Source organism: bacterium SCSIO 12741 (assembly GCA_024398055.1).
Lineage (GTDB): Bacteria > Bacteroidota > Bacteroidia > Flavobacteriales_G > Salibacteraceae > SCSIO-12741.
In genome coordinates this window covers 4,498,374-4,556,044 of sequence record CP073749.1, presented here as the reverse complement: position 1 = coordinate 4,556,044, position 57,671 = coordinate 4,498,374, and the positions used below count along the sequence as shown (strand labels likewise).

At 44.1% G+C, this 57,671-nt stretch carries 50 protein-coding genes, 1 tRNA gene and 1 pseudogene (2 of these 52 cut by a window edge); 23 read left to right on the top strand and 29 right to left on the bottom strand.

Annotated features, from left to right (window positions below):
• Both KFE98_19410 and KFE98_19405 read right to left on the bottom strand, forming a co-directional pair.
• Positions 1 to 4,579, bottom strand: the 5' portion of a protein-coding gene (locus KFE98_19410; GenBank protein UTW62149.1) for a T9SS type A sorting domain-containing protein. 602 nt of this gene lie to the left of the window's left edge; the window shows 4,579 of its 5,181 coding nt (coding positions 1–4,579); it begins with the start codon at positions 4,577 to 4,579; its stop codon lies beyond the left edge, outside the window.
• Between the two features lie 803 nt (positions 4,580 to 5,382).
• Positions 5,383 to 5,457 (bottom strand) — tRNA-Pro (locus KFE98_19405).
• A gap of 200 nt (positions 5,458 to 5,657) precedes the next feature.
• Here KFE98_19405 and KFE98_19400 point away from each other — a divergent pair.
• Positions 5,658 to 6,671: a DUF481 domain-containing protein gene (locus tag KFE98_19400; protein ID UTW62148.1), complete on the top strand. Its 1,014-nt coding sequence runs from the start codon at positions 5,658 to 5,660 to the stop codon at positions 6,669 to 6,671.
• A 3-nt stretch (positions 6,672 to 6,674) separates the two neighbouring features.
• On the opposite strand, the gene KFE98_19395 is transcribed toward KFE98_19400, so the two are convergent.
• A complete protein-coding gene (locus KFE98_19395) occupies positions 6,675 to 7,928 on the bottom strand; it encodes a DUF2130 domain-containing protein (GenBank protein UTW62147.1) in 1,254 nt (417 codons plus the stop codon).
• Between the two features lie 243 nt (positions 7,929 to 8,171).
• Here KFE98_19395 and KFE98_19390 point away from each other — a divergent pair, with 243 nt between their 5' ends.
• The 3 genes from KFE98_19390 (at position 8,172) to KFE98_19380 (ending at position 12,529) form a co-directional block, all read left to right on the top strand.
• A complete protein-coding gene (locus tag KFE98_19390; protein UTW62146.1) occupies positions 8,172 to 11,147 on the top strand; it encodes a T9SS type A sorting domain-containing protein in 2,976 nt (991 codons plus the stop codon).
• Positions 11,148 to 11,290: 143 nt separating this feature from the next.
• Positions 11,291 to 11,875: a hypothetical protein gene (locus KFE98_19385; GenBank protein ID UTW62145.1), complete on the top strand. Its 585-nt coding sequence runs from the start codon at positions 11,291 to 11,293 to the stop codon at positions 11,873 to 11,875.
• A 237-nt stretch (positions 11,876 to 12,112) separates the two neighbouring features.
• Positions 12,113 to 12,529 carry a hypothetical protein gene (locus tag KFE98_19380; GenBank protein ID UTW62144.1) on the top strand — a complete coding sequence of 139 codons (417 nt, stop codon included), beginning with the start codon at positions 12,113 to 12,115 and terminating at the stop codon, positions 12,527 to 12,529.
• Positions 12,530 to 12,604: 75 nt separating this feature from the next.
• Here the strand turns inward: KFE98_19380 and KFE98_19375 are convergent, their stop codons facing one another.
• From KFE98_19375 to KFE98_19355, 5 genes are all read right to left on the bottom strand, one after another.
• Positions 12,605 to 13,078, bottom strand: a complete 474-nt coding sequence (locus KFE98_19375) for a hypothetical protein (protein UTW62143.1) — start codon at positions 13,076 to 13,078, stop codon at positions 12,605 to 12,607.
• Positions 13,075 to 15,498: a transketolase gene (locus KFE98_19370; protein ID UTW62142.1), complete on the bottom strand. Its 2,424-nt coding sequence runs from the start codon at positions 15,496 to 15,498 to the stop codon at positions 13,075 to 13,077. The genes KFE98_19375 and KFE98_19370 overlap by 4 nt, the downstream gene beginning before the upstream one ends.
• 148 nt (positions 15,499 to 15,646) lie before the next feature.
• On the bottom strand, positions 15,647 to 17,758 hold the full coding sequence (locus KFE98_19365; GenBank protein ID UTW62141.1) for a PspC domain-containing protein: 2,112 nt from the start codon (positions 17,756 to 17,758) through the stop codon (positions 15,647 to 15,649).
• An 18-nt stretch (positions 17,759 to 17,776) separates the two neighbouring features.
• Positions 17,777 to 18,115 (bottom strand): PadR family transcriptional regulator, encoded by a 339-nt coding sequence (locus KFE98_19360; protein UTW62140.1) that lies wholly within the window; start codon positions 18,113 to 18,115, stop codon positions 17,777 to 17,779.
• Positions 18,116 to 18,121: 6 nt separating this feature from the next.
• Positions 18,122 to 18,595 carry a DUF4252 domain-containing protein gene (locus tag KFE98_19355; GenBank protein ID UTW62139.1) on the bottom strand — a complete coding sequence of 158 codons (474 nt, stop codon included), beginning with the start codon at positions 18,593 to 18,595 and terminating at the stop codon, positions 18,122 to 18,124.
• A 302-nt stretch (positions 18,596 to 18,897) separates the two neighbouring features.
• Here KFE98_19355 and KFE98_19350 point away from each other — a divergent pair, with 302 nt between their 5' ends.
• The gene (locus tag KFE98_19350; GenBank protein UTW62138.1) at positions 18,898 to 19,629 is read left to right on the top strand and encodes a hypothetical protein; all 732 of its coding nucleotides are present in this window, start codon (positions 18,898 to 18,900) and stop codon (positions 19,627 to 19,629) included.
• A 33-nt stretch (positions 19,630 to 19,662) separates the two neighbouring features.
• Here the strand turns inward: KFE98_19350 and dinB are convergent, their stop codons facing one another.
• The 3 genes from dinB to KFE98_19335 all read right to left on the bottom strand — a co-directional run bounded on the left by dinB (position 19,663) and on the right by KFE98_19335 (position 24,170).
• Positions 19,663 to 20,727, bottom strand: coding sequence for a DNA polymerase IV (dinB, locus tag KFE98_19345; protein ID UTW64749.1), 1,065 nt, complete (start codon positions 20,725 to 20,727; stop codon positions 19,663 to 19,665).
• 132 nt (positions 20,728 to 20,859) lie between these two features.
• Positions 20,860 to 22,137, bottom strand: a complete 1,278-nt coding sequence (locus KFE98_19340; GenBank protein UTW62137.1) for a dihydroorotase — start codon at positions 22,135 to 22,137, stop codon at positions 20,860 to 20,862.
• A complete protein-coding gene (locus KFE98_19335; protein ID UTW62136.1) occupies positions 22,134 to 24,170 on the bottom strand; it encodes a BatA and WFA domain-containing protein in 2,037 nt (678 codons plus the stop codon). Before KFE98_19335 ends, KFE98_19340 begins: the two co-directional genes overlap by 4 nt.
• Positions 24,171 to 24,441: 271 nt before the next feature.
• Here KFE98_19335 and sulP point away from each other — a divergent pair.
• From sulP to KFE98_19305, 6 genes and pseudogenes are all read left to right on the top strand, one after another.
• Positions 24,442 to 26,081: pseudogene (sulP, locus tag KFE98_19330) on the top strand (sulfate permease).
• 94 nt (positions 26,082 to 26,175) lie between these two features.
• Positions 26,176 to 26,526 (top strand): TerB family tellurite resistance protein, encoded by a 351-nt coding sequence (locus KFE98_19325; protein UTW62135.1) that lies wholly within the window; start codon positions 26,176 to 26,178, stop codon positions 26,524 to 26,526.
• Positions 26,527 to 26,616: 90 nt separating this feature from the next.
• Entirely contained in the window at positions 26,617 to 26,841 is a 225-nt protein-coding gene (locus tag KFE98_19320; protein UTW62134.1) for a hypothetical protein, read from the top strand.
• Positions 26,811 to 27,923, top strand: coding sequence for a hypothetical protein (locus KFE98_19315; GenBank protein UTW62133.1), 1,113 nt, complete (start codon positions 26,811 to 26,813; stop codon positions 27,921 to 27,923). The genes KFE98_19320 and KFE98_19315 overlap by 31 nt, the downstream gene beginning before the upstream one ends.
• Before the next feature lie 98 nt (positions 27,924 to 28,021).
• Positions 28,022 to 29,590 carry a T9SS type A sorting domain-containing protein gene (locus tag KFE98_19310; GenBank protein ID UTW62132.1) on the top strand — a complete coding sequence of 523 codons (1,569 nt, stop codon included), beginning with the start codon at positions 28,022 to 28,024 and terminating at the stop codon, positions 29,588 to 29,590.
• Positions 29,591 to 29,648: 58 nt separating this feature from the next.
• Complete coding sequence (locus tag KFE98_19305; GenBank protein ID UTW62131.1) at positions 29,649 to 30,125, top strand: hypothetical protein; 477 nt, start codon at positions 29,649 to 29,651, stop codon at positions 30,123 to 30,125.
• On the opposite strand, the gene KFE98_19300 is transcribed toward KFE98_19305, so the two are convergent.
• Together KFE98_19300 and uvrA are read right to left on the bottom strand one after the other, a co-directional pair.
• Positions 30,122 to 31,342: a DUF2029 domain-containing protein gene (locus tag KFE98_19300; protein UTW62130.1), complete on the bottom strand. Its 1,221-nt coding sequence runs from the start codon at positions 31,340 to 31,342 to the stop codon at positions 30,122 to 30,124. The two genes, KFE98_19305 and KFE98_19300, sit on opposite strands and share 4 nt — an antisense overlap.
• On the bottom strand, positions 31,339 to 34,158 hold the full coding sequence (gene uvrA, locus KFE98_19295; GenBank protein ID UTW62129.1) for an excinuclease ABC subunit UvrA: 2,820 nt from the start codon (positions 34,156 to 34,158) through the stop codon (positions 31,339 to 31,341). The genes KFE98_19300 and uvrA overlap by 4 nt, the downstream gene beginning before the upstream one ends.
• A gap of 239 nt (positions 34,159 to 34,397) precedes the next feature.
• Between uvrA and KFE98_19290 the strand changes: the two genes are divergently transcribed.
• Positions 34,398 to 34,982: a sigma-70 family RNA polymerase sigma factor gene (locus tag KFE98_19290; protein UTW62128.1), complete on the top strand. Its 585-nt coding sequence runs from the start codon at positions 34,398 to 34,400 to the stop codon at positions 34,980 to 34,982.
• 125 nt (positions 34,983 to 35,107) lie between these two features.
• Positions 35,108 to 35,320, top strand: a complete 213-nt coding sequence (locus KFE98_19285) for a hypothetical protein (protein ID UTW62127.1) — start codon at positions 35,108 to 35,110, stop codon at positions 35,318 to 35,320.
• 7 nt (positions 35,321 to 35,327) lie between these two features.
• Here the strand turns inward: KFE98_19285 and nth are convergent, their stop codons facing one another.
• The 10 genes from nth to KFE98_19235 all read right to left on the bottom strand — a co-directional run bounded on the left by nth (position 35,328) and on the right by KFE98_19235 (position 45,436).
• On the bottom strand, positions 35,328 to 35,963 hold the full coding sequence (gene nth / locus KFE98_19280; GenBank protein UTW62126.1) for an endonuclease III: 636 nt from the start codon (positions 35,961 to 35,963) through the stop codon (positions 35,328 to 35,330).
• 17 nt (positions 35,964 to 35,980) lie between these two features.
• Entirely contained in the window at positions 35,981 to 37,048 is a 1,068-nt protein-coding gene (locus KFE98_19275; GenBank protein ID UTW62125.1) for a branched-chain amino acid aminotransferase, read from the bottom strand.
• Positions 37,049 to 37,121: 73 nt separating this feature from the next.
• Complete coding sequence (locus KFE98_19270; protein ID UTW62124.1) at positions 37,122 to 37,895, bottom strand: tetratricopeptide repeat protein; 774 nt, start codon at positions 37,893 to 37,895, stop codon at positions 37,122 to 37,124.
• Positions 37,892 to 39,688: a protein BatD gene (locus KFE98_19265; protein ID UTW62123.1), complete on the bottom strand. Its 1,797-nt coding sequence runs from the start codon at positions 39,686 to 39,688 to the stop codon at positions 37,892 to 37,894. The genes KFE98_19270 and KFE98_19265 overlap by 4 nt, the downstream gene beginning before the upstream one ends.
• Positions 39,689 to 40,486, bottom strand: a complete 798-nt coding sequence (locus tag KFE98_19260; protein ID UTW62122.1) for a tetratricopeptide repeat protein — start codon at positions 40,484 to 40,486, stop codon at positions 39,689 to 39,691. It abuts the gene before it with no gap.
• Positions 40,483 to 41,526: a VWA domain-containing protein gene (locus tag KFE98_19255; GenBank protein UTW62121.1), complete on the bottom strand. Its 1,044-nt coding sequence runs from the start codon at positions 41,524 to 41,526 to the stop codon at positions 40,483 to 40,485. Before KFE98_19255 ends, KFE98_19260 begins: the two co-directional genes overlap by 4 nt.
• Before the next feature lie 2 nt (positions 41,527 to 41,528).
• Positions 41,529 to 42,521, bottom strand: coding sequence for a VWA domain-containing protein (locus KFE98_19250; protein ID UTW62120.1), 993 nt, complete (start codon positions 42,519 to 42,521; stop codon positions 41,529 to 41,531).
• The gene (locus KFE98_19245; protein UTW62119.1) at positions 42,518 to 43,483 is read right to left on the bottom strand and encodes a hypothetical protein; all 966 of its coding nucleotides are present in this window, start codon (positions 43,481 to 43,483) and stop codon (positions 42,518 to 42,520) included. Before KFE98_19245 ends, KFE98_19250 begins: the two co-directional genes overlap by 4 nt.
• Positions 43,480 to 44,355, bottom strand: coding sequence for a DUF58 domain-containing protein (locus KFE98_19240; GenBank protein UTW62118.1), 876 nt, complete (start codon positions 44,353 to 44,355; stop codon positions 43,480 to 43,482). Before KFE98_19240 ends, KFE98_19245 begins: the two co-directional genes overlap by 4 nt.
• Positions 44,356 to 44,410: 55 nt before the next feature.
• Positions 44,411 to 45,436, bottom strand: a complete 1,026-nt coding sequence (locus KFE98_19235) for a MoxR family ATPase (protein ID UTW62117.1) — start codon at positions 45,434 to 45,436, stop codon at positions 44,411 to 44,413.
• Positions 45,437 to 45,597: 161 nt separating this feature from the next.
• Here KFE98_19235 and KFE98_19230 point away from each other — a divergent pair, with 161 nt between their 5' ends.
• Positions 45,598 to 46,020 carry a nucleoside triphosphate pyrophosphohydrolase family protein gene (locus tag KFE98_19230; GenBank protein ID UTW62116.1) on the top strand — a complete coding sequence of 141 codons (423 nt, stop codon included), beginning with the start codon at positions 45,598 to 45,600 and terminating at the stop codon, positions 46,018 to 46,020.
• 175 nt (positions 46,021 to 46,195) lie between these two features.
• Here the strand turns inward: KFE98_19230 and KFE98_19225 are convergent, their stop codons facing one another.
• Positions 46,196 to 46,684: a 6,7-dimethyl-8-ribityllumazine synthase gene (locus KFE98_19225; protein ID UTW62115.1), complete on the bottom strand. Its 489-nt coding sequence runs from the start codon at positions 46,682 to 46,684 to the stop codon at positions 46,196 to 46,198.
• Between the two features lie 5 nt (positions 46,685 to 46,689).
• Positions 46,690 to 47,388, bottom strand: a complete 699-nt coding sequence (locus KFE98_19220; protein UTW62114.1) for a tetratricopeptide repeat protein — start codon at positions 47,386 to 47,388, stop codon at positions 46,690 to 46,692.
• Positions 47,389 to 47,530: 142 nt separating this feature from the next.
• On the opposite strand from KFE98_19220, the gene KFE98_19215 reads away from it, so the two are divergent.
• On the top strand, positions 47,531 to 48,652 hold the full coding sequence (locus KFE98_19215) for a DNA replication/repair protein RecF (protein ID UTW62113.1): 1,122 nt from the start codon (positions 47,531 to 47,533) through the stop codon (positions 48,650 to 48,652).
• 1 nt (position 48,653) lies between these two features.
• Positions 48,654 to 48,920 (top strand): DUF721 domain-containing protein, encoded by a 267-nt coding sequence (locus KFE98_19210; protein ID UTW62112.1) that lies wholly within the window; start codon positions 48,654 to 48,656, stop codon positions 48,918 to 48,920.
• Here KFE98_19210 and KFE98_19205 read toward each other — a convergent pair.
• Positions 48,917 to 50,218: a 1-acyl-sn-glycerol-3-phosphate acyltransferase gene (locus tag KFE98_19205; GenBank protein UTW62111.1), complete on the bottom strand. Its 1,302-nt coding sequence runs from the start codon at positions 50,216 to 50,218 to the stop codon at positions 48,917 to 48,919. The two genes, KFE98_19210 and KFE98_19205, sit on opposite strands and share 4 nt — an antisense overlap.
• Positions 50,219 to 50,302: 84 nt before the next feature.
• Between KFE98_19205 and KFE98_19200 the strand changes: the two genes are divergently transcribed.
• From KFE98_19200 to KFE98_19185, 4 genes are all read left to right on the top strand, one after another.
• Positions 50,303 to 51,010: a hypothetical protein gene (locus KFE98_19200; protein UTW62110.1), complete on the top strand. Its 708-nt coding sequence runs from the start codon at positions 50,303 to 50,305 to the stop codon at positions 51,008 to 51,010.
• The gene (locus KFE98_19195) at positions 50,991 to 52,175 is read left to right on the top strand and encodes a peptidase M14 (protein UTW62109.1); all 1,185 of its coding nucleotides are present in this window, start codon (positions 50,991 to 50,993) and stop codon (positions 52,173 to 52,175) included. The genes KFE98_19200 and KFE98_19195 overlap by 20 nt, the downstream gene beginning before the upstream one ends.
• The gene (locus KFE98_19190) at positions 52,168 to 52,605 is read left to right on the top strand and encodes a DUF2452 domain-containing protein (GenBank protein ID UTW62108.1); all 438 of its coding nucleotides are present in this window, start codon (positions 52,168 to 52,170) and stop codon (positions 52,603 to 52,605) included. The genes KFE98_19195 and KFE98_19190 overlap by 8 nt, the downstream gene beginning before the upstream one ends.
• A 122-nt stretch (positions 52,606 to 52,727) precedes the next feature.
• Positions 52,728 to 53,516 carry a hypothetical protein gene (locus KFE98_19185; protein ID UTW62107.1) on the top strand — a complete coding sequence of 263 codons (789 nt, stop codon included), beginning with the start codon at positions 52,728 to 52,730 and terminating at the stop codon, positions 53,514 to 53,516.
• On the opposite strand, the gene mnmA is transcribed toward KFE98_19185, so the two are convergent.
• The 3 genes from mnmA to KFE98_19170 all read right to left on the bottom strand — a co-directional run bounded on the left by mnmA (position 53,499) and on the right by KFE98_19170 (position 55,860).
• Entirely contained in the window at positions 53,499 to 54,695 is a 1,197-nt protein-coding gene (gene mnmA, locus KFE98_19180) for a tRNA 2-thiouridine(34) synthase MnmA (protein ID UTW62106.1), read from the bottom strand. The genes KFE98_19185 and mnmA overlap by 18 nt on opposite strands.
• A 218-nt stretch (positions 54,696 to 54,913) precedes the next feature.
• Positions 54,914 to 55,156, bottom strand: a complete 243-nt coding sequence (locus KFE98_19175) for a hypothetical protein (protein ID UTW62105.1) — start codon at positions 55,154 to 55,156, stop codon at positions 54,914 to 54,916.
• A gap of 188 nt (positions 55,157 to 55,344) precedes the next feature.
• Positions 55,345 to 55,860, bottom strand: a complete 516-nt coding sequence (locus tag KFE98_19170) for a DNA-deoxyinosine glycosylase (GenBank protein UTW64748.1) — start codon at positions 55,858 to 55,860, stop codon at positions 55,345 to 55,347.
• 302 nt (positions 55,861 to 56,162) lie between these two features.
• Here KFE98_19170 and KFE98_19165 point away from each other — a divergent pair, with 302 nt between their 5' ends.
• The 3 genes in view from KFE98_19165 to KFE98_19155 are tightly spaced (at most 56 nt apart) and all read left to right on the top strand, a layout consistent with a single transcriptional unit that may run on beyond the window.
• The gene (locus tag KFE98_19165) at positions 56,163 to 56,594 is read left to right on the top strand and encodes a prepilin-type N-terminal cleavage/methylation domain-containing protein (protein UTW62104.1); all 432 of its coding nucleotides are present in this window, start codon (positions 56,163 to 56,165) and stop codon (positions 56,592 to 56,594) included.
• A 6-nt stretch (positions 56,595 to 56,600) separates the two neighbouring features.
• The gene (locus KFE98_19160) at positions 56,601 to 57,098 is read left to right on the top strand and encodes a hypothetical protein (protein ID UTW62103.1); all 498 of its coding nucleotides are present in this window, start codon (positions 56,601 to 56,603) and stop codon (positions 57,096 to 57,098) included.
• A 56-nt stretch (positions 57,099 to 57,154) separates the two neighbouring features.
• On the top strand, positions 57,155 to 57,671 hold the start of the coding sequence (locus KFE98_19155; protein ID UTW62102.1) for a type II/IV secretion system protein. Its footprint extends 860 nt past the window's final position; the window shows 517 of its 1,377 coding nt (coding positions 1–517); the start codon lies at positions 57,155 to 57,157; the stop codon falls past the right edge of the window.

The following is a 57,671-nucleotide window of genomic DNA, read 5'->3' as shown; positions in this document are numbered from 1 at the left end:
CAATGCAGCCGTTTTGATCTTTGGCGGTAATCGTGTACAAGGTAGATTGCAATTCATTCCCATCTCCGGCAGTAGCGTATGGATTCGTTACCGGGATATTTAGAGTGGTAGGGGTAGCGCCCAAAGGTTGAGCAGACCATTCATAGGTATAGGTTCCACCACCACCAGATGCAGTTGCAGTTCCCAGGAAAATGACACTTTTATCTCCCTGACATTTGCTAATCGTGTAGGATGGGTCAATCCCATTGGCTTTTACTTCAATATCTGAGGACTTAATCAGTACATCAATGGTCTTTTCACCAACACATCCACTCTGATCTTTTGCTACTACGGTGTAACTATTTGAAATTAGACCATTTGGATTCGATATATTCACTATTTGTCCGGAGGTAGTTGACAATTGTGAACTGGGTTTCCAGTCATAAGTTATTGGACCTGTTGGGCTAGAGCAATCCGTGCAATTACTGACACAAACATCAGCCGTTAGTTCTATTAAGTTCGGCGCCAAACCATCAGTTCCATAACAGAGCGGAAGAGAAGAGTTGGTGGTTATATCCACACAAAGGGGAGGAGCTATACTAATAGGTGCAATTTCGCCTTCAGAAGTGCAACCGTTTGCGTCGGTCACAGTCAGTTTGTATTGATTTTGCTGAAAAGGGTTTAGCGTATTAGCCGTCCCGTTAATCTCAGAAGGGTAGGCATCGGTGTTAGCTGCTTCGGGATCAGAAAGGGTGATGGATGGATACCAGGAATAGGTATATGGCGCATTTCCCCCAGTTACCGTGGAGCTAAGATGCACGGACTCACCTGCGCAAATGGTACTATTCGAAGCGTTTACGATAACTGCAGGATTCGGGTTGATTTGAATGGTTTTGGGTAGAGCTGTTGGCACACCATTTTTATATACGGTCATGGTAACCGTATACGTCCCAGGGGTATTGAATTTGAATATGGGGTTTTCATAGGTTCCGGTCAAGTATGGCGGTTGGTTCAAGATGCCATTGCTTTTCTGGGTTTGGGCTATGGTTCCAGAAGCATCCGAAAAATTCCATTCATATTCCAAATTATTCCCGCAAGTAGGGTTTAGTAGTGGCCAGATAGAGCTTGTAAATTCAACTTCGCCTACACAATTCTTAATCCAGGTAAAGTCCTTGTCTAATGCATAAGGGGTAATATTGGGAGTGGCACTTCCACAGCTTCCTGCTAATTCATTTTGAGGAAGAGTGCTGATATCCTTATTATAATCAAGAATGATTTTATCGATTTCAACTTTTTCATTTTCCGGAATCAGGTCCAGTAGATAATAGCCATTGTTCAATTGGTCAAAATCAACCTCATTGCAGAGTCCAAAAGAGTACCAGGTCCATTCATCATCATTTATGCATCCAAGATAATCCGAGTGCAGCTGTATTGATCGATCTTCATTCGTCAAGTTGATGTGGATTCCAGTGGTATCTCCATTCAAGTTTTCTTTGATACGCGCTCTAACATAAAGTCGATAGTCAGATGGACCATTGGAAACCCTGAACTGATAGGTCAATTTGGGTGAATTCCCATTTAAGCTCCAATCAGAGAAGGGCAATAGGGTGGGGTTTTGAACGGGATAAAAATTGGGGAACGTATAATAAGTAACAAAATCTGTGTAATCCACGGTGTTGGCTTGAGGAACCTTTTCTTCTCCCGTTATCGGGTCAAAGAAGCGGGTTCGTACCATCATAAATTCCTTGTCTGCGGTGGTTGTGTGAATTTGTTCCACATAATCAGGTACTTCGGCTTCAAATACAAAATCTTTGCTCCATCTTGTGGGGTGAATAGACTCATGCCAGCCATCCAATTGGATCATTACTGGCTCCGTGTAGTTGATTTCATCTTTTTTGAAAATATAGGTTGATCCCTGTGGCCGAGTCATGATTTGGATCCCCAAATTAGACAGCGTTATAGCCTTCTCTTGGGGAGAAATGGTGTTATAATACCGCTGATGAGAAGTAGTAATTACATATTGTATGTCATTGCTTTGATTGGGATTGGTCCATTTTTTAACAATGTTATACACCTGAGTGCCACCACCTTTCAGGTTGAATTTGTCAACTGTCGGTTGCATGAGCAGTTCCCCATTTCTAAGAATATGTTCATATCGGCTGGTAATCGCTTGTGCATAGCTGGGCATTAAGATTTGCCAAGCCCAATGCCGGGGATCCTGGAATATATAATTCCCTTCAGAATCTTTGTCCACAGCCGAAAAATACGAGGTATAGTAGAATTCTGACCCGAGCACCGCCATGCCTTTTAGTAGTCCCAGCCATTGCCCGGGTCTGATATTGGTCGTTGGATTTTCACGCCGTCCAGCACAAACAAAGGGAGAAAACAAATCATCCCCTTCGGGTAGTTCATACAGTCTGCATTGTCGGATCCATTCTGTTCCATGTCGATCTCCCTGGATTTGATTCCAATAAGCAGGACGCAAAGGGTCAAAACTTGGAGTCGCATAGTAGTTGTCGCCAGGAATGTTTTTCTGCACTTTTTTTATCTCATTCCAGCATTTTTTATTGGAGAAAGAATGGCCACCAAGCCCATTTACTGAATAATGGGTGAACCGTGTGTTGGTGAGTAATGGAGATCCTCCTAACAAGCCATCTCTAAAGGAATTTCTATAGGCAGTTTTTTGGCGTCCCATGTAATGATTCCAATCCAAACCTGAATTTGCAAAGTCGGTTAATACGTTGGGATTAAAACCATGAAGTGTATTAATATCCCACCAGGTGTTTTTATCAGGAGTTAACTCTCCATTTTCATTAATAATATCCAACGGACGTTGAAGCCCATTAAGTGCCGGGACAATTTTTTTAGCCATTTTATCACCGTCAGCCACCAATATTTCTAGGGGAGCCAGTGGACTCCATCGATTTGTTATATTACCCGAAGAATCGCGTAGATAATAATTAGGACTCATGGAAGGGTTTCCAATATTACTACCATCTAATTGAGCCCAAAATACAAACATACACGCCGGTATTTCCGGATGGGAATTTGCAAAGGACTTTAACTTGGTATAGGCTTGATTAGAACTCTGTGAATTATTGGTAATCATGGTGTAATAATTCCAATTCAAGGCCAATTCAGCTGCAAGATCCGCTGCCATATCCTCATAAGGTACGCTGCCATAGGACGGTTCAGATCCTGCTAAGTATTTAATCTCAAACCAGGGAAAGTTGCGTAGAAGTGTGTTACCTGGTAAGTACCTTGGAAATGGACTGTTCTCAAATTGATGGATGGGGATGTCAATATTGCTGGCGCCTGTGCCGCTTCCGCTGTAGCCTTCTGGATATTCTAAGATATTAATTGAACCCGTAGTATTAGGGGAGATTGATGCACCGGAAGAACAATAGTTAATGGTATTTAAGAATGAATAATGAAGACCTTGATTAATAGCTTCTGTATAATGTTTGTAAATGAGCGTGGGTGGTAGTACCTCCGTGTGGTAGGCGAACTCGTCAATCCAGCCAAAATCCTCTGCTCCGGGCACGGTACTTTGTCCAAAAATATGATTTGCACCAATAGATATTTCATCTGACGGATCTGGATAATACTGATGGGTAAATCCTTCAGGGCAAATTCCATCAATGTAAAGTTTAACAGTACCAGTTGTAAGGTCGGCTGTGACTGCTATGTGATGCCATTCGTCATCCAGGTAATACTCCCAGCCTTTACGATCAACACCAGACAAGGTTACCGTTTTGGTTTCGCTCAACCAATTGGAATAACCATTTCGTTCAAAATATACTCCAAATTGAATTTCTTGTGCCACAATGGAGAACCGAAGGCAAGATCCATATCCTCCATTACTTAATACATTATTCGTCCAAGTACCCCGTTGGAAATCAGGGTGGAATTTGATCAGATACTCTTGAGTAACTTTGGTCCCATCCAGCGCATCTGGAGGCGACGCAGTGGCAAGTTTTTGATCCATTATCGCACATTGACCAACTACTCCATTGGTTACCAGAAAAGGGTCGTTTTGTCCCGTAGAATTTCGCAGGTTGAATGCGGCATTGTAACATTCTGGGCCTGAACCGCAATCATTTATGGTCATTAAATCTGATTGGTAGTCATGAAGAGTGGCATTGTTGGCGTTACACTTGGTTAAACAACTCCCACTGCTAGGAATATCGTGACCTTGGCCGTCAATAATCACGCTGCCTGTAGGTTCAAATGTCCAATAATGAACCGGTGTAAACGCCCCAACCGAGTTTGACCCATCGAGTACCGTTAAACTTGCATCATGAAAGGGGATGGAGGAACAGGTAACGGTATTACCTTGATGTTCGATGGTGTAGGTTACATGGCCTGTTACATTTACAGTGAGTGGTGCTGAAGAAACAGTATAGGTTGTGCTGTTTGTAGGTCCATTACCGTTCCAATTGCACTGGTAGGTAACCGATGTGGCTGAATCTGGAACTTGCACGTTTAACTCCAGCGTAATTGGCGACGAGCAGAGGTAGTTGTCCTTTTGGTCACTTTGTAGGTAACTCCGTAGATCTGAGGTTGGACATTGACTCTTTGCTCCAATTGCAGACATCATTAATAGTATTAAGGGGAAGAGGAACTTGATTAATCCAGACATAATTGTGGTGGTTTAATTATTAATGAATCAGCAAGTTATTATGAGGGTTTGGTAAATGATAGGCCCAATTAGAATTCAGTAAGGGTGACTTAGAATTCAGGATGTATGGCCAAGAATTCGGTCTTCCGAAAGTTTACTTTGAGTAAGAAATTAGGAGATGGAGTGCTGGAGTATTGAGTTTAAGGGGCTTGTAATGAAGTTCAATGAATTTTGCTTTTTTCTAAATTATAATTCATTCGAAATTTATCACAGATACTGGATTCCAAAAGATCGATTCGTACTGGAAAAAAACATTTCGATTTTAGAAAGTCCAGCAACATGCAGTACTCCAAAGCTCTGAAAAGAATAGTGAAAGATACCCCAAAATCACCTTGATATGGAAGGCTTTCATTTATTTAGGAAGTCAGGATTACTCAACGATTCTGATTCAGAGGTAGAGAAAGACCAAAAGTCAGCCTTGAGTTACCTCGCTTTGTTCGCTGATCGCTGCATTCGAAGTTTGATCAGTCTTTTTCAGCTTTGCACATTCGCAGCAGCAAAGCTCCGCAGTAAAACTGCGAGGCTTTCGTTCTGTCGGTGTGGCAGGATTAATGAATGATCCTCGGTTTGGTTAAGGGGACAAATTCAAATGCCAATCCTTCCTCATTTCGTTCGTCAGTCTACCGCCTTTTTTATTGAATCACTCTCTTAAGTGCCAGGAACTTGGCTCGCAATCCAACAAAAAAGCCTCCCCACCAAAGGTGGAAAGGCTTTTGTATTTGTCGGGGTGGCAGGATTCGAACCTGCGACCTCCTGCTCCCAAAGCAGGCGCGATGACCGGGCTACGCTACACCCCGAAAGTTTTTATCGAGCCTTTCTGCTCGCCGCTTTCAGAAGTTTGAACTCCCTCAAAACGGGGGCAAAAATACAATACTTTTTCAGTTATTCAAGAAAATGTAAAATTTTATTCGGCTAATTTTTCGTGGCCCTTTTTCAAGAATTATTTCCATCCAAATCCCGATCCCTATTCATAAGGCGGTTTCCTTATTTTTGGCCGATGCTTCGTTGGTTATTAGCCGCTGCCTTTTTGCTTCTCCTGGAAGTTTCTTTCGCTGCCAAATGCGATACCATCTACCTGTATAATGGCGACAAGATTACGGGTGAGGTAAAGTCGCTGGACTACGGGAAGTTGCGCTACAAAACCGACGATATGGGTACCCTCTATATCAAGTGGGACAAGGTCAAATCGCTGTACACCTGCCAGTTTTTAGAGGTGGTTACCAAGGATGGTACGATTCACTATGCCCATGTGCGACCTTCTCGCCAATCGGGAACGGTACGCCTCATTATTCCCATGATGGTGCAGGAAGTGGATCTATTTCAGATTGTACGAATGACGCCTATCAACAACAGCTTTTTCAGACGGATCGATGGAGCGGTGGATGTAGGCTTGAGTTATACCAAAGCAAGTGATGTGGCTCAAATTAATACGAGTGCGGATGCAACTTATAAAGGACGTCAATTTGAAACGGGCTTTCGGGCTTCTTTGATTTATACACAGCAGGCTTCCAATCCCAATGCCCGGAAGCAGGACATTAACTTGTTTTATACCTATCAGCTGGAAGCGAACTGGTTTGTAAATGCCAACCTGACCCAGGAATCGAACTCAGAGCTCGGACTGAAATGGAGGGTCCTGGGCGGGGGAGAGTTTGGCCATGAAGTAGTCCGGGATATATTCAGCAGCCTCAAACTGTCTACCGGTCTTTATTACAATGCTGAGGAAGGGGAGGATATTACGACCAATAGTTTGGAGGGAGCCTTGGTAGTTACCTACCGTCATTATCGCTACGATAGCCCCAAATTGGATCTTTTTACCTCAGGTAAGCTTTATCCCAGTTTAACTCAATCGGGACGTTATCGGGCTCAATACGACCTTCAAGTTCGCTTGGAGGTGGTCAAGGATTTATTTGTCGGGGTTAACTTTTACTACACCTTCGATAACAAACCGAGGGCAGAAGAGGCATCCAACTCGGATTGGGGTATCGTAACTTCTCTGGGTTATACTTTTTAAGGCTTATACGGAATCCAAATCGTCTTGATCTGCACCGGGTAATTCCAACGCATCAATGCTGCCGATGGCATTTCCGGCAATGCCTTTAACCGAGTTGTAGAATTCGTTGGTATTCCTCAGCACCTTATGCAGCTGTTTCTCCCTACGTTTCCAAATGCCTTCCATGGCTCTTTTTTCACGATTCAGGTCCTCCTGCATTTGTGCAAATCCTTCTACTATGCCTTCTATCTGTAGTCGGAACTCATTGCTGGTTAAGAAATCGTAGAGCAGAGACATCTTGTCGCCTTTGTTTTCCTGCGAAGCCAAAGCTTGATTGATCTTAATCACCGAATCTCTTAAAACTCGAGAAAGCCCTTTAAATTCTTCAAATGAGCAAATCCAAATGCCATCGCGCTGTCCCATTTTCGGCATATCCTTGGGCATGGCTTCGGTTACCAATACGCCCATATGTGCGTTGATGGTGCGCATATCGCTTTTAAATTTCTCAATCCAGGTCGGTTGAAATTCCTTGGTTCTCTTGCTTTCGTAGTAAATCATGCCACAGTTGGTCTGTTCGCGGGTATGTATGGTTTGAATGCAATCGGCACCACGGGCTCCTTTTTTGATTTCAGAAATCGTATCCAAGGGAAACTGTTGCTTGAGGTACTCCTCAATGGCCAATTCCTGAACCTCTCCCTGCATTTGCATCGATCCCTGTTCAGCTTTGCGTTTCATTTCCTCGATCAACTTCTTCTGATCGTTCAGCTGCTTTTCATATTCTTTAAACTTGAGCTGATTCTTTTCCTGTTCTCCCTGCTGAATCTTGGAACGGATTTCTGTTTCCTTTTCCAAAAGCTTTTTCTGAATTTCCAGTTCGGCTTGTTCCTGTTTTTCCTGTAGCGATTTTTCAGCCTGGAGCAGTTCCAGTTCGCGTTTCTTCAGGGTTTGGTTTTCATCCTTACGGCGAGCATTTTCCTCGGAGAGTTGTTTCATCTGAAGTTCGTACTCCTCACGGATACGCTTGTTTTCCTGCTCCCGGAGCAAATCTCTTTCCTGATTCAGCTTTTTGCGAAGGCGTTCATTTTCCGTTTGGCGAAACTCTTCCAATTGCTTCCGCTCATTTTCCAGCTTTTCTCGCTGCTGATTGAGTAGGGTGGCCTGTCGGGCCGCTTTTGCTTCAAATTCCTTTTTGATGCGGTCTTCCGCTTGGTGAACAAATGCTTCGTCAATATTGATAGGATGCCCACAGTTAGGGCAGGAAATGTTGGACTCGCTCATACGTAAAGTGAATAGGAGGTAAAAGTAGGTTGATTGACGGTAAGGGTGCAAGCCAAGGCAGGAGTATTTATCCACCACAATGCTCACAGCTTACTCCATAAATCTCTCAAAATTTTATAGGAAGATCCCATTTACAAAGAAAAGTATACAACTCACAAAAAGAACTCAACAGGTCACGTAATCAGCTGATTATGCCCGGTTGATGATGTCGATTTTTGAATTAAATCAATAAAAATTCAGATTATGAATCTACTCGACAGTTACACAAATAGGGCCTTGAAATATCCACATTGGATAAAGGGTGGGCTCTCGTTGATGTTTTTAGTATGCTTTTTTGTGCCCCAGGCGCAAACCTATTTTACCGCTGGAAATGCTACATCTTTAGGAGGAAACAAGTTTCGGATAACCCAAGATTTTACGTACAAAGCCGGAGCGGTTTGGAATGCTCAAGCCGTAGATCCTTCTAGTGATTTCCTGATTTGCTTTGATGCCTATTTTGGAACAAAAGATGCCCTCGGGGCCGATGGTTTGGCATTTGTTCTTCGAGCGGTCAATCCTATCCATATTGGTGGAAATGGGGGGCATTTGGGGTATGCTGGGTCCACCAATTTCAACCCATGTCTGGCCGTTGAGTTTGATACTTATCAAAACATATCTCCCATGGTTGATCCTGCTGGCGATCATGTAGATATTATCTACAATGCTCTGCAAGGTACCCCGGCCGCTGGTCCGGTAACTGTGCCCAACTTAGAAGATGGACAAGTACATGCCATTCAAATCAAATGGACGGCGGTTTCAAATATCCTCGAGGTTTTTGTGGATGGAAATCTGATTATTACTCACCAAGTTAATCTGTTCGCACTCTTAGGGACCAATGTGCCTATTGAATGGGGTATAACGGGAGCAACAGGAATTCATTCTAACTACCAATGGGTGGAATTCGACCATTCCATAAGTATAGCCGGAAATGCAAGTAAAACAACTTGTACTTGCTATCAAATTACGGAGGATGTTCCGAATCAGGCCGGTGCCATTTGGTCTGATGATGTTATTGACCTGAACAATCCATTCTCTATTTGTTTCGATGCCAATTTTGGAACCCAGGATGTCGGAGGAGACGGTATGGCTTTCATTTTAAAAGATCAAAACAATACCAATCAATTGGGTATGAACAGCGCTGAATTGGGATATGCTGGAACTACTTTGTTCAATCCGTCCATTGCGGTGGAATTTGATACGGATTATAATGGTGTGACCTATGCAGATATTGCTGATGATCATGTATCCATGGTTCAAAATCAAATGCAGAATGCTCCGGTAGCCGGCCCATTTCCAATGACCGTGGTTGGTGGCAATATTGAGGACGGGAACGATCATCGGATTAAAATTACCTGGGAGCCATCTACTCAGGATTACATTGTATACATAGACAACATTCAGCATATTCGAAAAAATATCGATTTAATTAATACTGTATTCGGCGGATCTGCTCTTGTAAAATGGGGAATAACTGGAAGTACCGGGAATACTCATAACCCTCAAACAGTGTGCAACATTTCCTATACCTGCAGTACTCCCCATGTAGTACTTCCCGTTTGTAATGCTGGACCTGCAGACCATGCTCAGGTATACAAGCAAACTACCTTTCCATCGCAATCCGAGGAGTTGCGCTCTAGCAAAACATTGGGAACTTGTGATATAGTTGCGGCTGGAAGTATGTTGGATGCGCAGAACCTACCTAAGCCTGGAATCACTAAGAAATCTTCTGTTGGTAATACAGTTTGGGCATATCAATATGATTTCATCGGATTTGACGAAGGGCGTTTTGAGAACATCAATGTTGCTCAAAATGGCGATTTGTTAGTTACTGGCTACCTCAGCGGGCCACAAGGTAGCAACAAGCATTTGGTGGTAATGAGAACAACTGCTTCTGGAGGTCCGCTTTGGCATCAAATCTTTTTTAACCCCACACCTGGTACCGAACAAATTGGAAATGATATTGAGGTTATCAACAATGGTGACATCGTGGTTACGGGTACCACAGGAAATGAGGCATTCTTGGCTCGATTGACTTCCAATGGTGCGATTTTATGGAGTAAGGCTATTCAGTTTTCGGTGAACAATACCACTTTTCCAATCACATCCAATGCCGTACAGCCTCTATCCAATGATGGAGATGAAGTGGCCGATGATGGATTCGTAATTTGTGGAGATGTGAATATCAATGGTGCTATCCGAGCCTATGCAGCCCTCATCAGTCCGCTGGGGGACTGGCAACAAGAGGTAATTGTGGATTATGTGGATAGTCATGGTGAAGATATCAAGCAGCTCGATATTAACCAGGACATGATTCGAGATGCCAATGAGTTTGCCTTATTGGGCTGGACCAATACTGGTGAAATGATGCTTGTAGAATTTGGCTTTGGTGCATCCTGGAACGGGAATTTGTACAATGAAGCATCTGGCCGACTTAAAGGACGAGCATTAGAACAAAGCGTAACAGGTGATTTGTTTGTTTCTGGAGAGTTTATGGATCTTTCACAAGGCGGAATAGAGGATGTTGTCATTACTCAATTCAATTTGGGAGGATCTATTGCTGCCATAGAAAGCTTGGGATTCTTTTTGCAAAATGAAGAAGTCTATTCGGTTACAATGGAATATCGAAACTTCACGAACGTATCGGTAGTGGGTGTGGCTGAAGTATCGGTAGGTTCAGGACAATATGAGCACATGCTCATGAGAAGGACTTTAGGAAACCCCTTCACTTGCTTTGGAAATTTGAACCCATCATCCGTATCTGTGGGTCAGTATGTAATTACAGTAGTCACAGATCAAATGAATATGAGTGTGGCAAATACATCCATTTTCCATTATTCACGTCCTTATTTTGATGTTCCTTTTTGCCCTCCAGGCTCCACCCGTAAAACAACGTTGGATGCTGACGAGGTTCAGAAAGAATCCAAGGATGCACAATTGTACCCCAATCCAATTTCTTCAGGAGAGGAATTCACCATCCAGTTGCCTGATTTGTCGGGTTCGGATAAATGGTTGATTGAGGTTCTCTCGGTCACTGGGCAGGTAGTTGTTCAGCAAACCCAGGCTGAGGTGGTCAATGGTCAAATTGAATGGAGTACGGAAGGATGGGTGCCAGGATCTTATTCGGTACAACTATCTTCTGGACAATACAGATCAACCTTGCCCATTGTGGTTATTGAATAGGTAATTCAGCAGGTAGAATAAAGGGATAAGAAAAGCTCTCCGGATCAAATCGGAGGGCTTTTCTTGTTTTACTGCGGTTAAAAAGCAGTAAGGCTTTCCCGGATGCCACGGCTAGAACGGGTAGGGGAGTTAAAAATGGAATTTTGGAAAGGATTATGGTGTATCTGGAAGAGAATCAGTGCGTTATAGTTCTCTGCGATAATAGTTCAGAAGGCTGTCAGACATTTATTCTTAACAAAGCGGTTACCGAAAAGCTGGCTTCCACCCAAGGAACGAATAGAGTAGGCATCAACAAATCTTGCTATGATGAAACAGTTACTTGCTGTGTGCTTTGCCTTAATGGCATTCACCTTTACCTCAAACGCCCAATGCAATCCCCCGCAGGCGTTACCCTAATTAATACTCAGCCTTGTGGTATATGTTTTACCCTGTTTGAGTACGATCCTATGTGCAACCCCTGTCCTGCGGTCACCATTTGTGTGCCACCAGGGGGAATTGTTTTTGTTCCACCTTCGTGCGGAGGTTCGATTGAAGGAGCAATGGTTTCTGATAACCCACCACCATTTCCACCACCTCCCTGTTCAGCTATGGGAAATGCTCCTTGGGCTTGCTGTGTAGCTCCTGGACCGCCTGTAGTTCCTTGGAACATGTGTAGCCCTTGTGGCGGAGGTGTACCGGTAATGATGACTTGGGGTGGTGGACCTGGTGCGCCCACCATTACGATTTAAAGTTTGAATCGCAGTACCTGCAAAAGGGGCCTGTTTTCTTTGGAAAGCGAGCCCCTTTTTTAGTTCATAGACCACCTAAAAACGGGAGAACTTTTGATGAATGCACTTCGTCGAATTCTTTCACATTTTTCACTTACTGCATAAATACCGCATTTTATTTCAGGTTATTAGTTGATTCGTAACGCATTGCCTCGTTTTCTTTCTGAAGATGGGGTAGGCACCTTAAACTAATTAATCATGATGAAACCTTTAATTGCCTTAGTGTTGGCTCTAGGAGCTTTTACACTTGGAGCACAGGCCCAGGCCTGTAATCCTCCCAATCCATTAGTTATTAATAATACCCAGCCTTGCCCGGTTTTTGTGACCGTGGTGGAGTATGATGCTGTATGTAATACATCGTTGCAAACATTCAATATACCTGCCAATGGCATGGCTGTGGCTAATCCGATTGTAGGTGGAGCTTTCGAAGTGGCTTATGCTTCAGATGTACCACCTCCTTATCCCATCCCGCCATGTTCGGCAATAGCACATGCTCCCTGGGCCTGTTGCGCTCCTGGACCCAATATGGTCAACTGGAATTTGTGTAATACCTGCGGTACCTGGGCTACCATAAACTGGATGGGAGGACCGGGAGCTCCAATGATCGTGATTTAGAGCTCTTTTAGTTGCTTACTATTTAGAATGAGGGCTGAGTCCCGGAGCCTGTCGCAAGACGGGCTTTTTTGTGGCTTAACTGTCAACTTTTTCCATCACCACTTCCGGCAATTCTACGTCTTCATTACGGTACTTAATCTTCACGTAATGTACGCCGGATTTGGTGTATTGAATCATAGTAGGAAAATCGTGGTTCTTATTTTCAAAGCGAGCCTGATTCATGTTTTGATGAGTCAGGGTAAAATACACCCGTCGGTTTTCATTGTGTCCATATACCTTGGCCGAAAACTTGATTTCTCCTTTTGCACTCTGCAACCAAAGGTGCTCCTTGATGGTGGTATCCCCATGGAGAACCTGAAAATTGAACCCCTCATACAAGGTATCGTTCACGGGTTCCCAAATTTCGAAAGTGGTGGTGTCTTTGTTCTGAACCTCCCACACGCCCAAAATCCAGTTAAAACCGTTTAGACCAGGATTGTGTTCACAACCAGTAAATAAAGTGCCAGAAAGAGCCAACAAGAGTATGGCTAAGTATTGAAAGTGCTTCATGCGTCGTACAACCCAGGGAACTTACCTGGATCAGATTCATTCATCAGAGCATATACAGAATCAAAAATATCCTCAACAGAAGGTTTGGAGAAGTAATCTCCATCCGAACCATAAGCGGGGCGGTGAGCCTTAGCCGAAAGGGTAGCAGGCTGTGCATCCAGGTGGAAGTATCCTTGTTGCTCTTCCATCACCTTTTGCATCATATAGGCAGAAGCTCCTCCAGGAACGTCTTCATCTACAAACAAAATGCGATTCGTTTTAGACAAGGAGTCAGCAATCCTATGATCCAAGTCGAATGGGAGCAAGGTTTGCACATCAATAATTTCAACGCTAATACCTACTTCACGAAGTTGCTTGGCAGCTACTTCGGCCATTCTTACCATAGAGCCGTAAGTCACCAAGGTTACGTCCTCACCTTCAGCAATCACTTCAGGCATACCAAGTGGAACCTTGTATTCTCCCAAATTGGTGGGCTGCTTTTCCTTCAAACGGTAGCCATTCAATGATTCAATCACAATGGCAGGGTCTTCAGAATCCAAAAGCGTGTTGTAGAATCCAGCAGCTTGGGTCATATTACGAGGTACACAGACGTGCATTCCACGAACACTGTTAATCAGCATTCCCATAGGAGAACCGGAGTGCCAGATGCCTTCCAGTCGGTGACCACGAGTACGGATAATAACCGGAGCCTTTTGACCGCCTTTGGTTCGGTACTGAACCGTTGATAAGTCATCACTCATCAGTTGCAAGGCATAGTTGAGGTAATCGAGGTATTGAATTTCAGCAATCGGTCTTAAACCACGCATAGCCAAACCAATGGCTTGTCCAATAATGGTACACTCACGAATTCCGGTATCAAATACCCGTAATTCACCGTGCTTGTCCTGAAGGCCTTCTAATCCTTGGTTAACCCCGCCAATTTTTCCAGCGTCCTCCCCAAAAATCAATAGCTCTGGACGATTTGCCAATTGCTTGTCAAAGTTGTCGCGAATAATTTCCCGGCCGTCAACCATGTTGTCGTTGGCGTATTCCGCGTCAACAGGATCTACGGAAAGGGCAGAGGTAGCACCTTCATTATACAGGTAAGAATCGTAGCGATCGCTATTCAACTTATCCTGCTCGTTAAGCCAGGTAATCAACTGGGCACGAGCGGTTTGGTTCTCACCACGAGTGTAGCGAAGGGCTCTTTTTACAGCTTCGTAAATAACCTTTCTTTCAGGTTCACTTTCCTGAGTAAGGTTATTGGCCAAAGGCTCAATAAATACTTTATTAGGACTGGCAGCAGCCATCTGCTGAATCAATTCAATGGCCTCTTGGCGTTCGCCCTCAAAAGACTTGGTAAAAGATTCCCAAGCCGCTTTCTTTCCGTCTCTAACGGTCTTTTTGGCTTGCTTGTGAATTTCATCTAACTCTTCCTCAGTGGCGGCGCCCATCTCCACAATCCAATTGCGGAATTGACGGATGCAGTCGTATTCAGTTTCCCAGGCCAAGCGATCTTTTGACTTGTAACGCTCGTGAGAACCGGAAGTAGAGTGACCTTGTGGCTGTGTCACCTCTTCAACATGGATGAGAACGGGAACATGCTCTTCACGAGCAACTCTAACGGCCTCGTCATAGGTAAGGCAAAGATTAGGGTAATCCCATCCTTTTACCCGGAATATTTCAAATCCAGGGCCGTCTCCTTCACGGGCAAATCCCTTGAGAGCCTCGGAAATACTTTCTTTAATCGTTTGGTATTTTTTGGGAACGGAAATTCCATGTCCGTCGTCCCAAACACTCATGACCAAAGGCACTTTCAATACACCTGCAGCGTTGAGCGTTTCCCAAAACATACCTTCAGATGTACTGGAATCTCCAATGGTTCCAAAAGCTACTTCTTGTCCTTTATTCGAGAAATCGGTTTTGTGGTGTAGGCCTTCATTCTCCCGGTAAAATTTACTGGCATAAGACAAACCCAAGAGACGGGGCATCTGACTGGCAGTAGGGGATACATCGGCAGAAGAGTTTGGCGAGGCAAGCTGGTTTTTCCAGTTTCCGTTTTCGTCGATAAACCGAGTGGCGTAGTGTCCATTCATTTGCCTTCCTGCAGAGGCCGGTTCAGCATCCACATCCGGGTGGGCATAAAGCTGAGCAAAAAAGCCTTGAACAGTCAGGAGTCCGGCCGACATCATCATGGTTTGGTCGCGGTAGTAACCACTTCTCCAGTCACCTGGATTCCATTGTTTGGCCAGGGCCAGTTGAGCCAGTTCTTTTCCGTCGCCGAAGATGCCAAATTTGGCTTTTCCGGTCAACACTTCGCGACGACCCAATAGGCTCGTTTCACGACTTTCAACGGCAATTCTGAAATCTCTAAGAATCTCTTCTTTGGCTTCCGCTGGAACCCCTTCTTGCACGGCTGTCTCTTCTTTTCCTGTTACCATCAATGAGCGATTTTAGAATCCCCGGTCGGGTGGAATTAGACAGGGGTTTTTCGGGCTACAAAAGTATAAAAAAAGCGCCAATGTTCAGGGGGATAAACATTGACGCTCGACCTAAATCCCAGGTAGTTGTGAATCAACTGTTTCGCTTCTAACTTCGTATGAAAGTAAAGGGATCAGGGAAGCGGACAAGGGTCCAGCTTTTTATCTCGTCGTCTCCACCATCTTCTACAGAAGGGCTCGGCTCAGGTGAGGCTCCTTTGGAGGATGGGTTCAAACGATCTAATTTTTTATCTATTTCTCGATTAATGCGTTCTCTTTCCCGATTCAAATCTTGAATCCGTCGACTCATTTCGCGATCGAGTTTTTGCATATTACGATCAAACTCACGCTCAATGCGCTGCATTTCCAGGTTTAACTGGTCCACCTTGGCAGCATTATTTTCAGTAGAAATCTGAATCTTCAAATCTTCAATGGCGTATTTCAAATCGTCTTCAATTTCTTGACGATCAAAGGCATACTCATCGGTAATCTCATCGATCTCCATGTTGATGTCTTCGAGTTCGCGCTCCAGCTCCTCCAAAACCCGGGCCACTCTTTTTTCTACTTTGCGCACACGGCTCAGAGATTCAGGGCATTTTGGGCAAACCAATCCTTCATCGGTCATGGTCCAATAATGGTTCACCATATCGCGATCATAAATTCTCAGTTTGTTATCAATGTCGTAGATAATCCAGCCAATGTTTTTGTGCAAGAAGATGGTTTTGCCAACGGGGAGGTAAATGGATATTTGAACCCGTTGAAAACGAAAGTGATCTTCGCGGTAAATTTTGGTAATCGGACTAAACTCCATACGGTTGCTGTCTATCGAAAAGTCAAACTCAACATTGTCGGCAATGGCTTGAGCTTCTTTAGAACTCGAACCCCTTGCTTTTTTGGTCACCTTCACTCGGATGGAATCATCTCTTGAGGGGTGAACATTAAATTGTACGTTGCCCAGGTAAAAAGCTTCTTCGTCGTAGTCAAGCAAGAAGGGAGTGTCGTCTTTTTGGTTAGCGATCATATCGTCCGAAGCTCTATCCTCCATGGATTGAACAAATAGGGTATCAGACATCGGTAGGGGAAGCGTAATTTCTTCCACCACTTCGTTGTGTTGGTTGACCTCACGGCCATATTGCGCAGCCGACCAGAATAGGAGGGCTATACCTACGCCCCACAAAGCCATGGCCGTTATGGAATAGGCGCGGTGCAAGGGTGCAGGATTAAAGAGTAAGCGAATTCCAGCATAGATCAAAGAGATAAGAGGAATGCACAAAACGAGGGTAGCTCCAATTTCAAAAAGATACAAGGAACTGGAGCTGACCATAAAAAAATCACCCAGATCAGAAGGAGGAAAGGATACCACACCTTCTTCGGTAAAAGCGAAAATACCGCTGGTTGAAATCGTGGTTATTCCCAATAAGGCGCCTAAAACACTAACCAGGAAAAGGGAACAAATCACGATGAGAAAAATTCCCAAAGCCTTGCCCACAAACCGTAAAACAAATCGCAAAAGATTAATCAGGAAATTCAAGAGGGATTTTATCAAATCCAGGACCTTACCCCCAAAGTTGCCAGACTTACTTCCAAGGTCCTGTATTTTTTTTCTGAAATCTTCAGCGTCGTTTTCAACCGCTTTTCGAATGTTATCAATGTTTACTGGCTTACCCTTCATCTGCAATTTTTCAGCTGTAGTAACCGCCGCAGGGGTGATGATCCATAAAATGATATAGGCCAATACACCGGTACCAGCAAAGAAGAATACACCTACAAAAAGCAATCGGAAAATAACTGGGTCTACTCCGAAGTAGTAACCCAATCCGGAACATACTCCGCCCAGTACCCGGTTTTCGGTATCTCTAAAGAAGCGCTTAGGTCCGGTACTGAACTCTTGTTCGGTTCGGGTGGATGTTCTGCGGTACTGAGAAGAGGAAGTTTGTTGTTGCTCTTCGCGCATTTCATCGTCTATGTAATCTTCAGGTTGCCCCATAACAGATATGACATGGGCTACCTCTTTGTCAGAAATGACCTCCTTGCGGTCGGTGACTTGTTCCTGGAACATTTCTGCGATTCGGGCTTCAATATCGGCCATGATGTCGTCGCCGCCTTCCTGGTTTCGGAAATAACCCTGAATGGTGTCCAGGTATTTCTTCAACTCGAAGTAGGCATCTTCGTCAATGTTGAATATGAGCCCGCTGATGTTTATAGAAACCGTTTTCTTCATCGTTTTGGGTATAACTGTCTACTTTGTTGTTTTTTTATTTCTGATTTGATCTACCGCTTTTTGAAGGTCCATCCAGGTACCATCCAGTTCGGACGAAAACTTCTTGCCGTCTTCCGTTAACTGATAGTACTTTCGGGGTGGTCCTGAGGTGGATTCTTCCCATCGGTAGGTGAGTAGTCCGGCGTTTTTCAACCGGTTGAGTAGGGGATATAGGGTGCCTTCCACCACAATCAGGCGGGCCTCTTTCAACTCTCGGATAATGTCGGAGGGATAAGCCTCGTTCTTATCTAATATCGAAAGAATGCAGAGCTCCAATATGCCCTTTCTCATCTGTGCTTTGGTATTCTCAATGTTCATTGCCAACTATTTGTCGTCAGTTACTTGTAAATCTCCGTAAATCGAAAATACCCCCTGTATACTGTCCGAACCGAAGCTGATAAAATGCACCTCCGATACGTTATTTCCATCACGCTTTACCATTAATAATAAATCGTCTTCAGGTTCACCGTTTTCATCTTCTCCTTCGTTTTCAATCCAAACTTCTTCGTAGCCGGATTTTTTAAAGGAGCGAATGATCTTTTTGATGCTTCCATCTTCCACGCGATTATCCGATAAAAGCATCATTCGGATTTGACTTAAATCACCTTGCACATACTTCATTTGCTCCTTCCATTCTACGTCCAGATCAACAGCATCTAACATGGTTTTCGAAAAACTCATAGCCAATACGCCATCCTGTCCGTTGTATTGATCGTAAATAGCATCAGACTTACTTTTCCCACCAGCAGCGAGATTCAGACTTAATGCTAAGAGCAAAAACAGTACAATCGATTTCATAATTTATCAATTTGGTGAAACAAAGATATGTACAAAAGACAGTACTATGCAATGCAAAGTACCTTTTTTTGTTATGAACGGCCAAAATGGAGGATGAACTGTTTTTTTTGAGATGCGAGTTTTAAGATGCGAGATGCGAGAATCGGGAGTTGATATTCTTATCCCGATGACCAACTGGATGCGAGAGCTTGTTTAATGGCTAATAGATGAATGATCTATGGGGAGCTTAAAATTTCTTTGGGTTGGAGTAGGGGGGATTGGCTTTTGGGGTGTCTACCTTTTAAATGCATGAACACATAAACATGAACACTCGAATTAAATATGGCGCTCCCAACTGGGCCTTAGGCTTACTTGGAGCTTTGATTTTGTTTTCCTTTTCTGGAAATGCCCAAGTGGTCGATTCCTCAAATACGCAATCTGCGGGCAGTGATTTTGCGATGGAGACCTTTGTGGCTAAGAAGAAAAAGAAGGACAAAAAGTTTATCCACAGCCACGGTGGTTTTGGCGCAACTACGGTCAATTTTGCTTTGCTCAATGGTCAGCCTGCTTTGTTTGCCGGTGCCCGAGGTGGCTGGTTGATCAACCATAATTTTTCCATCGGTATGGGCGGATATGCACTGGCCAACCGGGTGGATTTTGCCGGCGTACGAGAAGATGAAGCTGTATCCTTGAAGATGGGGTACGGGGGATTGGTTTTCGAGCGTATTCTTTTTCCTGAATCTAAGGTTCACCTTTCTTTTCCCCTACTCATTGGTGGAGGTTGGGCAGGTTATGTTCCTGAGGATGAATTCGCATTTTGGAAAGACAACGACGTTGAAGATTGGGATGAATTTGAAGAGGACTACCTCTATTCAAGCTCTGGCTTCCTAATCATCGAGCCTGGAGTAGAAGTGGAGTTCAATGTTTTCAAAGCTTGTCGTTTGGCACTTAATGCAAAGTATTCCATTCTCGGTGGGCTTGAGTTAGAAAATACAGCTTCCCATACTTTAGACGGTCTTCAAGGTGGAATGACCCTCAAGTTTGGAAGTTTCTAAGTGCGTATCAAAAATCTCGATCCACAGCCTGGTTCAATGATCCGACCCAAAGGAAGGATGGTTGAACCGGAGCTGTTTATAAAAGATCTTATCGGCCTCCTGCACATCCAGGTTGGATAGTGAAATGCCGAGTAAACGAACCGCCAGCAACAATTTATCCTGATTCAATAGACCAGTGATGATTGGAAAGATCTCCGATTTGCGCTGTACATAATGATCTAAAGACCTGCTTCTGGTTTGCTGACTAAAGTCGCTGTACTTAATTTTAAGGGTAATCGTTCTTCCCTTAATCTTGTTTTTAACCAGCCTACGCTCAACTTCTTCTGCAATTATTTCCAATTTGGCCAGCATTTCCTCCGAGGTTCGCAAATTTTCAGAATAGGTATGCTCTGCGCCCACCGATTTTCTTACTCTGTCTGGCGTAACCTCACTGTGTTGAATGCCACGAACAATGTTGTAGAAGTGAGGTCCCATTTTCCCAAAGTTTCGAGTCAAAGCTTCTAAGGATTGCTTCTTGAGGTCTTTTCCTTTAAAGATACCCAGTCGGTTCATTTTTTCAGCCGTCACCTTTCCTACGCCAAAAAAGCGGTGAACTTCGAGATCTTCCAGAAAGGGGATAACGTCCTCTGGCAGGATCGTTTTTTGGCCATTGGGTTTATTGACTTCAGTGGCAATCTTGGCGGTGAACTTATTGATCGATATTCCCGCTGAGGCGGTTAATCCAACCCGTTCAGCGATCTTTTCACGAATTTCCCGGGCGATTTTTGAAGCAGAGGAAATACCCATTTTATTTTCGGTTACATCCAAAAATGCCTCGTCCAGGGAGAGCGGTTCCACCAAATCGGTGTATTCAAAAAAGATGTCTCGAATTTGAAGCGACAGCTCTTTGTAGCGATCAAACCGGGGATGGATGAAGATGAGATCGGGGCACTTCTTTTTGGCCAGGGAACTGGGCATTGCGGAACGTACTCCAAATGTACGGGCCTCGTAGCTGGCAGCTGCTACTACGCCACGTTCACTATTTCCTCCTACGGCAATGGGTTTGCCTTTTAGCTCTGGATTATCCATTTGTTCTACAGAAGCGTAAAACGCATCCATATCCACATGGATAATTTTTCGAATGGGTAGGGAAGAGACGCTCAACTTTAAACCTTAAATCAAATTCCTCCTTGTAGGATTAAGTACAACAAGTAGGATTAGAAATTCAAAAATACGGAGCGTGCGGCTAACTTAGTGCTCAGGATTTAAGACAAGCTTGTTTTTGGTGAATACCCCCAATGGAAGCCCCTTGAGTTCTTCACCCAGAAATGGGCTGTTTTCAGCCAGAGAGCGGTTATTCTTCTCCGTATAGGTCCAGGACTTATCCGGATCAAAAAGCGTGATGTTGGCTTCCTGTCCTTCCTGGATGGCAACTGGATTTTGATTGTAAACCTTTCTTGGGCCAATGCTCAGGACTTGGATAAGTTCATCCAGCGATAGCTCTTCCAAATAAGTTCTGCATAAGGAGAAGGTAGTCTGCAATCCGATCATTCCGTATTTCGCAGATTCAAATTCGCAGGCTTTGTTCTCTATGTTTTGTGGACGGTGGTGTGAGCTAATGGCATCTACTTGTCCTTTTTGAATGCCCTTTACCAATGCCTTTCTGTCCTTTTCCGAGCGAATAGGGGGCATGACTTTATAGTTGGAGTCAAACTTTAAGAGGACATCCTCATTCAAGACCAAATTGGCAACAGGAACATCACAGGTTACTTGAAGTCCGCGTTTGCGGGCTTTTTGAATCCTATCTAAACTTCCCGCTGAAGATATTCCCGTAAAGTGAAGTTTTCCCTCGGTATATTCAGTGATTGATAGATCACGCTCTACTACTATTTCTTCGGCCAAATGAGGTATTCCTTTAAGTCCGGCCAGGGTAGAGGCACCACCTTCATGAACATTTCCCTTGCCCTGAATATTAGGATCCATGGGAAAGGAAAAGACAAGTCCATCAAAATTTCGGGCATATTCCTGAGCCAGTTGCTGAAACTTGGCATTTTTAACCGGGTGAAGATCATCGGAAAAAGCAATGGCTCCGGCCTGAGTCATATCGTACATCTCGGCCAGGTCTTCACCGCCCAATCCCTTAGACAGGGTGCCGATAGGATGAAGATTAATGGAGGTGTTTTGACCGCGTTGAACCAGGTTGCTTACGGCTACAGCAGTGTCGCTGGCCGGGTCGTTATTAGGAAGAACAGCTACATGCGTATATCCTCCTGCTACCGCCGCATTTACACCGGTTGCAAGGGTTTCCCGTTCTTCTAACCCAGGTTCACCCATATGAGCACTCATATCGAACCAGCCCGGGGAAACGTGAAGATTGGATGCTGAATATTCCTTGATTTTTCCATCCGGATTTTCCAGTTTCTGGCCAATCTGTTCAATCGTTCCGTTTTTTATCAGAATATCCCGAACTTTTCCATTAAGATCACTTTGTGGGTCAACGATTCGGGCTTTTCGGATCAATAGGTTCATTCCTTCCAAAATTTGATCAAAAATACCTCAAAAAGAATCATAGCCAAGGCCAGCAGAAGCATAGTTTTCCAGTACTTTTTACCAAATCGAATTTCTTGAAGTGCTACGCCGAGTTTGTCAAAACTACTGTCGTGGATAAACACTTGATTGCTAGGAAGGTCAGTAAATCGGGCTTCGAGTTCATCCTTACTTTCTTGTCTTGGATCGCTTTCGGTTCGGGGATAATTGGCTGAAAGAACGGCTTCGGTCTTCCCGTTGTTGATTAATTCAAAGTGCCCGTCGGTTTTTATTTGATCGTAAAACCATACTTCGGTCTCATTGCCATGGGAGCGAATTTCAGGAATGAATTCACTGTCCTCACTGCGAATAACCGGCGGAGCATCGTTTTGAAAAGTCTTTTCAGTTAAGTAGAAGGGTTGATTTCCCAAGGTAAAAAACAACTGGCCAACCTGTGGAGTATAAATGGCAAAACGATACAGGGAAAGCACGAACATAGCGTGGCGACCCAAATTTCCAAAAGATTCATCCGGAGCAGCAGCCCAAAGGTATACCTGGCCGCTGCCAAGATTGGTGCGAACCAAAAAGTCTTGTCCATTGGCCAATCCCATCAAACGTGTTCTACTCGCATCGCCAGAAGAAAGCAAAGGGTAGTGTTGCAAAACAACCGGCAAATCAGGTCTGCCTGCCTGATCAAGAAATACGTCCGCAAACAATGGATCATCCATCGCTACGGAATTTACCCGAACTGTATGGGTGTCGAGCTCACCGAGTGATCCGGCGTTGAGTTCTTGAAGCAGTTGTTGGTAGGAGTTGCGATTAATCTCTTTTCCAGGAAATAGAACCAAATGCCCACCTTGATCCACGTAGTTTCTTAAATCGGATCGCAATCCGCTGGATACTTCCCTAACGCCATTGAGTACAATCAAATCACTCGAGGCAAATCGAGCGGTGTTCAAGGATTTAACCGAGGTTTGGGAAAGAATGAAGTTGCTGTCCCTGCCAAATAGGGAGTGAAAGGCTGGAGAGCTGTCCTGTTCGTTGATCACCAGTACTTGGTTATTGGCTTCTACTTCGTAAGAAAAGTACAACCTGTTGTCAAAAGCCACAGGATAATCATCCACTTCAATCAATCCCTTAAACAGTCCGGACTGATTTACGGTGAAATTGAATTCTCCATTTACTGTTGCACCACCACTTACCGAAACTTTTACCACTCCTTTAGGTTGCCCATTGAGCGAGAGTCTTACGGTGTAATCATTCAATTCCTGATCCGAATAATTGGTAAGTGTGAAGAACAATTTTTCAGTAACACCCGCCTGACGAACTGGTGATTCAAACCAACAGGTATCCAAGGAAATATTGGATTGCTCCTGAGCTGCTAAGGGAATTAAGTGAACCGGGTAGCTGCTATCTGGTAGATTCCAGGAATCGCCCATTTGACTTTTCTGAAAATCGGTGATCAGAAAGACCTCTTTATTATCGGCATTCGACTCTTCCAGGGCATTGATTTGGCGACCAATAATTTCTCCAATTGGACGTGAAGCCCCTGAGGGAGTAATCTCAGCAATCATGGCTTCCGCGGATTCTCGGTTTAACAACCGACCAGAACCAGGAGCATAGTCATTAGTAATGATTTGAAAGCGATCTGATGCCGAATAAGACTTCAGCACCTCGTAAGCATATTGACGGGCGGTTTCTAACAAGTCCCCTTGTTCGCCCTGGTTGTTCATGCTAAAGGAATTGTCCACATAAATACTGATGGCCCGTTTTCCGCCTGAGTCTTCTTGATCGCTTAAAGGCACATAGGGCTGAGCAAAAGCCAATACCAGAAAGGCAACGGCCAATATTCTGCTGGCCAAAATGAGCAAATGCTTGAGTCTCGAGCGGGATTTGGTTTCTTCCTGAACTTCTCTCAAAAAACGAATATGACTGAAGTAAACCCGCTTGAATTTCCGGAAATTAAAGAGGTGGATCAGGATAGGTATGGCTATCGCCAACAAGGCGAATAAAAATCCGGGGTAGACAAAGTTCATCGGTTGCCAAAAATATCAAATAACTCGAATGGATGGAAGGTTCAAAAGGAGAGGCAAGTCTTAATTCGTGTTAACCCTTGTGGGAGAGGCGGAAAACAAGAAAGGAGAAGCGAGAGGCGAGAAACGAGATTGAAGATTCGAGATTGAAGCCCCAAAACCTACCTTGTTTCTTGGAAAGGGATATTTTCGTGGTCAGGTGAATGCCAAGAATTACATACCTATCCTTGAGTGGCTGCCAAACTACAAGCGTGAAGATCTATTTCATGATTTGATGGCCGGGCTTACCATGGGAGTCATGCTGATACCTCAAGGTATGGCTTATGCTATGTTAGCAGGATTGCCTCCGGTTTACGGACTTTATGCCGCTACGGTTCCTTTGGTAATTTACGCTGTTTTCGGTACTTCCAGGCAATTGGGAGTTGGTCCCGTCGCCATGGATTCTCTTATGGTAATGGCCGGTGTGAGCGTCTTGGCACAAGCTGGAACGGATGACTTTATTGAGTTGGCACTGCTGCTGGCCTTTTTGGAAGGTGGATTGCTTTTGGTTTTTGGTTTGCTCAGATTGGGCTTTCTGGTCAATTTTTTGTCCCGTCCGGTAATTAGTGGATTTACTTCCGCCGCAGCATTGATTATCGCCTTTTCTCAACTCAAACATTTGTTTGGCATTAAGCTGTCTTCTTCGGGGATCATATTTCAAACCCTGGTAGAGGTCATACAAAAGGCCGAGTCTTGGTCGTACCCCACATTGGCTCTTGGAGTAGGAGGGATGGCACTCATTCTCGCCATCAAGAAATGGGCGAAAAAGGTTCCTGGATCTTTGGTGGTGGTCATTTTAGGTACTTTAATTACCGCCTTGTTTGGGCTGGATGCGGCTGGTGTAATTGTCGTTCGTGACATTCCGGGGGACTTCCACAATTCACCCTACCTACTTTTTCGGTTGAAAGGATCACGGATTTGCTGCCTTTGGCATTTACCATATCGTTGGTAGCCTACGCCGAATCGATTTCGGTTTCCAAGGCCATAGAAGCCAAGCGAGGTGTTCAACATGTGAACCCCAATCAAGAATTGGTCGCCTTGGGATTGTCCAACTTGATGGGTTCTCTATTTCAATCTTTTTCCGTTACCGGGGGATTTTCCAGATCGGCTGTCAATGAACAGGCCGGAGCTCGAACGCCCATCGCTCTATTAATATCAGCGACGCTTATTGGTTGCACCTTGTTGTTTCTAACGCCCTTGTTTTATTACCTCCCAACAGCTTTGCTGGCATCTATAATCATGGTTGCCGTTTTAGGTCTATTTGATTGGAAGGAGCCGATTCGACTTTGGAAAACTGAGAAGAAGGATTTGATGATGTTGCTGGCTACCTTTTTAGCCACTCTTTTTCTGGGAATTGCAGAAGGCATAGGGGTAGGAGTATTGCTGAGCCTTATCATGCTTATTTATCGATCGGTTAAACCCCACATGGCTCGGTTGGGACAAATTGAAGGCACGGAGTATTTTAGAAACCTCAACCGTTTTGAAGAAGCCAAGGAGCCAGAAGGACTATTGATTGTACGATTCGATTACCAACTCTACTTTGCCAACTTCGCTCATTTTAGAGATCGTATTCAAGATTGGTCTTCGGGTAAGCCTCATTTGGAGGTCATCGTTGTGGACTCCACACCCATCAACGACATGGACTCCACGGCTATTTACCAGCTGAAAGGACTCATCACAGCCTACCGGGAAAAAGGAGTAGAATTCTACTTCTCAGGAATCAAAGGACCGGTTCGCGATAAATTGCATCGATGCGGATTTATGGATACGGTGGGCCACGACCACTTCTTCATGAACATTCGCGATGCCGTTCGATTTTACAAGGAAAATCCAGATGGTCTTCATCGCTACGCCCTGCAAACAGACGAAGACTAATCCCTTGGAATGACTTCGCAAAAAATGAACTTGGCAATCCAATGCTTTTGGAACATTTCGTACTTTAGAAACCTAAATCAGCAAAAATTTTAGCATGCTTCAGGAAGTCAAAGAAAGATACAAGACGGACGAGTGGGATTATGAGGATTTTTTAGCCTTTACCCTGATGTTTGCCGCATACAGTGATTTGGAAGTTCATCGGGAAGAACTGCGCCTGATGAAGACCATGGTAGGGGAAGGCCATTTTGAGATTGTAGAAGAAATATTAGGTAAGCTCAACGACTACGATCGTATTCAATTATTGACTTCCTTCAAAGACAAGTTTTTTCCAACGGATGATCAGCGGGATAAGATGTTGGAAGATATGAAGCGCATTTTCCTGGCCGATGGTCAGTTGAATCAAATCGAGCAGATTTATTCCATTTACCTGAAAAGGATTTTATAATCCCCAAAGTATTCTTCCGATTTGGCACTCCATAAACGACAGGCTAAATCTCCTTATTTCATAGTAGCCAGTAGACTATTTACGGTCTTTGTGTTTGCACTCGTTGCGATCGGTATTGCTCCCATTCACGCACAACAACTGCATGTCGGATTTTTTAATGACAGCCAAAACGGAGGGATCGGCGCTAATAAAGATGATTATCGCTCTTTTGGTTTCGATGCTCAATTTCAACAGAAAGACAAACTTTCGTTTGGAGCTTTTTATTCAGGGTTGACCCATTTGAGTTGGGGGATACCACCCAAAGCGGTCGCCTAGATGAGTTGTTAGTTAAAGGTTCCTATCGCGTAGCTGACTTCTCGGGCTTTCGGGTATATCCCAGTATAGGATTTGCACTTACAGGTGATTTGGGCGGTGAGTCCATTCAGAACAATGTTCATGAGTCGGTAGACGAACCCTTATTGGATTTGCCATACGACTATTCCTCCCAGTTTGGCGTTTTGCTGGGCGCCCGATTCGCTTACCGGAAAGAATGGAATTCAGACGGAAACTTGCCCTATTACTGGGAAAGCGATTTGGACTACTACCTGGTTTCTGATTATGCCTCCCATCTTTTGGTTGAAACTGGTTTTTATCTGGGAAGGCCATGGAATGATAGAATTGGAATTCGACTCGCCTACCAAAACCAAGATATGATGGGAAGTCCAACGGCCAGCGCTGTGGGAGATCAGGAAACGGGAATAAGGCTCGGTTTTAGTCAAGACATTTCCTTCTTCATGTATTCCTGGGATGTTTATTTCCCATCCACTTTTTCTACGGGGCGAATTGGTATTAATCTGCTCAAACTAAACGCACCAGGTGACTTTAAATCGGAAGATTTATCGGTGGAATTCAACATGCTTTTCGATCGGGGTGGATACCTAAACAAATACAAACGTCAAGTGGCTCATTTATGGAGTTTGCCGCTGCATGTAAGTATTAATCACGCCTTTGGAGCCTATAGTCAAGCGCAAATTCCAGTTTATCCGAACGTAAGGGGACAGTACATTCAACTGGGCGTAGGAGGAGAGTTGTCCTGGCAGGAAGTTCGGCCAGAGTTTCAAATTAACCCCTACCTGGGTTTGGGAGCAGGAGTTCGCGATGAAATGACCTATTCGGGTGATGATGCAACCGTACAGAATACACATTCCATTGCCCCGGTGGTTTATGGGGAATTTGGACTGCGTATAGGTGGCCCTCTTCCTTTTCTACCCAAAAACACCATCGTTGCATTTCAATTGGGAAACAAATTGAGTGTTCCTCTTTACTCCGACGTACAGAGCCTCCAGGGACAGAAAGTAGAGTTTCTTACTCCTGTGAACAATCCTTACATTGGATTCAATTTTAGTGTTGATATCTAACCACTTACCTTGGTAACACTCCCTTTGCTCATTCACCCAACCAGCTTAATGAAATGACTTAGCCCTCATCAAAATGTTGGATACATTTGTGATTCATCATGGCTACATTATTCTTTCGCTGGTTAATTGTTGGATTTCTCATAGTCCTAACCACCTATGTTAAAGGGCAAAATGTTTTGATTTCTGACTCCAATTCTCCGGCGGAGCCCTGTATCATGATAGATCCTAAGCGTCCTCATGTGTTGATGGCGGCTACCGTGCTCAATAACTACTACCGTAGTTCAGATACCGGATATACCTGGACGGAACATGCTCTTACCTCATCCTTTGGTGTGTGGGGAGATCCAGTGCTCGTGGTCGATACGGCTGGACGATTTTACTTCAGCCATTTGTCCAATCCACCTCAAGGACATTGGATTGATCGTATCGTCATTCAGCGCTCAGATGATGATGGAGCTAATTGGACCGATGGCACCTTTCCTGATACCAGTGGGAAAACCCAGCATGATAAACAATGGATGGCAGTGGATCGTAGCAATAATCATCTCTACATGACCTGGACCCGGTTTGATGAATATGGAAGCAATTCCCCATCGGACAGTTCGGTGATTTTGTTTTCCAAGTCCACCGATTTGGGAGCCAGTTGGACCAAGCCGTTGCGGATCAATAAGGTCGCTGGAGATTGCATCGATGATGATAACACCGTAGAAGGTGCTGTTCCCGCCGTAGGACCAAATGGAGAAGTTTATGTGGCCTGGGCCGGTCCAGCTGGATTGGTGTTTGATAAATCGCTGGATGGAGGTGATACCTGGCTGGACGATGAAATTGCAATTGATCCCATGCCGGGCGGGTGGAATCTTACCATTCCCGGATTGAACCGAAGTAATGGGCTTCCGGTCACTGCTTGTGACGTCAGTTCCGGACCACATCGAGGAACCATTTACGTTAACTGGGCCGATCAACGAAATGGTCCTGATGACACCGATATCTGGCTTTCCCGATCGGTTAATGGAGGTCAAACCTGGAGTCCTCCCATACAAGTGAACAATAGCCAGGTTAAGACCCATCAATTTTTAACCTGGATGGCTGTGGATCAGACCAATGGTGAATTGTGGTTTGTCTACTACAGCCGTGAAAGCGAATGGGATAATGTGACCGATGTGGTGCTAGCTCATTCAAGCGATGGGGGAAATACCTTTGAACATGAGGTTATCAGCGAATCCTCATTTATTCCTTCTCCGGGTGTGTTTTTTGGAGATTACACCAACATTGTGGCACATGACGGCATCGTTCGTCCAATATGGTCGCGTATGGATAATGGTCGCCTGAGTGTGTGGACCGATGTGACTCCAAGGAGGACTAATTTGTCCATTGCCCAGAATCAATCAGCTGTGCCTTTGGAATCGATTCAGAGTTATCCAAACCCTGTGGTAGATGTTTCTTATGTATCCTTCAAGCTTCGGGGAGAATCCGTCGTGAGCCTTGAAATTTTTGATGTCTTGGGAAAGAGTAAAGGAAAGTTGCTCAATCAGGAAAATCTGGGATACGGTAAGCACATATACTCGCTGGAGCGGAGTGCATGGAACATGGAGCCCGGAATCTACTTTTACCGGCTTACCGTGAATGGAAGAAGTTCGACAAGAAAAATGATCGTTTCGGAAAGATGACGATTTCGATTTGCTGGAAAAGTTGCATCTTTTAGGATGAAATGTATTTTATGAACCTATGAAACCATTTGTATACCTTATGCTTATGCTGACGGTAACCCTAGTTGGATGCGACAGTAATAAGGTGTATGAAGAGCATCAGGAGCTTTCGGATAACGTTGAGTGGAAAAGGGAAGATTCACGTACGTTTAAAGTGAAAATCGAAGATACTTCGGTTCCCTACAACCTTTCAATCTCATTTCGATATGCCAATGGATTTGCTTACCGTACGCTAAAATTAAAGTCAATTGAAACGGGACCTTCAGGAACCACAACCGAGGCGGAGTATGACCTGCTTCTGGTGGATGAAAAAGGAGACTATATCGGAGAACCAGGCTACGATATTTGGGACAGTGACCACCTGGTAGTTCGCAATCGCCGATTCGATGAACCGGGTATTTACACTTTTACGCTGGAGCACGCAGCAGAAGAAGAGGTTGTTAATCTGGCTATGGAAGTGGGGATGATTGTCAAAAAGGTACCTGCTCAACCTTAAACTAAGGCTGGTTCCGTCTTTTTGCTTTGGGGGGGATTTTCTCCAATCCAAATAAAAGCCAGGATCAATAGAGCATTTCCTAAGCCAAGCATTCCGTTTTCCGTAATCCAGACGGAGGTTTCTCCCCATAAATCACCCCAATTCATGCCGTAGAGAATTAATCCTACGATAATCAACATTCGCTGAGGAACAGACAGGGATAAACGACGCATGCGTACCAATCCAGTGTATACCAATGGTGCACCCAAAAGGAAATGCTCGGTATCCGTAATTACCAAATTAGGTATCAGTGCAACCAAAACCATCCATTCCATCACTAGGTTGGATGAACTGGAATCAATACGCCCCTTTTCAGATTTGAGGTGTTTTAATACCCAAAAAAGGATGAGCAAGGCTACCAGGGCAAGAATCACCATTTGAGACGGAAAAGCAGGCCAAAATGCACCTACTGTTACATCTAACCAATGGTAGAGCGTATTGCCAGAAAGCTCTACCGAGCCGTTATGAATAGCGATGGTTTGAACCCATTGCTGCAGCAATTCCGTGTTTTTTGAAAAACCGAGATACAGAATGGGGATCAGGGTTCCTATACCAAATACACTTACAGAAATACCCAAAGGTCTCCACATTTTGCGTAGGAACAGCAAGGGAAGAAGAACCAGAAAATGAAGCTTAAACAGAAGTACGATTCCCAATACAATACCGGCTCTTGTTTGTTTTCCTTTGAGCAAATCAGAAAGCACCCAAAGCACGCCCCCCAATACCATAAGGTTTACGTTACCCAGGTGTAATTCGCGTTCCAGATGAACTCCTACAATTAAGAGAAAGACCACCCAGCAAAGGGCACAGGGATTCAATCCAAAATACCGATTACACAATTTCGAAGCAAATACGGGAACACTGATAACCGCGAATGAAACAAGTACAAAAAACAGGGTAGCCGCCACTTCATATGGCAAATAGGTAAAGGGAATGAAAGGGAGTAAGCAAACAGGGGCGTACTTAAAGAATCCAGAACCCAAGGTGTGAATGACTCCATAAACAGGCTCATCGTTTTGTAAAGCCTGCGCGGCAGCGAAATAGACTTTGAAATCGTTCAGCCAGAATCGATCGTTTACCCAAAGGGAAATAAAAAACAAAATGCAGAACAAGGAGGATAGTATCACATAGACTAACCATGGCTTATTCTGTAATGTTTCGCTCAGCTTATTGCTCATGCAGGTAGTTTTTCTTTAAGGGCTTCACCCGTGTAGGATCCTTTGCATTGAATGAGATCTTCAGGAGTTCCAGCAAATACCAGGGTGCCTCCTTCGTCGCCACCTTCAGGGCCCAAATCAACGACCCAATCGGCAGTTTTGATCACCTCTTGATTATGCTCAACGACCAAAACAGAATGGCCCAGATCAATAAGCGCCTCAAAGGCGATGAGTAATTTCCGAATATCGTGAAAGTGCAATCCGGTAGTAGGTTCGTCAAAGATGAATAGGGTGCGATCTTTAGCTCCAGTAACCCTTCCTTTAATCAGGAAGGAGGCCAATTTGATCCGCTGTGCTTCACCGCCACTTAAGGTATTTGATGGCTGCCCCAGGGTAACATAACCCAAACCAACATCTTGCAGAGGACGCAGTTTGTCCAGAATTTTCTTTTCTTGCTTGCCTTTGGTTTCCGAGAAGAAATCCAAAGCATCGTCGATGGTCATTTCCAATACATCGGAGATGGAACGATCCCTGTATTTGATTTCCTGTACCTCTTCGGTAAATCGTTTACCCTGACAGGCTTCACATTTGAGCTGAATGTCGGGCATAAACTGCATTTCTACCGTTATGGTTCCTTCGCCCTTACACGTTTCACAGCGTCCACCTTCAACGTTGAAGGAAAAATAAGCGGGCTTGTATCCACGAACCTTGGCCAATTCTTGTGCTGCAAATAGGGAACGGATATCATCGTAGGCCTTTACATAGGTTACCGGATTGGATCGGGAAGACTTACCAATCGGATTTTGATTGATGTATTCCACATTCCCTATTGCCTTGATATCACCCAATAGTTCATCATGCTTACCAGTCACATTGGCGAATCCACCATGAATCTTTTTTAAGGCCGGGAACAGGATTTGGTTCACCAAGGAACTTTTCCCAGAACCACTCACACCGGTGAGAACAGTCATTACACCCAAGGGGAATTCAACATCGATGCCTTTCAGGTTATTCTCACGGGCACCCGATACTTTAATGGATTTGTTCCAGGTTCTTCGTTTATCGGGGATGGGGATAACTTCTCTTCCAGTCAGGTATTTGGCCGTCAGGCTATCCTGTTCTTTTTCCAAAGCGCTGTGATCGCCCTGAAAAATTAAATTACCCCCCAAGGTTCCGGCAAGGGGACCTAAATCGATAATCTCATCAGCTGCACGCATAACTTCTTCCTCGTGCTCAACCACCACAACGGTATTGCCCAAATCACAAAGGGAGCGAAGTACTCGAATCAATCGACTGGTGTCGTGAGGGTGAAGTCCAATACTGGGTTCATCCAATATATAAGTGGAACCCACCAAGCTGCTACTCAGAGAGGTTGCCAAATTGATACGCTGAGTTTCTCCTCCTGATAGGGAAGAGGAGAGGCGATTCAGGGTTAGGTAACCCAAACCAACATCATTGAGGTATTGAAGACGGTTTCTGATTTCCAGAAGAATTCTTCTGGCAACGGTTTGTTCGTATTCATTCAGTTCCAGTTGGTCAAAGAAGCCAGGTAAATCCTTGATTTGAGTTAAAACCAAATCGGTAATTGACTTTCCCTGGATCTTCACAAAATTGGCATCCTTGCGCAATCGGGTGCCCTGACAATCGGGGCAGGTTGTTTTTCCGCGATAGCGGGACAGCATAACCCGGTATTGGATTTTATAGGCGTTTTCTTCCAGCATTTTAAAAAAGGCATTCAATCCCTTAAAATGCTTGTTGCCGGTCCAAAGGAGCTCTACTTCATCCTTACTTAATTCGTTAACCGGCTTGTGAACGGGAAAATCAAAGTGATGGGCAGCTGTGACCAATTTCTTTTTCCAAAGCCCCATTTTCTCACCCTTCCAGGCTACAATGGCTCCCTCGTATACCGACAAAGACTTATCGGGAATCACCAAATCAGGATCGATACCAATAATGCTTCCTAATCCTTCGCAACGTTTACAAGCGCCAACAGGATTGTTGAAAGAAAAGAAATGGTCGCTTGGCACTTCAAAGCTCATTCCGTCCTTTTCGAAGCGATAATTAAATCGGTGGGTTACGGGGCCAGATTCACCGAATACGGTAACCAGGCATTCCTTATTGCCCTCGTAATAGGCTATTTCAACGGAGTCTGAAATTCGACTACTATTTTCTTCATCGTCCTTGCGAATGATAAAACGGTCGATAAGTAGAGTAATGTCTTCCAGTTTGTGTTCTGCGGCATTAACATCTTCAATGGCCACGATAGCCCCATCAATCATTACCCGAGTAAAACCTTGCTGAAGGAGCATTTTCAGTTTTCCTTCCAGGTTTTCCTTTTCCCGCAGATGAATGGGAGAGGTGAGCATTACTTTACTGCCTTCAGCCTGACTTTGGATAAACTGATGAACATCCTCAATACTATCACGGGTAACTTCTTCTCCTGAAATAGGGGAGTAGGTTCTACCTATGCGTGCAAAGAGTAATTTGAAGTAGTCATACAATTCTGTAGAGGTGCCTACGGTAGATCTCGAACTGCGAGTAGCCACTTTTTGTTCAATAGCTATCGCCGGAGATATTCCTTTGATGTACTCCACTGCCGGCTTGTCAATCTTGCCCAAAAACTGCCGGGCATAGGATGAAAGACTTTCTACATAGCGACGTTGCCCTTCCGCATACAGGGTATCGAATGCCAGGGATGACTTGCCGCTACCACTGAGTCCGGTAATGACTACCAACTTGTTACGGGGAATAGCTACATCAATATTTTTAAGGTTGTGCTCGCGGGCACCTTTGATGAGAATATGATCTTGTGAACTGAGGGTTTCGAATGCTTCCAATGCCGCCAAAGAATTAAGATCACAAATGTAACTTCCCCAAATAAAATTTGCAGGTATTCATAAAATTTTTCATATTTGTGTATCCGGTGTTCAAAATCGGACTAAAATTATATACGCCTATACAGAAATTTTACTCGTATTTCTAAGCTTTTAACCTAACCAGTTAACCCCGTTTTTTTCTTTTCATTTTTTATTGTTTAACCCTGTTGTGCTTTTGGCGCAACCTAAATACGAGTAATATGAACAGCCATTTGGACGACCGGATTTTGGTCCGGGAATACCTCGAAGGAAAAGAGGCCGCTCTCGAAAAATTAATCAAGAAACACCAGGAGCGCGTCTATTCTTACATTCACTTAATAGTTAAGGACGAATTTATTGCTAACGACATTTTTCAAGATACCTTTATTAAGGTGGTAAATACTTTGAAAAACGGTCGGTACAATGAAGAAGGTAAGTTCATTCAATGGGTACTGAGAATTGCCCATAACTTATCCATCGATCATTTCCGTAACCTCAAGCGTATGCCTATGCAGCGTGGTACCGAAGAGTTTGACATTTTCGATACCCTGGGTTTGGAAGATGAGAACATGGAAGAGAAAATGATCTATGGCCAAATTCAAAAGGATGTCGTAAAGCTTTTGGAATTACTTCCAGAGGAGCAGAGAACTGTTCTACGCATGAGAATCTTTTGTGAAATGAGTTTTAAAGAAATCGCAGAAGAAACCAATGTGAGCATTAATACGGCTTTGGGAAGGATGAGATATGCCTTGATTAACCTGAGAAAGCTGGTTAAAAACAAAAACATTCAACTGACGAACAGTTAAGTTTTTGCTCATGAGAACCTATACTCTTCTCCACTTTACACGTACACAAGAAAAAAAATTATCAGGGTTAGACAATAATCTTTCCATGGGCTGCGTTTGCTCAAAAACAAATTATTCTCCTGCCTATGGATCACGTGTATACTCCGGAAGAGTTTCTCAACAACTTAGAAAAGCTTCAACAGAACATTGAAAACGAAAAAACGGACTTTCCAGAAGTAGCGGAAAGCCAAAGAAAGAATCCAAGTGAGAAAGTAGTGAACAACATTCTGAACTACTCCAAAGCGCTTAAAGTGGAAGACACACGAAGCCTTGGAAAAGTAGCCTTCATGTTGAACTGATCTTAGATCACTTAAACAAAGATTTTCGCCCAATCGTTAAGTCGATTGGGCTTTTTTGTGGGTCAAAACCGCGTGCCGGACTGTATTCCCGACCGTAGTAAATGATCTGAAGATGTAGCTTATTCCAGCTCTCTTTAGGAAATAGTCGTTTGGCATCTTTCTCGGTTTGATCGACGGATTTTCCATTCGACAGTCCCCAGCGATACATCAGGCGATGAATATGAGTGTCTACTGGAAAGGCAGGAACACCAAAAGCTTGAGTCATAACCACCGATGCGGTTTTGTGGCCTACTCCTGGTAGCGCTTCCAAGTCTTCAAAATTGGCCGGAACTTCTCCGCCATGCTTATCGATCAAAATTTGAGACAGACCAAAAATGGCTTTACTCTTCGCCGGAGAAAGTCCACAAGGACGAATGATTTCGCGAATTTCCTCCACGCTCAGTTTGATCATGTCGTAGGGATTGTCGGCTTGCTTAAAAAGCAATGGCGTAATCTGATTGACACGGGCATCGGTGCACTGAGCTGAAAGCAGCACGGCTACTAACAGGGTATACGAATCCTTATGATCGAGTGGAATGGGAGGTTCCGGGTACAATTCATTGAGCTTCTGAACAACAAAAGCTACCTTCTCCTTTTTAGTCATGTTAGCCAGGTAAAATCTTAAACACGCACCAACCAGTGGTACTCATCGTCCACTTTGCCGTGCTTATAGTCAGATAGGTAAGCGCCCATTTTTTGAGAGAAAGGACGGTTGTCTACCGGATTAAGATCATAATCCACACCATCGATTCCTATGGTTTTGATAGGGGCAATCGTGGCAGCCGTACCTACACCAAAGGCTTCCGTTAGGGTTCCATTTTGAATGGCCTCTAAGATTTCCTTAACGTAAATGGTGCGTTGTTCTACTTCATATCCCCAGTCACGGGCAATTTGAACCACACTTTGACGGGTAATTCCATCCAGGATAGAAGTGGAGGGCTTAGGTGTGATTACCTTGCCATCTACAACAAACATGATGTTCATCGTTCCAGCCTCTTCAATACGCTCATGATCCTTGGCGTCGGTCCAGATCAGTTGATCGTAACCTTCTTTCATGCCTTGTAGAGCAGGGTAGAGGGAAGCTGCGTAATTTCCAGAGGTTTTGGCACTACCAACACCACCTTCCATAGCACGTGCATAGTGCTTCTCAATTTTTACCCGAACAGGCTCTGAGTAGTAGGAACCAGAAGGAGAGAGAATCACCATAAAACGGTAAGAAGGAGAAGGCTTAACCCCAAGAAAGGGTTCGGTAGCAAACATAAATGGACGGATATACATCGATGTCCCTTTAGCTGAAGGCATCCAGGCGCTATCCAATTGCAATAACTTGATGATGGAATCCATAAACAACTCACGTGGTAGTTGAGCCATGCACATGCGATGTGCGGATTCGTTCATTCTTTTCCAGTTCGCATCTGGGCGAAAAACCAGAATTTCTCCATTCTCGGATTTATGAGCCTTAAGGCCTTCAAAAATGGATTGTCCGTAATGGATAAATGAGGTAGCTGGGCTTAAACTTAGGTTTTGGTAAGGTATGATTCGAGCGTCCTGCCATTCACCATCGTGGTAATCGGCAACGAACATATGATCGGTAAACTCTCGTCCAAATTTCAGATTGTTTTCATCAAATTCTCCGATACGAGTTTGGTTGGTTTTTTCAATTCGGATCTCTTTTATATCGTTCAACATTTTCAACATATTCTGCTTTGTAAGTTAACAAAAAACGATGAGACAGATGGTCTTCCAGCGTGCAAAAGCGCACCTAAAAAGGTTCTATTTCATCGGTTGGTACCCACCCCTCATTTCCGTTCGGCAAAGCTACACGACTCCAGCTAATATTTTGCTCCAAAACGGACACTTTTGTTCCTTCATGAATAACAAACAAATCGGCGGAACTGTTCTTAGGTTCTGCTTTTACATTGAGAGAGGGTGAAAATACAATGGCCTGATCTTTAGACAGGATGTAGTTTCGAGCTGATTGACCTGCTACAAACCCAATGATAGCAAGGAAAAGAAGTACCATGAAGCCAAAAAAGGAAATCCGTTTTAAGCTTACTCCAGGGGTAATTAAGTAGAAGGCTAAGAGTGCCAAAAATCCGGTAAAACAGATTAATGTGAGTACTCCCCAGCCTCGAGCGGAAAGCAAATTGCGGAAAAAACTCCACGATTGTTCCAGAAATGGAGTCGGTACGGACTCAATTTTGTCGTAAATCTGGCTGTTGGCCATTTCCAAATTGAATCGGATATCACCATCGGCAGGCGCTAATTTTGCGGCTTTTTCATAGTACAAAATGGCCGGGGCCAATTGTTCACTTTTAAAAAATGCGTTACCCAAATTGTAGTACAATCGAGCGGAGGAATAGCCGGCATTAACCACTTGCGAATACAAACTCACAGCTGTGTCGTATTCTCCTTGCTCGTAGGCCTCATTAGCCATTTGAAAGAGGTTGTCATATCGAGCAGCGTTGTCTTCCAGCGCCCATCCGGTAAATTGAAGTCCGGCAATTATTCCTAAGGTGAGTGCGATTATTCTCATCTTTTACCTCCTTCAATTTGATTAATAAACCGTGTAGCTTCTTCATAAACCTGTTGTTCCTGAATGTGGGCAACAGGAGCATAACGTGCCATTTCGCAATTGTCTAAAAGGCCAAATAGTTCGTTTATTCCGGCTTCCTCAAAACCTTGAGCCAGCAATACTTCTTTGAGTTTGTCTTTGTTCAGTTCGGATAGGGAAATCGAGAATTTATCGGACAGGTAACCGTAGAGCGATCGGAAAACCTCTTCGTAAAAAGCGTTCTTCTCGCTGGCGTCCAAATGTTTTTTGGCTTGTGCCAATCTTTTCTCGGCCACTCGTGTAGCACGTTTTCTTCGCATTCCAACGGCGTCAGCTTGCTGTTCGCGAAGTCTTCGTCTTACCACCAAGAGAAGCATAAACAACACAGAAGGAATAAGTAGTAGCAGGTAATAGAGTGCCGATCCAACGAAAAATTGATCTTGCTCTTTAAGCTTGCCTGAGCCAACTTTGATGTAGCGAATATCCTGTCCCAGGAGGGTTACATCTTTTTTGCTCACCGGTTGATAAGCGGAGGCCTGTCCAGCGTCTCCTGAACCCCGATTCACTTTTACCGTAAATTCTTCAGAACCCGATTTCACATATTTACCCGTTTTGGGATCAAAGTAGTTGAAGGCGATCGCCGGTATTTTAAACTCTCCGGCATGACGGGGTATAATCAGGTATTCAAAAGTCTTGGTTCCCTGTGTGCCGTTGGCAGAAGTTTTGGCCTGGGTATTAATTTTGGGATCATATACCTCAAAATCAGTAGGGAAGGAGATCTCAGGCTTCTTTAAAAGTTTGATATTTCCTTTCCCGGAAATGGTCACTTTCAAATTAATGGCTTCATTGGCTTCAACCTCGGTTTTATCCAAATTTGCCGAGAAAATGTAATGACCCACGGCTCCCGAGAAGTCGGCTGGTTTGCCAGCAGAGGGGAGGGGCAGCACTTCAATATCTACGGTGTTACTAACGGCTTTGTAAGGGATATCTTTAAAAGAACCGAAGAACTGATCGTAAACGGATTGAGGACGTCGGTTTTCGCGTACCCGAATCACCATGTTCATGCTGTATGGATCCAAGGTCAACTTTCCCGTACGTTGGGGAGATAGCAATACTTGCCTCAGGACTGCCGCATTGTAACGCACCCCTTTGTATACTTCTGGACGAAGAGATCCGTGCTGTTGAGATTCAATTTCCTGGGTATAAAACCCATTAAAGGCCGGAACCTGATCTTGTGAGTAATCAACGATAGACGCCCGGGTGTATATTTTGTAAGTAGCCACCAGGTGTTCCCCTTGATACAACTTGGTTTTGTTGGCCACCAATCGGATGAAAACGTTGTCCTTTATTTCTTGCAGCTGAGCCTTTTCATTGGCACCTGCTTCCTGCGATTTAGGCGCGCCCTTTACGACTTGTACTTTTACACTGTTAGCCTTTACTTTCTTACCATCGGCGGTTATCTCGGCTCCAGGAATAGTATAAGTTCCCACTTTAATAGGGGCCAATACATAGGAGACAGACAGCGTTTGGGTCATTTGTCCATTGTATACCGACATGTTATGGGCTTGATTCGGCCCACTCAAAACTCGGAAATTCTTTAGCGCTGGAGCTCTGAAATTGGTTCCCTGTCTGTCAAGGGTGTATGTAAGCTTAAACTGTTTACCAACACCGACCTTGCTACTACTAACGGTGGTTGTAAATGTTTGAGCCCATCCCAATTGGGTGCATCCCAGGATCAAGAACAAGTAAGTGATATGTTTTAGTAAAATCGGCATTTACCAGTCTTTTTCAATGGAGTTTTGCTTAACCTTTACTTTCTTCTTTTTCAGTTTGTCCTGAACTTGCTCTTCTTCGTTTTCCATCATTTCGAGCAGTCGTTCAGCATCCTCTTTTGACATTTTAGGCTCTTGCCCTTCGCCATTTTGAGGTTCGTCTTTTTGTTCGTCCTTATTCTTATCTCCTTCCGATTTGTCAGAGTTTTCCTGATCTTGATTTTCCTTCTCCTTATCGGATTTATTCTCTTGGTTTTGTTGGTCCTGATTTTCCTGATCCTGCTGGTCTTGATTTTGCTGATCCTGGTTCTGCTGATCCTGGTTTTGTTGATCTTGATTTTGCTGCTGTTCTTGAGGAGGTTGAGCGTCCAGCAATTTTTGGGCTACTGCCAGGTTGTAGCGTGTTTCGTTGTCTTTTGGATTTAGTCGCAATGAGCTTTTGTAGGCTTCAATGGCTTCTTCAATTTTAGGCTCTTTTTGAGTCAGAAAGATGTTGCCCAAGTTATGAAAGGCCTTTGCCCTCAGTGTATCCGTCAATTCTTCGTTGTAAGCCATTTTTCTGAAAACCTTCTCTGCCTCGTCTTTTTTGTCCTGGCGAAAGTAGGAATTACCCAGATTGAATTGAGCTTGATTATTATTCACGTCTGTGGTTAAAGCATCGAGGTACAGTTTTTCAGCTGCTCCAAAGTTTCCGGTTTCATAAATGCGATTACCGAGATATACATTCAGATTCGCATTCTGAGCCCAGGCCCCTATGGGGAGAACAAAAACCAAAGTGATATGGGATAAGGACCATTTCATAGTTTGCTCTTGGCTTCAAATAGCTTTAAATCTTTTAACCACTGATTTCGTTTATCGCTAACAAAAAATTCAATCAACAGCAGGAGTAAGCCCGTGGCTACGAAATACTGAAAACGATCTTCATAATCGGTAAAAGATTTGGTGCCGTATTCAGCCGTTTCCAGGCTATTTAGTTCTTCAAACACCCGATCCAATCCAGCATCAGCATTGGTGGCGTGAATATAGGTACCGTTACCCGCCGCTGCAATTTGCTGCAGCATGGGTTCATTTAACCGGGTTACAATGCTGTTTCCTTCGCGATCTTTGCGGTAACCTAATCGACGACCGTTTTTGTACAAGGGGATGGGCTGACCACTCACCGAACCCATTCCTACTGTAAATACCTTAATATCTTGTTCGGCTGCAGCCCTGGCTGCGGATTCGGCATCGTCTTCGTGATTCTCTCCATCGGTGATAACCACAACGGCTTTTCCGGCCTTACTCTGGCTATCAAATCCCTTAACGGCTTGGTTTATCGCCGCACCAATAGCTGTGCCCTGAGTGGGAATGTCATCAGTGGATAAGGTCTTCAGCATCATTTTGGCGGCAGAATAGTCCGTTGTTAGCGGAATTTGAGTGTAAGCCGTTCCTCCAAAAACGACCAATCCGATACGATCGCTATGAAGTTGGTCCATGAGTTGGATCACGGCCATTTTGGCTCTATCCAGTCTGTTTGGGCTCAAGTCTTCCGCCAGCATACTGTTGGAAAGGTCAATGGCTATAATCAGGTCAATACCTTCTCGTTTTACTTCTTCCAACTTCGAACCAATTTGAGGATTGGCCAAGCCAATAACCAAAAAGAAAAAAGCAGCCGAAAACAAGAGAAACTTGGTCATTAACTTATGCTTGGGCATCAGAGGAATAAGGTGTTCCACCAGATGAGCATCCATGGCCTTGCGTAGCTTTTGCTTTCTCCAACGCTCATACGCCAGGTAAAGCACAGCAAACACGGGAAGCGCTGCCAGCGCCCACAACCAATCCGGATTTTCTAAGCGATACATTGTTATACCAGAGCCCTTAAGTAGGTGTTTCTAATTAAATATTCCAATCCCAACAACAAAACAGCTGCCAACAGATAGGGGAAAAACTCTTCCGCTTTCTTACGGTATTCGGTGACTTCTGTTTTTGATTTTTCCAGTTTATCGATCTCCCGATACACTTCGGCCAGCTTATCGTTGTCTGTGGCACGAAAGTACTGTCCATCGGTGAGGTCGGCAATAGAGGTCAGGGTTTCTTCATCAATTTTAACATCCATGTGGCGGTACTGGCGGCCAAATGGAGTTTCGACGGGAAATGGAGCTTGACCATTCGTTCCAACACCAATGGTGTAGACCCGAATTCCATAGGTTTTGGCAATGTCGGCTGCTGTGACTGGAGAAATGGCTCCTGTGGTATTTTGACCATCCGTTAGCAGGATGATTACCTTACTTTTTGCATCGCTCTTCTTTAGTCGATTAACCGCTGTAGCCAATCCCATTCCGATAGCGGTTCCGTCTTGAATTTGGCCAAACTGAACCTCCTGAAATAGATTTTTGACCACGGTATGATCTGTGGTTAAAGGACACTGGGTAAAGCTTTCGCCTGCATACACCACTAAACCAATACGGTCATTAGGTCGACCTTCAATGAACTCTTTAGCTACTTCTTTGGAAGCTTCCAATCTATTGGGCTCAAAATCTTCGGCCAACATACTACCTGAGATATCCAGGCAAACCACAATGTCGATTCCTTCCGTGTTCACATCTTCCCAGGAGGAGGAGGATTGGGGGCGGGCCAGTACGAAGATGATTAAACCCAAAGCAATTAGTCTAAAGACGATAAGGCCATGATAGGTCCATTCTTTGAGGGAGAAACCTGAATTAGCCAGCGATCCAAAGGTGGGTACGGATACCGTCGCCCGGTTATTCGGATTGCGCCAAAAGTAGTAAAGTGCGAGTAGGGGGATAAGTCCTAATGCCCACAGCCAGTGGATGTTTGCTAAGTCTATTCCGCTCATGACTTACCTCCTTCTGATTCAGGTTCAGCCACTTTTTCCTCTTCTTTTTCGTTGGGAATCGTCTGTTCTACAAACTGAAAGGAAAAACGGAGGATACGTTCGTTCTCAACAGGTAAGGGAAGATGCTTGGCAAATTTGACCAAATCGGATAGCATCAACTGGCGCTGCAATTCTTCTTTGAGTAATGGGTCTATATTCACTACCCTCAATTGTTGCATGATTTCATCGGTGGTTTGCTCCAAGGCGAGAATTCCAAATTGATTCTCGATGTATTCCCGTATAATCTCAGAAAATGAGGCATGGTATTCTTTCACCTGACCACTTTGCCAGAGCTGTTGTTGCTGCAATTCTTCTAATCGGCGCAGGGCATGGGCATGTGGAATAACCTTGGGCTTTTCCTTCACCACCACTTTTCTTTTGCGGTGACGACCCAGCCATACCATGATAAATCCAATTACCCCTAAACCAACCAAGGCCACTCCAACTGGCCAAAAAACTTCAAGTGCATCGCGCCAACCAAAATCAGCTTCTTGCACTCGTTTGATGTCGTTGATCCCTTTGATGGTATCAATTTGATAAGTAACTACTTGAATCAAAAAAGGACGCGATTTTACAGCAATATCATCAACAAATGCGACAACAGGAGGAACGACAAAAAGGCCAGAATCAAAGCCGGTTAAGGTCAATTGCTGTGTCACGGTTTTTAATCCTGCGTTGTAAACCGTATCTGGGTTGGAAGCTTCGAGAATCTCAATTTTTCCTACCAGGGTGTCTTTCCATTCAGGCCATTCTACACGAGCATCTTTGGGAGCTCGAATATCAAGAGTCAACTGAATTTGCTCGCCAATAGCAATGAGCCCAGTATCCAGTTTGACTTCTAAGCTCGCTTGTTGTGCAAATACTCCACTGGCCCATAGGAGCAAGGTGAAAAGGAGTCCGCTATGTAGAAATCGGCTGCTCATCGTCTGCCCTCTCTCTTTTTGAAAAGGGTCATAAGGGGTTTAACATAGGATTCATGCGTTCCGATATGGGTAAAGTCAATTCCAGCCCGCTTAAACTGTTCTTCCAAAGCCTCGGTCCATTCCTGATTTTCCTGTTCGTATCGTTGACGGACTTTTTTGCTGGAAGTGTCCACGAGTTTTATCTGTCCGCTCTCCCGATCGAGTAGGGGAATAGCTCCTAAATCCGGCAACTCATAAAACCAACGGTCATAAATGCGAAGGCTAATGAGATCGTGTTTCCGATTCGCGATTTTGAGAGCGTGTTCGTAGTCTTTGTCCAAAAAGTCGGATAGTAAGAATACCGTACTCTTTTTCTTAATGGCCTGGGTAAGGTAGCGCAAGGCTTCAGAAATATTGGTGCCTTTGCTTTCAGGCTCAAAGGTCAAAAGCTCTCGAATGATTCGAAGGATATGGCTTTTTCCTTTTTTGGGAGGAATAAACTTCTCGATTTTGTCGCTGAAGAAAATGACTCCAATCTTGTCGTTGTTTTGAATGGCAGAGAAGGAGAGTACGGCACACATTTCAGTGATTAGCTCTCGTTTCAATTGCGTTTGGGTTCCAAATTGTTCGGAACCCGAAACATCCACCAAGAGCATAACCGTTAGCTCACGTTCTTCTTCAAATATTTTGATGAAAGGGTGATTAAAACGAGCCGTTACGTTCCAGTCAATTTTACGGATCTCATCGCCACGGTTGTATTCCCGCACTTCGCTAAAAGCCATACCCGAGCCTTTGAATGCCGAGTGGTATTCTCCAGCAAACAACTGCGAGGTGAGACCACGTGTTTTGATCTCAATTTTTCTGACTTTTTTTAATAGCTCCGTTGTATCCATTGCGGATGCAGACTTAATAATTTACCAGGTTTTGCCTTTATTAAAATCGGGTGGATTAAGGAATCTCAACCCGGTTTAGAATCTCGGTGATAATATCTTCACTGGTGATGTTTTCTGCCTCCGCTTCGTATGATAGGCCAATTCGATGGCGCAATACGTCGTGGCAAACGGCTCTCACATCTTCAGGAATTACATAACCACGGCGCTTAATGAAAGCGTAAGCTTTGGCTGCCTTAGCCAAACTAATGCTGGCACGTGGCGACCCACCAAAACTGATGAGCGAATCGAAGTTGCTCATGCCATAAGCTCCGGGGTTACGAGTAGCGAATACAATGTCGACCACGTATTGCTCAATTTTTTCATCCAGGTAGACTTCCTTCACAATCTGCTTGGCCCGTTCGATGTCTTCTGGTTTCAGAATCGTATTTGGACGTGCCATTCCTGCTTTGGAAAGGTTGTGACGGATAATTAGCTTTTCTTCTTCCTTCTTCGGATAATCCAGAACGACCTTCAACATAAAACGGTCAACCTGGGCTTCTGGAAGAGGATAAGTTCCTTCTTGCTCTACCGGGTTTTGGGTAGCCATCACCAGAAATGGACCAGGCAGTTTAAATGTTTCTTCACCAATGGTAACTTGACGTTCCTGCATGGCCTCTAAAAGGGCAGACTGCACTTTAGCCGGGGCTCGGTTAATCTCATCCGCCAAAATGAAATTGGCGAAGATAGGCCCTTTTTTAACCGTAAACTCTTCGTTCTTTTGGCTGTATATCTGGGTTCCCAAAACGTCAGCCGGTAGCAAGTCCGGTGTAAACTGGATACGGCTAAATTCGGCATCCACCGTTTGAGAAAGTGAATTAATGGCTAAGGTTTTGGCCAGCCCTGGTACTCCTTCCAACAGGATGTGTCCATCGGATAGCAACCCGATAAGGAGGCTTTCTACCATGTGACTTTGCCCAACAATGACTTTGGACATTTCCATGTGGATCAAATCCACGAAGGAACTTTCTTGTTGAATTTTCTCGTTTATCGCTCGAATGTCGGTCGATTCAGACGACGTTACCGGGGACTGAATTTCACTCATATTTTTTCTTTTAACAATATGGGGGTGTCTGCACTACAAAAGTCCTTATTTGACAAGGGTTTGCTAATTATTCCGCTGTTAATTAAAGTTAAGCATCAGAGACTCGAAAATGTGCCAAAACGCCCTATTTTAGCGGCTTCCCGATGTTAAAAAAAATTAAAATGAAAAGTCCATTAAGCCTTCAGGAGACAATTGAATACGTTAAAACCTTTCACGAATCATTTCGAGTGGGTTATTCAGAAACGCCTACCGTGGATTTAAAAGAATCGATCATTGATTTGAGACACAAATTGATGGCCGAGGAAAATGAGGAATACCTTCAAGCTGCAAAATCGGGTGACCTTGTGGAAGTGGCTGATGCCTTGGGAGATATGCTTTACATCTTGTGTGGAACAATCATTACTCACGGATTGCAGCACAAGATCGAAGAAGTGTATCATGAGATCCAGCAAAGCAATTTATCCAAGTTGGATGCGAATGGAGAACCGATTTATCGGGAAGATGGAAAAGTGATGAAAAGCGATCAGTATTTTCGTCCAGACATCGCCGCCATTTTGGAAGGACGCAGCCCGAAAAGAGGGTAGAGGAGTTGGAATTTAGATCCGATATTGCCGGGTTGGAAATTTGAAAATTATAACATCTGGAAAGATGTTCCACCTCCCTATTTGAGATCGGCTCGGAAATATTAGTCCATTATTAATCCAAGTCAAGAATGCTCTAAGGAGCAAATCAAAATTCAGAATTCAGAATTCGAAATTGTTAAAGGCTAGCTTTCAACGCCGCCATCTTAATGGCTGTGATGGCAGCTTCATCGCCTTTGTTTCCATGTTTACCGCCGGAGCGATCGATGGATTGTTGAAGGGTATCGTCGGTAAGAACTCCGAAAATGACAGGTTTTCCGTATTTGAGGGAAACGTCTTTAACGCCTTGAGAAGTAGCTTCACAAACAAAGGTGAAGTGTTCTGTTTCGCCACGGATAACGCTTCCAATGCAGATTACCGCATCCACATCTGTTTGTTCAAGCATCCATTGAGCTCCCAAGGGTAGTTCAAAACTGCCAGGTACGAAATGCTGAAGAATGTTTTCTTCTTTGGCTCCGCAATTAAGGAGTGTGTCTACTGCGCCTTTAGCCAAGGCAAAAGTGATGTTTTGATTCCATTCTGAAACCACCACACCGAACTTCATGCCAGAAGCATTAGGTACAGATTGAGGATCGTAATCCGAAAGGTTTTTGAGTGCCGTAGCCATAGGGCTTAGCCGTTGTTTGCCGCACGAGTCTTGGCGCGGTACAAGAATTTCTCGATGGATTTACCTTCCTGAGTGTCTTTGTAGTCTTTTTCGATTTCCTCGTAAAGACTAACCGCCTGGCTGTAGTCTCCCAAGGCCTCGGCAACTTCTCCAGCTTTCTTCAAGAAGATAGGAGTGGTAAAGTTGTTAGGACTGCGACGAGCAGCAGCGATGTACTTAGAAAGAGCCATATCAGGATCATCCAATTGCATGTAAGCATCTCCCTGAACGCCAAGAGCGATAGCAGAGGCCATGACATCGTCTGATTTGAAATCATCCATAGCATCGATAGCCAATTGGTATTCTCCTTGTCTCATGTAAACCAAGCCCATTTGATAGTTGGCCAATTTTCCGGTGTTGGTAGCACCGAAGTCATCAGAGATACCTTCAAAGCCCATGTACATGCCGTCTCCATAGAGTGCTTGCTCCAAAGAGTCAGAGCGCTCATATTGCTGGGCTCTCCAGATTTCGTTAGAAGCCTCTTCTTGAAGAGGTTCCAGATAAAATGAGTTGTAGGCAAAGAAGCCACCGATAACAAGGGCAATAGCTACCAGACCGCCAACCATGACGTTCTTGTTCTTTTCGATAAATTGCTCCACCTGGTTGTAGGTGCCGCCTATATCAACAATTACTTCGTCCTTTTCTTCGTGATTCTTTTTAGACATTGGGCATTTTTTTGAAGCTGCAAATATACTTTTTTTACCCTATCATCAACAGCCTTTGTTAGTAAGACGGGGAAAAATATAAACGGTTAAATGCTCATATCTTAACTCAGTGGGCTCTAAATTTGCCTCGAATACAGTTAGCATGATTCTCAAAAACCTTTCCCTGGTCAATTTCAAAAATTACGAGGAGGCAGAATTAAGCCTCAACGATAATGTGAATTGTTTCATTGGTAACAATGGGCAGGGGAAGACGAATTTGTTGGATGCCATTTACTACCTGGCCTTTTGCAAAAGCTTTTTTAATCCGGTTGATAGTCAGAATATTAAAATAGATCAAGACTTCTTTGTTATTCAAGGAACCTTTGAAAAAAAAGGGAAAGAGTCGAAGGTGTTCTGCGGGATTAAAAAAGGGCAGAAGAAGCAGTTTAAGCGCAATAAAAAGGAATATGAGAAGCTGGCTGATCACATTGGAGAAATTCCCCTGGTGATGGTTTCTCCTTCCGATAGTCAATTAATATCGGAAGGTTCGGAAGTGCGTAGACGGTTCATGGATGGAGTGATTGCCCAATTTGATCATCTTTACCTGGATCGCCTTTTGAACTACCAGCGTGCTTTGACTCAGCGAAATTCACTCCTGAAGTCATTTTACGAAAATCGATTCTTTGATGCGGACGCCCTTCAGATTTGGGATGAAAAGCTACAGGAATTGGGAGCCCCCATTCATGAAACCCGGGAATCTTTCTTGCAAGAGTTTATTCCTTGTTTTCAGCGGTTCTATTCCCTTATTTCCGGAGATCGAGAGAGTATTAACCTGGAGTATTCTACTGGAATGAAGGATCATTCCTTATTAGAGTTGTTGCAATTGTCCTTGGATAAGGATCGTCAAATGAGGTATACCACACAAGGTATCCATAAAGAGGACTTAACTTTTACCCTGGCTGATCGTCCCTTGAAAAAAATGGGATCACAAGGTCAACAGAAAACCTATTTGGTGGCTTTAAAACTGGCGCAATTTGAATTTATCCGTCAGAAAAAAGGAACAATGCCTTTGTTGCTGCTCGATGACATTTTTGACAAGCTGGACGCCAATCGGGTAGAGGCCTTGGTCAAATTGGTGAGTGGTAATGATTTTGGACAAATTTTCATCACTGATACGGAATTGGGAAGAATGGAACCCATCCTAAAACGTATTGGTAAACCCTTTCAGCTGTTGCAAGTTGAGAAGGGACAGATCAAAGATTATGAGCGAGAAAAATCAATATGATATGAAAGCGCTGCTCAAGCAGCTAATGAAACAATATCAACTGGATGATCGCTTGCAGGAAGTGGATCTTCGTCAGCATTGGGAAGAACTGATGGGCAAAATGATCAGCCGTCATACCCGAAAACTGGAAATCCGTGGAAAAACATTGTACCTGCAAATGGACTCAGCGGTGCTAAAACAAGAGTTGTCCTACGGAAAAGATTTGATCGTTCAAAAGGTTAACGGATTCGCCGGATCAGAAGTGATTGAAGAGGTCGTGATTCGTTAGAGTCCTGGAATAAGATCAAGAATGGCCTGGCGTTCCTGGGTCAACTCTTCCATTTCTTTCGATTTTTTGCCCTTTACCGAATGGTAGCGGAAGGCGTAGTTGGTATCTCTTAAATACTCGCGGTAGTTAATCGTGTACCAAGCCAGCAACCAAAATGCCACCACACCGCCAATCGCCATCCAAATGTTTCCCGCAATTAATAGGCCTAAGAATAGGATGAACACCACCCCCAAATTCATCAGCATGGTGAAAACCAATCGTGTGGAATTTTTAAAGATGACCTCTTTGGCTTTTTTGGCTTTGTTATCGGCTACGGTAAATTGAACAATGTTGAGCAAATAGCCAACGATAAATAAAGGAAGTCCAAGAATTAGAAATAAGGTGCCTGGAGCTAAGCTTTTACGGCTACGGCTCAAATCCCGGTCACGCAGGTTTAATCCTTTTAACCTATCAAAATACTTGGAAGCCTGAGTTTTGAGGGGCTCCAGTGAATCCGGGTCGTTTGCTCTTATGTCGTTGAGCTTGTCGCTTATGGCCTTTTCCCGATCAAATCGTTTGTTGTTTAATTGTCTCCACGGAACCACCGAGGATGGGGTTTCGCTACGAGCGATGGTGGCCCATTGATCAAACAGCTCTATATCCGATTTATCATCCATCTGGATATAGTGCTCCTTCATGTTTTTCTCAATGTCTTTGGTCATTTTGGTAATGGCCTTGGCAGGCTCGCTCTCATACAATTCCTTGTATTCGATTACCGGAAAAGGTTTACCCACATTGGTGGTCACATCGGAGCGAAATTCAGAAGGATTGGAGTAGTGTACGCTCGTTGTTTGAATGTGCAAATCAAGATCCCAGCCGTATTTTTCAATAGCTCCAAATACCATTCGGGCTGACCCTTTTTGGATGGGTCTTAAGTGCATTTCGTTAACACAATCTCCTTCTGGAAAAATCATGATGCGTTTACCCTCTTTCAGCAAATCAAAGCATCGGTTAAACGTTTCTTCGTTGCGCTTTAAATTCTTGAGTCCATCCCTTCTTCGGAACATGGGCAACTGGTTCAACTGCCACATAGCCCAGCTCAAAAAAGGCGTTTTAAATACATCTCCCCGGGTGATGAAATAGACCTTTAATCGCATTTGTGCTGGAAGCATAATGGGATCCAAAAAGGCATTTACGTGATTGCATACCAAGAGAGTAGGTTTTTTGGTGTGCCAGTACTTGAGGTTGGCCATGTGCATGCTCCGAAAGTAAATTCGGTAAATGATGACCATTAATACCTGAAGGGGGAAATAGAACATAGAGGCTTTTAAAACGGGGTCAAAATTAGAAAGATTCTGACGATGAAAAATGCTAGCTGGTCGGAATAACTATTTTTGCCCGCAATGAAGAAGGTTACCATTGAATTATTTGGCTTGCAACTTCAGGAACCAAGTACCTATCTATCGGATATTTTCTTGTGTGCCCTGAGCTTGCTGCTATTCTATCAGCTGATCTCCAGAAACAAGAGTCAGTACACGAAGATTTTTGCAGGATTTTTTCTTTTTATGGGGCTCAGCACCCTTACTGGTGGGCAAGCCCATTTGTTTTCGCTGTACATTCCCCATAATTACTTCCATGTTTTGGCTTGGTCTTTTTCCTCAGTAGCGCTCTACTTCTTTCAGGTAGCCAGTTATTACGATTACAGTGATAAGGTGAAAAAGATTCTAAACCCCATCTTCCTGGCTCAATTGGTCATCTCGGTTGGTGTTTATTTTGGTTATCAACTTTGGGGGAATTTTGAGCATGATCCTTCTCGTGTTGGTGTTCCCGGATTTGGTGCCGTAAGCGTAAGTGCGGGAATTGCCATGGCAGGATTTGTTATGCCGGCCCACTTGATCCGCTTCATCAAATTGAAAGACAATGGATCGGCCATCATTCTGTTAGGCCTGGTGACAAGTGTAGGGGCATTAATTGTGCATAGCCGCCATTGGGGAATTAATGAGTACTTTAACTACAATGTAATGTCTCATGTCATCCTTGGAGGCTGCTACTATATTTATTACATCGGTGTAAAAACCAAAGTGCAACAATATGCCCTGGCAAATTCTTGATCCTGCTTCTGTAAGCTATTCTGAATATCAACACCCGGCCTTTCCCAACCGTCGCTTTAACTGTGACCATTTTTATGCTCAGCTCAATCAAGTTAGAGCGTATAAAGGATTTGAAGTAAGCTTCTTAGGTTCTTCTATCGAAGGGAGGGATATACATGCTGTTCGATGGGGTACTGGGCCTATCAAGGTTGTACTCTGGTCGCAGATGCATGGTAATGAATCGACAGCCACCCGTGCTTTTTTCGATTTGTTTGAGTTTCTGAACAAGGGATCTGGTTGCGAGCAATGGAGTGAACAATTGTCGCTGGTTTTTATTCCCGTATTAAACCCGGACGGATTGGAACGATTCCAGCGTAGAAATGCCTGGGATATTGATTTAAACCGCGACGCGGTCAGTCAGTCCTCTCCAGAAATAAAAATTCTTTGGGAAACCATAAAGCAGGAAAAGGCCGATTGGTGCTTCAATATGCACGATCAGCGCAACCTGTTTAATGTTCAAGGAACAAGTACTCCAGCTACCATTGCCTTTTTATCGCCTTCAACGGGTAAGCCTGAGTTTAGTCAAAATCAGGCGGATGCTCAAATGTTGATCGACCAATTGAACAAAGATCTTCAACATCGCATTCCTGGGGCTATTTCCCGATTTACGGATGAATTTTACCCATCCGCTACCGGAGATAATTTGCAGCAGCAGGGGTACCGAACCGTTTTGGTAGAGTCAGGCGGACATCGTAAAGATCCGGAACGAATGGTGGCTCGGGAAATGAATTTTTGGTTGCTCCTGCATAGTTTCGACTTAATCGCATCAGGAAAATGGCATAAAGGCACTCGCATGGGGTATGGCACCATTCCAGAAAATGACCAGAAAATGGTCGATTTAATGCTGCGAAATGTGCGGATTGAACACAATGGTCAATCACTTGTTACCGATGTGGGTATTGAATACAAGGAGGTACAGATCTCAGATAATCCCGAAGAGTTTGAAATTCAAGCCTTTGTTAGCCAATTAGGCGATTTGCGGCATTACCACGGTTATGAAGAGTGGGATGCTGAAGGCCAATACACTGCAAGTCCTCTAAAATGGCAAGGGCAGGCAAGTTTTGTTTTAAGCGGGAATAATGAGAAATTTGTACACGTAGAAAACGGACAGATCCGCTATGAGTGAAGAGAACATTAATCCCATCGATAAGGATAAGATAACGGAAACTCCCCACAGCCTTGAATATGGCCATCATCGGGGTAGTGCTGTAGTGAAGCCCGAGGATCAAGGGAAAATAAAGGGCCGTGCCATGGCTGCTATGGAAGAGCAGACGGGGCGGCAGATGGAGCAAATCCAGGAGCAGATCGAATTGCTCGCTAAACAGGCTAAAAAGCTCCAGAGTAGGGTAGAAATCAGTGAGCGGATTTATACCGCCGAAATGTCCTTCGAGCCCCTTATTGGCAAAATCTATTTCCTCTATCAAAAGGAAGATGGAATTTTCCAATTATCCCTTCTTTCTCCACAAGACTGGGGAAGACGCCTGCAACACCATTACGTGGCCAAAGTGAGCCTAATGGCCGATCACACTTGGGATGTACTTGAGCTAAACGAGTAGAGCCGATAAAACAACCCTTGAGCAACCGTGTGTGCTTCTTCCTTAAGCAGAAACTCAATTTGATAAAACAGAGCAGTGGCTGTGCGTAGGAAAGAGCTATTTTTACGCTAAATAGATTTTCATTGAAGACAAAGTTTTGGATTTGGTTGGTGGTCGCATTCTCCATGTTTGCCCTTGTTGCTTGCAACGAAGAGGGGGATGGTGAATACTACGACGACGAGGAATATTACGAAGACGAATACTACGAAGAGGAAGAATACTCAGACGAAACGGAGCAACCTTTTCGTGGGCCTGAAATGCGTGGCGATCAAGAAGTTTACCAGGAACAGACCCCTAATGCTGAAGACGAAAATGTGCCGGATGCAGAGGACGAAGAACCTGGAATGATGACAGTGAAAGAGCTTCGGAACTATGTGGTAACCGATGGAAAGCTGGATACAGAAAAGGTAGTTTTCCGAATCATCAATACGTTGAAATATGTCTCTGAGCAGGTTACCGGGCCCGGATTTACCTGTGACAATATTGCCTACCTGAGTACCAATATTATGCTACCCATGGAGCGTGGGCAAACCTCTCGAAGCCTGTATGTAAGCCGTTTTTTTGGAGGGAAGAAATACCATTTTGTATTGCTCAATTTTCAAGGCCCAGTATCGGGTAAGAAGTTTGATATCAGCTGCGACAGAAACGATATGTCTTACAAGGAACTTAAGATTTTCATTCCGGAGGTTAAAACTCAGCAAAGTCAAATCAGTTTGTTGCTGGCTGTTACCGATGCCAATCTATTGGATGTAAAAACCATGCTGAACATGAACTGGCAAATAGGTGGAGCAGACGCTTCCTTTAAAGACTTTGGAACGGTTCAGTATTTCTTGAAAAAAGACGTACCTGAAGGATCAGGAAATAACTCCTGAACCGATTAGCTCTTCTCCTTGATACCAGGATGCAAATTGTCCTGGTGTAATTCCCCACATAGGTTCATCAAAGATCAGGTAAAGGCCTTCGGACTCACAAAAGAGTTTACCACCTACCAAAGGTTGACGGTAGCGAATCCGTAAATCGTAGCGACGGCTTTCTCCAGGCTCGAGCGCTAAGTCGTCTCTTACCCAATGCACGTCATTTGTTGGAATGAACAGGCCCTTACGGTACAGTCCCGGGTGATCATGTCCTTGACCCGTATATACTTTGTTGGCCACCGTATCCGTGTGCAATACAAAAAGAGGTTCAGTGGTTCCTCCAATCCCCAGTCCTTTTCGCTGTCCTACAGTAAAATAGTGAGCTCCATTGTGTTTTCCGGCTATTCGATAATCGGCTTCCTGATTCTCGTACGAGTAAGGACGGCTCATGGCTACCAATTCTGCCTGATTGTACTCTTCTTTGCGATCAAATTGTTGGCTGTATTGTTCCAAATTAGCTTCCACTTCAAGTACTTCACCCGATTTGGGCTTAAGCTGCTGTTGCAAAAATTCCGGAAGTCTAACTTTTCCGATAAAACAAAGACCTTGAGAGTCCTTTTTATCAGCAGTTACCAATCCGGCCTCCAGGGCCAATTTTCTAACCTCCGATTTTTGCAAATGACCAATGGGGAAAAGAGCACGGGAGAGTTGCTCCTGATTTAGCTGACACAAGAAATAGCTTTGATCTTTATTGGGATCCAATCCGGCGAGTAGGCGATGAACTGGTTTTCCTTCGATTTCCATCGTTTCCTTTCGGCAATAGTGTCCGGTAGCTACATAGTCTGCATCAAGTTGGAGAGCAGCTTTCAGGAAAAGGTCAAATTTTACCTCCCGGTTACACAAAACGTCAGGATTAGGCGTTCTTCCAGCTTCGTATTCCCGGAACATGTAATCCACGATTCGTTCCTTGTATTCTTCGCTCAAGTCGATTACCTGGTAGGGGATGCCCAATTGTTCGGCGATAAGCTGGGCATCTGTACTGTCCTCCACCCAAGGGCATTCTTCCGAAATGATAACCGAGTTGTCATGCCAGTTTCGCATAAACATTCCGATCACCTCATATCCTTGCTGCTGCAATAAAAGGGCTGTAACGCTGCTATCTACTCCGCCACTAAGGCCAACTACCACTCTTTTCATAATCGGCTGCAAAATTAAGGCCTTTCTAAGAATGAGTAGATCTGGTTGATTGAATTATCCTTTTTTAGCACTTGAGGGACGATTGAGGCTGGTTATGGATTCCACTAAAAACAGCAAATCCACCCGGAATTCCAAGTGGATTTGTCGTCTTAACTTAAGATGTGAAATTGTTTGGCCTGTTGCGGTGACCAAACGATGGAGTTGATGCAAATTCTTATTTATACGTTTCGAATGCCCCAGGACCAGTTGCCTCCTACAGAGACAAAGATTTTGCCCTTCAAGCCAAACGAAAGAAATATAGCTTCGGTTTTACTAAAAATATCATCCCTTAAATTGGTCGCACTTTCGCCTTCCAGTTCACCCGAGAATGTATTGTTGGATAACATGATCTCAGACTTCTTTTCATCCCGAGCCGATCTCTTCAAACCCAAAGCGTGAATACGATCGTCAAGTTTGTTCATTATTTCCGGATTCATTCCCGGAGAGTCAAAAGTTAATATCACTGAAAAGCTCATTTCCGTCCAAATTCCTGCCAATAAACAAGTTTACCAGGACCTAAGGGAATTACCTAAAAAACCTTCCCAACAGCGGGATTAACCTTCCAAAATGTCAGTTGTCGAATATCCGTTAATTACCTCGTAAAACTGGCTTAATCTTTCGGTAAAAGACAGGGTAGTAGTGCGGCCCATTCTTCTTGCTTTTGAAGCTTGGTTTTGGAGGCATGTGCCGGGCTTGTACTCGGGAGAATTAAGTGGGGAATAGTGGGCGGTCCGAGGTGCCGTTTGTAGAATTTGAAGGCCGGTTGCCCATTGAATGCGATGGTCTGGATACTGGGGTGTTTTTTGAGTAACCCTTTGATATCATTTGGAACCTCCTGTTGAATGGCCTGATCCAGACTCCCTTTTCGTTGACAACCGTGTAGAACATCCCATAAGGCCAGGTGATGGTTTTCAATGAGTTGGGTTCGTTTTTTTTTATCCGAGGAAGGAGTTTGAGCGAATAGATCAAACAGAATAGGCCAAAAGGCATTTCTGGGATGAGCGTAATAAAAGTAATCCTCCAGGGATTTTACACTGGGCATGGTACCCAAGATTAGGACACGCGGTTGGGGGATAGGATAGGTGGAAAGGAATGTATTGTGGGAAGATCCATTCGAATCAGGCATCAAAGATTTAGGCACAAAACAAATTTAAACCACGACACTTCTCATTTTTAAATGTGCCCAAAAAAGGCATGGATTTATTCGAATTTATTGCGATATTTGTGACAGGTATTTGAAAATCTACCTAATTCGAGAACCAACGAATTGATAAACGAACCCAAACCATACCGGCTTCAATTATTGATTCCTTTTTACTGATTTGAACCTGGGCATGTCCTCTTTTGGGGAATGATAGGTTGTTGTGAACTTGTATTAGGTGGTTTGCGGTATCTGACTGTACGTTAAACCGATTTAGAACCAAAATTATGACCATCAAGAAGCCAGCATTAAAGTCTGTATTTCAGCACCGATCTGAGGCCTTTTCCTTAACTGAATTGCTCATTGTATTAGCCATTATTGGAATTCTTATCCTCATTGCATTACCCAACCTAATGCCCAAAATTGCTGAGGCCAAAGCCCAGGAAGCTAAGCTTCAGTTGAAGCACATTCATACGCTTCAAAAAACCTATTTCTATGTGCATACCAAATACTCCACGGACATGGCGGAATTGGGATTTGAACATGCCAAGCTGACCACTGATGGTGGAAATGCCAATTACCAGATAGAGGTGGTAGAAGCGAATAATGCGACCTTTTTGGCAAGGGCTACAGCGATTTCAGATTTCGATGGAGATGGCCAACTTAACGTTTGGGAAATCGACCAGGATCTGAATCTCAAGGAAGTGACCAAAGACTAAAGCGTTATGACCTTGTTGCTCTGCTTAATATTATCTCTGCTATTGCTGATAGCCGCTATTGAAGATTGGAAATTCCGGGCGATTAGAACCTGGTATTTTCCGGTCATTTTCGCTCTTGGAGTGGGGTTGACCTGGCCCACTAATGGATGGGTAGATTTTTTCCTGCGCATCGGCGGAAACATGGCCTACAGCTTGGCTATGATTGGGATCGTAGCTTTATATTTTCGGGCTAAAGGCAAGGCGCTCAAAGACCTATTTGGCATAGGTGATTTAATTTTTTACCTGGCGATTACTCCGCTTTTTTCCTTTGTCAATTACTTGCTTTTTTTTAGTCTTAGTCTTGTCTTTAGCCTTTTGTTACACGGCATTCTGTTTCGGAAAAACTTTTTGAAAGAATCGGTGCCCTTAGCAGGATACTTGAGCATTCAGCTCATCCCCTTGGTACTTCTTTCTTTTTCAACTGACTTAATCTTACCCTTAACTCAATACTGGACCTTTTACTAACCTGGAATGAACCTTCCCAGTCAATATACCAACATCCCCGCGAAATCATTCAGAGTATGGATTCTGGATTGGCTCGTGACTACCGGGTAATTCCTGTAGGTCAGGGCGATGGAACGCTGCGTTGCTGTAGTGATTTGAGTGAATCTGAGCTGTGGGAAGAGCTGGAAATCCTATTGGGTAAATCGGTTGAAGTAGAGCAGGTAGATACCGATCAGATGGAATGGATGCTTTCGAAATATTACCGGAAGCAGGAGGGAAGGTCGGCCATTTCGGTTTCGGTTAGAAATCCGGAAACTTTTTTGGACGATCTTATTGGTGAGGCCAAGGGATTAAATAGTTCAGATATCCACATCGAAAGTTATGAGAAGAAATGCCGGGTACGTTTCCGTATCGATGGACACTTGATGGAAAAATATGCAATTCCAAAGAATGACTACCCGGCGCTAATCAATAAGATTAAAATCAAATCCAACCTGGATATTGCCGAGAAACGACTGCCTCAGGATGGACGAATTGAATACGACAACCACGGAGTTAAGTTTGATATTAGGGTATCGGTATTACCCACGCTGT

What these genes read in the sequence shown, in the direction of transcription:
- KFE98_19260 (UTW62122.1), bottom strand. Translation starts at nt 40,486, where the DNA reads ATGAAATGGTCCTTATCCCATATCACTTTGGTTTTTGTTCTCCCCATA.
- KFE98_19395 (UTW62147.1), bottom strand. Translation starts at nt 7,928, where the DNA reads ATGAGCGAGTCCAACATTTCCTGCCCTAACTGTGGGCATCCTATCAAT.
- KFE98_19265 (UTW62123.1), bottom strand. Translation starts at nt 39,688, where the DNA reads ATGCCGATTTTACTAAAACATATCACTTACTTGTTCTTGATCCTGGGA.
- dinB (UTW64749.1), bottom strand. Translation starts at nt 20,727, where the DNA reads ATGGATGCGTTTTACGCTTCTGTAGAACAAATGGATAATCCAGAGCTA.
- KFE98_19380 (UTW62144.1), top strand. Translation starts at nt 12,113, where the DNA reads ATGATGAAACCTTTAATTGCCTTAGTGTTGGCTCTAGGAGCTTTTACA.
- KFE98_19190 (UTW62108.1), top strand. Translation starts at nt 52,168, where the DNA reads ATGAGTGAAGAGAACATTAATCCCATCGATAAGGATAAGATAACGGAA.
- KFE98_19225 (UTW62115.1), bottom strand. Translation starts at nt 46,684, where the DNA reads ATGGCTACGGCACTCAAAAACCTTTCGGATTACGATCCTCAATCTGTA.
- KFE98_19205 (UTW62111.1), bottom strand. Translation starts at nt 50,218, where the DNA reads ATGTTCTATTTCCCCCTTCAGGTATTAATGGTCATCATTTACCGAATT.
- KFE98_19290 (UTW62128.1), top strand. Translation starts at nt 34,398, where the DNA reads ATGAACAGCCATTTGGACGACCGGATTTTGGTCCGGGAATACCTCGAA.
- KFE98_19160 (UTW62103.1), top strand. Translation starts at nt 56,601, where the DNA reads ATGACCTTGTTGCTCTGCTTAATATTATCTCTGCTATTGCTGATAGCC.
- KFE98_19215 (UTW62113.1), top strand. Translation starts at nt 47,531, where the DNA reads ATGATTCTCAAAAACCTTTCCCTGGTCAATTTCAAAAATTACGAGGAG.
- KFE98_19165 (UTW62104.1), top strand. Translation starts at nt 56,163, where the DNA reads ATGACCATCAAGAAGCCAGCATTAAAGTCTGTATTTCAGCACCGATCT.
- KFE98_19270 (UTW62124.1), bottom strand. Translation starts at nt 37,895, where the DNA reads ATGAGAATAATCGCACTCACCTTAGGAATAATTGCCGGACTTCAATTT.
- KFE98_19375 (UTW62143.1), bottom strand. Translation starts at nt 13,078, where the DNA reads ATGAAGCACTTTCAATACTTAGCCATACTCTTGTTGGCTCTTTCTGGC.
- KFE98_19370 (UTW62142.1), bottom strand. Translation starts at nt 15,498, where the DNA reads ATGGTAACAGGAAAAGAAGAGACAGCCGTGCAAGAAGGGGTTCCAGCG.
- KFE98_19285 (UTW62127.1), top strand. Translation starts at nt 35,108, where the DNA reads ATGGATCACGTGTATACTCCGGAAGAGTTTCTCAACAACTTAGAAAAG.
- KFE98_19310 (UTW62132.1), top strand. Translation starts at nt 28,022, where the DNA reads ATGGCTACATTATTCTTTCGCTGGTTAATTGTTGGATTTCTCATAGTC.
- KFE98_19240 (UTW62118.1), bottom strand. Translation starts at nt 44,355, where the DNA reads ATGGATACAACGGAGCTATTAAAAAAAGTCAGAAAAATTGAGATCAAA.
- KFE98_19340 (UTW62137.1), bottom strand. Translation starts at nt 22,137, where the DNA reads ATGAACCTATTGATCCGAAAAGCCCGAATCGTTGACCCACAAAGTGAT.
- KFE98_19335 (UTW62136.1), bottom strand. Translation starts at nt 24,170, where the DNA reads ATGAACTTTGTCTACCCCGGATTTTTATTCGCCTTGTTGGCGATAGCC.
- KFE98_19360 (UTW62140.1), bottom strand. Translation starts at nt 18,115, where the DNA reads ATGAACATTGAGAATACCAAAGCACAGATGAGAAAGGGCATATTGGAG.
- mnmA (UTW62106.1), bottom strand. Translation starts at nt 54,695, where the DNA reads ATGAAAAGAGTGGTAGTTGGCCTTAGTGGCGGAGTAGATAGCAGCGTT.
- KFE98_19255 (UTW62121.1), bottom strand. Translation starts at nt 41,526, where the DNA reads ATGTATCGCTTAGAAAATCCGGATTGGTTGTGGGCGCTGGCAGCGCTT.
- KFE98_19195 (UTW62109.1), top strand. Translation starts at nt 50,991, where the DNA reads ATGCCCTGGCAAATTCTTGATCCTGCTTCTGTAAGCTATTCTGAATAT.
- KFE98_19355 (UTW62139.1), bottom strand. Translation starts at nt 18,595, where the DNA reads ATGAAATCGATTGTACTGTTTTTGCTCTTAGCATTAAGTCTGAATCTC.
- KFE98_19245 (UTW62119.1), bottom strand. Translation starts at nt 43,483, where the DNA reads ATGAGCAGCCGATTTCTACATAGCGGACTCCTTTTCACCTTGCTCCTA.
- KFE98_19400 (UTW62148.1), top strand. Translation starts at nt 5,658, where the DNA reads ATGCTTCGTTGGTTATTAGCCGCTGCCTTTTTGCTTCTCCTGGAAGTT.
- KFE98_19300 (UTW62130.1), bottom strand. Translation starts at nt 31,342, where the DNA reads ATGAGCAATAAGCTGAGCGAAACATTACAGAATAAGCCATGGTTAGTC.
- KFE98_19200 (UTW62110.1), top strand. Translation starts at nt 50,303, where the DNA reads ATGAAGAAGGTTACCATTGAATTATTTGGCTTGCAACTTCAGGAACCA.
- KFE98_19175 (UTW62105.1), bottom strand. Translation starts at nt 55,156, where the DNA reads ATGAACAAACTTGACGATCGTATTCACGCTTTGGGTTTGAAGAGATCG.
- KFE98_19390 (UTW62146.1), top strand. Translation starts at nt 8,172, where the DNA reads ATGAATCTACTCGACAGTTACACAAATAGGGCCTTGAAATATCCACAT.
- KFE98_19350 (UTW62138.1), top strand. Translation starts at nt 18,898, where the DNA reads ATGAACACTCGAATTAAATATGGCGCTCCCAACTGGGCCTTAGGCTTA.
- nth (UTW62126.1), bottom strand. Translation starts at nt 35,963, where the DNA reads ATGACTAAAAAGGAGAAGGTAGCTTTTGTTGTTCAGAAGCTCAATGAA.
- KFE98_19250 (UTW62120.1), bottom strand. Translation starts at nt 42,521, where the DNA reads ATGAGCGGAATAGACTTAGCAAACATCCACTGGCTGTGGGCATTAGGA.
- KFE98_19325 (UTW62135.1), top strand. Translation starts at nt 26,176, where the DNA reads ATGCTTCAGGAAGTCAAAGAAAGATACAAGACGGACGAGTGGGATTAT.
- KFE98_19170 (UTW64748.1), bottom strand. Translation starts at nt 55,860, where the DNA reads ATGCCTGATTCGAATGGATCTTCCCACAATACATTCCTTTCCACCTAT.
- KFE98_19220 (UTW62114.1), bottom strand. Translation starts at nt 47,388, where the DNA reads ATGTCTAAAAAGAATCACGAAGAAAAGGACGAAGTAATTGTTGATATA.
- KFE98_19235 (UTW62117.1), bottom strand. Translation starts at nt 45,436, where the DNA reads ATGAGTGAAATTCAGTCCCCGGTAACGTCGTCTGAATCGACCGACATT.
- KFE98_19365 (UTW62141.1), bottom strand. Translation starts at nt 17,758, where the DNA reads ATGAAGAAAACGGTTTCTATAAACATCAGCGGGCTCATATTCAACATT.
- KFE98_19275 (UTW62125.1), bottom strand. Translation starts at nt 37,048, where the DNA reads ATGTTGAACGATATAAAAGAGATCCGAATTGAAAAAACCAACCAAACT.
- KFE98_19305 (UTW62131.1), top strand. Translation starts at nt 29,649, where the DNA reads ATGAAACCATTTGTATACCTTATGCTTATGCTGACGGTAACCCTAGTT.
- KFE98_19210 (UTW62112.1), top strand. Translation starts at nt 48,654, where the DNA reads ATGAAAGCGCTGCTCAAGCAGCTAATGAAACAATATCAACTGGATGAT.
- KFE98_19230 (UTW62116.1), top strand. Translation starts at nt 45,598, where the DNA reads ATGAAAAGTCCATTAAGCCTTCAGGAGACAATTGAATACGTTAAAACC.